The organism is Cystobacter fuscus DSM 2262, from assembly GCF_000335475.2.
In the GTDB taxonomy this organism is placed as follows: domain Bacteria; phylum Myxococcota; class Myxococcia; order Myxococcales; family Myxococcaceae; genus Cystobacter; species Cystobacter fuscus.
In genome coordinates this window covers 1-57,069 of the sequence record NZ_ANAH02000007.1, presented here as the reverse complement: position 1 = coordinate 57,069, position 57,069 = coordinate 1, and the positions used below count along the sequence as shown (strand labels likewise).

Annotated in this window: 49 protein-coding genes and 1 tRNA gene; 15 read left to right on the top strand and 35 right to left on the bottom strand. The window is 68.1% G+C overall.

Going from position 1 to position 57,069, the window contains the following annotated elements:
• Positions 1–67: 67 nt before the first annotated feature.
• Complete coding sequence (gene omp85 / locus D187_RS12515; protein ID WP_002623338.1) at positions 68–1,234, bottom strand: Omp85 family outer membrane protein; 1,167 nt, start codon at positions 1,232–1,234, stop codon at positions 68–70.
• A 162-nt stretch (positions 1,235–1,396) separates the two neighbouring features.
• Here omp85 and D187_RS12510 point away from each other — a divergent pair, with 162 nt between their 5' ends.
• Together D187_RS12510 and D187_RS12505 are read left to right on the top strand one after the other, a co-directional pair.
• Positions 1,397–2,983 (top strand): alkaline phosphatase family protein, encoded by a 1,587-nt coding sequence (locus D187_RS12510; protein ID WP_002623339.1) that lies wholly within the window; start codon positions 1,397–1,399, stop codon positions 2,981–2,983.
• Positions 2,980–4,062, top strand: a complete 1,083-nt coding sequence (locus D187_RS12505; RefSeq protein ID WP_002623340.1) for a lysylphosphatidylglycerol synthase transmembrane domain-containing protein — start codon at positions 2,980–2,982, stop codon at positions 4,060–4,062. The genes D187_RS12510 and D187_RS12505 overlap by 4 nt, the downstream gene beginning before the upstream one ends.
• A gap of 51 nt (positions 4,063–4,113) precedes the next feature.
• On the opposite strand, the gene D187_RS12500 is transcribed toward D187_RS12505, so the two are convergent.
• From D187_RS12500 to D187_RS12470, 7 genes are all read right to left on the bottom strand, one after another.
• Positions 4,114–4,197 (bottom strand) — tRNA-Leu (locus D187_RS12500).
• 102 nt (positions 4,198–4,299) lie between these two features.
• Positions 4,300–4,677, bottom strand: a complete 378-nt coding sequence (locus tag D187_RS12495) for a 2Fe-2S iron-sulfur cluster-binding protein (RefSeq protein WP_002623341.1) — start codon at positions 4,675–4,677, stop codon at positions 4,300–4,302.
• Between the two features lies 1 nt (position 4,678).
• Positions 4,679–6,523, bottom strand: a complete 1,845-nt coding sequence (hscA, locus tag D187_RS12490; protein ID WP_002623342.1) for a Fe-S protein assembly chaperone HscA — start codon at positions 6,521–6,523, stop codon at positions 4,679–4,681.
• Positions 6,520–7,149 (bottom strand): Fe-S protein assembly co-chaperone HscB, encoded by a 630-nt coding sequence (hscB, locus tag D187_RS12485; protein ID WP_002623343.1) that lies wholly within the window; start codon positions 7,147–7,149, stop codon positions 6,520–6,522. Before hscB ends, hscA begins: the two co-directional genes overlap by 4 nt.
• Positions 7,150–7,237: 88 nt before the next feature.
• Positions 7,238–7,633, bottom strand: coding sequence for a HesB/IscA family protein (locus D187_RS12480; RefSeq protein WP_002623344.1), 396 nt, complete (start codon positions 7,631–7,633; stop codon positions 7,238–7,240).
• A gap of 34 nt (positions 7,634–7,667) precedes the next feature.
• Positions 7,668–8,069, bottom strand: coding sequence for a Fe-S cluster assembly scaffold IscU (gene iscU, locus D187_RS12475; RefSeq protein WP_002623345.1), 402 nt, complete (start codon positions 8,067–8,069; stop codon positions 7,668–7,670).
• Between the two features lie 40 nt (positions 8,070–8,109).
• Positions 8,110–9,471: an IscS subfamily cysteine desulfurase gene (locus D187_RS12470; RefSeq protein ID WP_245591715.1), complete on the bottom strand. Its 1,362-nt coding sequence runs from the start codon at positions 9,469–9,471 to the stop codon at positions 8,110–8,112.
• Between the two features lie 360 nt (positions 9,472–9,831).
• Between D187_RS12470 and D187_RS12465 the strand changes: the two genes are divergently transcribed.
• From D187_RS12465 to D187_RS12455, 3 genes are all read left to right on the top strand, one after another.
• Positions 9,832–11,382 carry an SPFH domain-containing protein gene (locus D187_RS12465; protein ID WP_002623347.1) on the top strand — a complete coding sequence of 517 codons (1,551 nt, stop codon included), beginning with the start codon at positions 9,832–9,834 and terminating at the stop codon, positions 11,380–11,382.
• Between the two features lie 140 nt (positions 11,383–11,522).
• Complete coding sequence (gene sitA5 / locus D187_RS49800; RefSeq protein ID WP_002623349.1) at positions 11,523–13,199, top strand: SitA5 family polymorphic toxin; 1,677 nt, start codon at positions 11,523–11,525, stop codon at positions 13,197–13,199.
• 11 nt (positions 13,200–13,210) lie between these two features.
• Positions 13,211–13,843 carry a hypothetical protein gene (locus D187_RS12455; RefSeq protein ID WP_002623350.1) on the top strand — a complete coding sequence of 211 codons (633 nt, stop codon included), beginning with the start codon at positions 13,211–13,213 and terminating at the stop codon, positions 13,841–13,843.
• 133 nt (positions 13,844–13,976) lie between these two features.
• Here D187_RS12455 and D187_RS12450 read toward each other — a convergent pair whose 3' ends face one another.
• Both D187_RS12450 and D187_RS12445 read right to left on the bottom strand, forming a co-directional pair.
• Positions 13,977–14,873 carry a DUF2381 family protein gene (locus tag D187_RS12450; RefSeq protein WP_043429558.1) on the bottom strand — a complete coding sequence of 299 codons (897 nt, stop codon included), beginning with the start codon at positions 14,871–14,873 and terminating at the stop codon, positions 13,977–13,979.
• Positions 14,874–14,878: 5 nt separating this feature from the next.
• A complete protein-coding gene (locus D187_RS12445; RefSeq protein WP_002623352.1) occupies positions 14,879–16,594 on the bottom strand; it encodes a serine/threonine protein kinase in 1,716 nt (571 codons plus the stop codon).
• A 251-nt stretch (positions 16,595–16,845) separates the two neighbouring features.
• Between D187_RS12445 and D187_RS12440 the strand changes: the two genes are divergently transcribed.
• On the top strand, positions 16,846–17,877 hold the full coding sequence (locus tag D187_RS12440; protein WP_245591696.1) for a Kelch repeat-containing protein: 1,032 nt from the start codon (positions 16,846–16,848) through the stop codon (positions 17,875–17,877).
• A gap of 9 nt (positions 17,878–17,886) precedes the next feature.
• Here D187_RS12440 and D187_RS12435 read toward each other — a convergent pair whose 3' ends face one another.
• Complete coding sequence (locus D187_RS12435; RefSeq protein WP_002623354.1) at positions 17,887–18,909, bottom strand: hypothetical protein; 1,023 nt, start codon at positions 18,907–18,909, stop codon at positions 17,887–17,889.
• 165 nt (positions 18,910–19,074) lie between these two features.
• Here D187_RS12435 and D187_RS12430 point away from each other — a divergent pair, with 165 nt between their 5' ends.
• Positions 19,075–21,033 carry an AbfB domain-containing protein gene (locus tag D187_RS12430; RefSeq protein ID WP_002623355.1) on the top strand — a complete coding sequence of 653 codons (1,959 nt, stop codon included), beginning with the start codon at positions 19,075–19,077 and terminating at the stop codon, positions 21,031–21,033.
• 48 nt (positions 21,034–21,081) lie between these two features.
• On the opposite strand, the gene D187_RS12425 is transcribed toward D187_RS12430, so the two are convergent.
• Together D187_RS12425 and D187_RS12420 are read right to left on the bottom strand one after the other, a co-directional pair.
• Positions 21,082–23,127, bottom strand: a complete 2,046-nt coding sequence (locus D187_RS12425) for a PEP/pyruvate-binding domain-containing protein (RefSeq protein ID WP_002623356.1) — start codon at positions 23,125–23,127, stop codon at positions 21,082–21,084.
• A 31-nt stretch (positions 23,128–23,158) separates the two neighbouring features.
• The gene (locus tag D187_RS12420; RefSeq protein WP_002623357.1) at positions 23,159–24,202 is read right to left on the bottom strand and encodes a hypothetical protein; all 1,044 of its coding nucleotides are present in this window, start codon (positions 24,200–24,202) and stop codon (positions 23,159–23,161) included.
• A gap of 165 nt (positions 24,203–24,367) precedes the next feature.
• Here D187_RS12420 and D187_RS12415 point away from each other — a divergent pair, with 165 nt between their 5' ends.
• Complete coding sequence (locus D187_RS12415; protein WP_002623358.1) at positions 24,368–24,835, top strand: DUF6010 family protein; 468 nt, start codon at positions 24,368–24,370, stop codon at positions 24,833–24,835.
• A gap of 76 nt (positions 24,836–24,911) precedes the next feature.
• On the opposite strand, the gene D187_RS12410 is transcribed toward D187_RS12415, so the two are convergent.
• From D187_RS12410 to D187_RS12355, 11 genes are all read right to left on the bottom strand, one after another.
• The gene (locus D187_RS12410; RefSeq protein WP_002623359.1) at positions 24,912–26,321 is read right to left on the bottom strand and encodes a hypothetical protein; all 1,410 of its coding nucleotides are present in this window, start codon (positions 26,319–26,321) and stop codon (positions 24,912–24,914) included.
• A 195-nt stretch (positions 26,322–26,516) separates the two neighbouring features.
• Positions 26,517–28,211 (bottom strand): phospholipase D-like domain-containing protein, encoded by a 1,695-nt coding sequence (locus D187_RS12405; RefSeq protein ID WP_002623360.1) that lies wholly within the window; start codon positions 28,209–28,211, stop codon positions 26,517–26,519.
• A 15-nt stretch (positions 28,212–28,226) separates the two neighbouring features.
• Positions 28,227–29,273 (bottom strand): DUF2278 family protein, encoded by a 1,047-nt coding sequence (locus D187_RS12400; protein ID WP_002623361.1) that lies wholly within the window; start codon positions 29,271–29,273, stop codon positions 28,227–28,229.
• Between the two features lie 114 nt (positions 29,274–29,387).
• A complete protein-coding gene (locus D187_RS12395) occupies positions 29,388–29,732 on the bottom strand; it encodes a hypothetical protein (protein ID WP_020917976.1) in 345 nt (114 codons plus the stop codon).
• Between the two features lie 30 nt (positions 29,733–29,762).
• Positions 29,763–31,046 carry a hypothetical protein gene (locus D187_RS12390; RefSeq protein ID WP_245591695.1) on the bottom strand — a complete coding sequence of 428 codons (1,284 nt, stop codon included), beginning with the start codon at positions 31,044–31,046 and terminating at the stop codon, positions 29,763–29,765.
• 129 nt (positions 31,047–31,175) lie between these two features.
• A complete protein-coding gene (locus D187_RS12380; protein WP_020917972.1) occupies positions 31,176–31,520 on the bottom strand; it encodes a hypothetical protein in 345 nt (114 codons plus the stop codon).
• A gap of 36 nt (positions 31,521–31,556) precedes the next feature.
• Positions 31,557–32,714: a hypothetical protein gene (locus D187_RS12375; protein WP_245591694.1), complete on the bottom strand. Its 1,158-nt coding sequence runs from the start codon at positions 32,712–32,714 to the stop codon at positions 31,557–31,559.
• Positions 32,715–32,951: 237 nt separating this feature from the next.
• The gene (locus D187_RS12370; protein ID WP_020917971.1) at positions 32,952–33,287 is read right to left on the bottom strand and encodes a hypothetical protein; all 336 of its coding nucleotides are present in this window, start codon (positions 33,285–33,287) and stop codon (positions 32,952–32,954) included.
• A 36-nt stretch (positions 33,288–33,323) separates the two neighbouring features.
• The gene (locus D187_RS12365) at positions 33,324–34,529 is read right to left on the bottom strand and encodes a hypothetical protein (RefSeq protein WP_043429551.1); all 1,206 of its coding nucleotides are present in this window, start codon (positions 34,527–34,529) and stop codon (positions 33,324–33,326) included.
• A 279-nt stretch (positions 34,530–34,808) separates the two neighbouring features.
• Positions 34,809–36,041, bottom strand: coding sequence for a DUF1990 family protein (locus D187_RS12360; RefSeq protein ID WP_002632236.1), 1,233 nt, complete (start codon positions 36,039–36,041; stop codon positions 34,809–34,811).
• Positions 36,038–36,646: a DUF1990 family protein gene (locus tag D187_RS12355; RefSeq protein WP_002632237.1), complete on the bottom strand. Its 609-nt coding sequence runs from the start codon at positions 36,644–36,646 to the stop codon at positions 36,038–36,040. The genes D187_RS12360 and D187_RS12355 overlap by 4 nt, the downstream gene beginning before the upstream one ends.
• A 105-nt stretch (positions 36,647–36,751) precedes the next feature.
• On the opposite strand from D187_RS12355, the gene D187_RS12350 reads away from it, so the two are divergent.
• Complete coding sequence (locus D187_RS12350; protein WP_051256330.1) at positions 36,752–37,042, top strand: hypothetical protein; 291 nt, start codon at positions 36,752–36,754, stop codon at positions 37,040–37,042.
• Between the two features lie 22 nt (positions 37,043–37,064).
• A complete protein-coding gene (locus tag D187_RS12345; protein ID WP_043429550.1) occupies positions 37,065–38,315 on the top strand; it encodes an MFS transporter in 1,251 nt (416 codons plus the stop codon).
• Positions 38,316–38,418: 103 nt separating this feature from the next.
• On the opposite strand, the gene D187_RS12340 is transcribed toward D187_RS12345, so the two are convergent.
• The 3 genes from D187_RS12340 to D187_RS12330 all read right to left on the bottom strand — a co-directional run bounded on the left by D187_RS12340 (position 38,419) and on the right by D187_RS12330 (position 41,909).
• Entirely contained in the window at positions 38,419–40,038 is a 1,620-nt protein-coding gene (locus tag D187_RS12340) for a hypothetical protein (RefSeq protein ID WP_002632241.1), read from the bottom strand.
• A gap of 640 nt (positions 40,039–40,678) precedes the next feature.
• The gene (locus D187_RS12335) at positions 40,679–41,041 is read right to left on the bottom strand and encodes a cupin domain-containing protein (protein WP_002632246.1); all 363 of its coding nucleotides are present in this window, start codon (positions 41,039–41,041) and stop codon (positions 40,679–40,681) included.
• Between the two features lie 127 nt (positions 41,042–41,168).
• Positions 41,169–41,909 (bottom strand): alpha/beta fold hydrolase, encoded by a 741-nt coding sequence (locus D187_RS12330; protein ID WP_051256329.1) that lies wholly within the window; start codon positions 41,907–41,909, stop codon positions 41,169–41,171.
• 191 nt (positions 41,910–42,100) lie between these two features.
• On the opposite strand from D187_RS12330, the gene D187_RS12325 reads away from it, so the two are divergent.
• The 3 genes from D187_RS12325 (at position 42,101) to D187_RS12320 (ending at position 43,715) form a co-directional block, all read left to right on the top strand.
• Positions 42,101–42,493, top strand: a complete 393-nt coding sequence (locus D187_RS12325) for a nuclear transport factor 2 family protein (protein WP_043429725.1) — start codon at positions 42,101–42,103, stop codon at positions 42,491–42,493.
• Between the two features lie 353 nt (positions 42,494–42,846).
• Positions 42,847–43,278 (top strand): hypothetical protein, encoded by a 432-nt coding sequence (locus D187_RS55015; RefSeq protein ID WP_155893327.1) that lies wholly within the window; start codon positions 42,847–42,849, stop codon positions 43,276–43,278.
• Positions 43,275–43,715: a hypothetical protein gene (locus D187_RS12320; protein ID WP_155893326.1), complete on the top strand. Its 441-nt coding sequence runs from the start codon at positions 43,275–43,277 to the stop codon at positions 43,713–43,715. Before D187_RS55015 ends, D187_RS12320 begins: the two co-directional genes overlap by 4 nt.
• A gap of 212 nt (positions 43,716–43,927) precedes the next feature.
• On the opposite strand, the gene D187_RS57690 is transcribed toward D187_RS12320, so the two are convergent.
• From D187_RS57690 to rtcR, 8 genes are all read right to left on the bottom strand, one after another.
• Complete coding sequence (locus D187_RS57690) at positions 43,928–46,180, bottom strand: S41 family peptidase (protein ID WP_002632256.1); 2,253 nt, start codon at positions 46,178–46,180, stop codon at positions 43,928–43,930.
• 403 nt (positions 46,181–46,583) lie between these two features.
• Positions 46,584–47,123: a DUF2378 family protein gene (locus tag D187_RS12310; protein WP_155893325.1), complete on the bottom strand. Its 540-nt coding sequence runs from the start codon at positions 47,121–47,123 to the stop codon at positions 46,584–46,586.
• A 45-nt stretch (positions 47,124–47,168) separates the two neighbouring features.
• Entirely contained in the window at positions 47,169–47,756 is a 588-nt protein-coding gene (locus tag D187_RS12305; protein WP_020917970.1) for a tRNA-uridine aminocarboxypropyltransferase, read from the bottom strand.
• Entirely contained in the window at positions 47,753–48,298 is a 546-nt protein-coding gene (locus D187_RS12300; RefSeq protein WP_002632263.1) for a hypothetical protein, read from the bottom strand. The genes D187_RS12305 and D187_RS12300 overlap by 4 nt, the downstream gene beginning before the upstream one ends.
• Positions 48,299–48,404: 106 nt before the next feature.
• Positions 48,405–49,280, bottom strand: coding sequence for a DMT family transporter (locus tag D187_RS12295; protein WP_002632264.1), 876 nt, complete (start codon positions 49,278–49,280; stop codon positions 48,405–48,407).
• Between the two features lie 125 nt (positions 49,281–49,405).
• Entirely contained in the window at positions 49,406–50,758 is a 1,353-nt protein-coding gene (locus D187_RS12290; protein WP_002632266.1) for a hypothetical protein, read from the bottom strand.
• Between the two features lie 103 nt (positions 50,759–50,861).
• Positions 50,862–51,770, bottom strand: coding sequence for a hypothetical protein (locus D187_RS12285; protein ID WP_002632268.1), 909 nt, complete (start codon positions 51,768–51,770; stop codon positions 50,862–50,864).
• Positions 51,771–51,972: 202 nt separating this feature from the next.
• Positions 51,973–53,595 carry an RNA repair transcriptional activator RtcR gene (gene rtcR, locus D187_RS12280; protein ID WP_002632270.1) on the bottom strand — a complete coding sequence of 541 codons (1,623 nt, stop codon included), beginning with the start codon at positions 53,593–53,595 and terminating at the stop codon, positions 51,973–51,975.
• Between the two features lie 141 nt (positions 53,596–53,736).
• On the opposite strand from rtcR, the gene D187_RS12275 reads away from it, so the two are divergent.
• Entirely contained in the window at positions 53,737–54,972 is a 1,236-nt protein-coding gene (locus D187_RS12275; protein WP_002632271.1) for an RtcB family protein, read from the top strand.
• A 140-nt stretch (positions 54,973–55,112) separates the two neighbouring features.
• Positions 55,113–56,138: an RNA 3'-terminal phosphate cyclase gene (gene rtcA / locus D187_RS12270; protein ID WP_002632273.1), complete on the top strand. Its 1,026-nt coding sequence runs from the start codon at positions 55,113–55,115 to the stop codon at positions 56,136–56,138.
• Positions 56,139–57,069 lie beyond the last annotated feature (931 nt).

Sequence of the window (57,069 nt, the reverse complement as noted above, 5' to 3'; positions counted from 1 at the left end):
ATTGACGCCTCGAAGGGTCTGGGTCGCCACCGTTGGGTGGTGGAGCGGACCCTGGCGTGGTTGCGGCCTAGAACATGTGGCCGAAGTTGATGTACACGCGGTGGCGCAGCGTCTCCGGGGACATGGCCCAGTCGAAGCGTACCACGGCCGCGCGCCGGGCCACGCGCAGGCCCGCGCCCACGCCCGGATGCAACATCCACCAGGGGCCGTCCGTCACGCCCGGGTGCCACACGCGCCCCACGTCCACGAAGGCCACGCCGCCCGTGTAGACCGGCGCGCCGAACAGGTTGAAGTCGAAGGCGCGCACGCGCAGCTCCGTGTTGGAGAACGCCTTGACGTTGCCCGCGAACCGGTTGCGCTCGATGCCACGCACGCTGCTCATTCCGCCAATGCCTTCCGAGACGCTCACCCCGCCCGTGTTCACCCACTCGAAGAAGGGCACCTCCCCGAACAGCGCGTCCAGCGTCAGCCGCTGGGCGAGCACCACCCTCGAGCCGAACTGCCAGAAGCGCTTCTCGCTCAGCGTGATGCCCCCGTACTGGTAGCGGCTGCCCGTGGCGGTGCCCGACACGCGCACGCTCAGCTCCTCCACGCCGCCACGCACCGGATCCGACTCGTTGTCGCGCGTGTCCCACATCACTCCCGCGGACACCTGCCCGGTGGGCCCGCCCTCGATGCCCACGGGCTTGAGCTCACTGAGCATCGAGGACTCGAAGGTCGACACCTGGGTGTAGCGCCACGCGTAGCCCACGTACGTCTGCAAGGGGTGGCTCTCGCCGAGGGGCCGACCGCGCAGGCGCATCCACGCGCCGGGCGAGCCCTTCTTGTAGTTGAAGCGCTCCTGGTTCTCGTTGCCGCGGAAGTCCTGCGCGGACACGTTGCCCGCCCCGTAGAAGGGGCTGAGCAGCTCGCGCCGGTACTCCAGGCGCAGCTCCAGGCGCATGGGCCCGATGAGCCGCGGCCCGTCGTAGCGCAGGTAATGGTTCTGCTGTCCCCGGCTGGTGAACATCGCCTGGATGGCGATGGCATGCCGGTAGGGCACATAGCCTGGCGAGTACAGATAGGCGCCCGCCACGCCACCATAGGTGAAGCCCAGGTCGGAGTTGTAGCTCACCAGGGGCACCACGATGGCGTCCGCGCCCTTCTCCTTCTGGACGGGCGCCTCGAGGGCGGAAGTGGTCGCGGGAGAGGGGGCCGTGGCCAGCGTTGTCAGCAGCAGCGCGGTCGAAAGCATGCCGACTCAAGGTGCCATGCCCAGGGTGATGGGGACTATGACCCGCTGAACACGGCCCGCCTGTCTGGCCGCTCTGCGGCGGAGCATCCAAAGCGCCCCGGTTCGCACGGCTGGCGGCTCCCTTCGTGCACATCTTCCCGGCCGGGGAGGGGAAACGAAACCGTGAACGAAGTCATCAACCCGCAATTGCAGACGTGGGCCCGCGAGTACGTGCGCCAGGTCGGCTCGAAAATGAGCCCCTTGTCCGCTTCACGTCAACGCAAGCTGCTGATCGTCCATCTGGATGGTGTGCCCAAGGCGCACCTGGAGGACGCCGTCCGTACCGGACAGATGCCGTTCTTCTCCAAGCTCGTCACCTCGGGCGCCTACGCCATGGACGATGCGTTCTGGGGCTCGCCCGCCTCCACGCCCTTCTTCCAGGCGGGGCTGCTCTACGGCATCCGCCATCCCAACCTGCCGGCCTACAGCTGGTTCGACCGGGAGCTGGGGCGCAAGGTGCAGATGAACACCCCGGTGGACGCGCTCGCCATGGAATCGCGGCTGGGGCGCAGCGCGGGCTCGAGCCTGCTGTCCGAGGGCGGCCATGCCTACTTCGCGCTCTTCCGCGCCGAGGCGCGCAACCGGCTGTGCATGACCACGGTGGCCAGCTACAAGACGATGCTGCGCAGCATCAAGTACGAGTTCGAGGGGGTGCTGGCGGGGCGCACGCGCAAGCCCTTGTCCTACCTGCGCTCGTTCGGCAAGGACGCGTGGAACTCGTTCCGCGAGGTGTACCGGTGGGCGCGGATGCAGCGCGACTGGCGCCACGAGCAGGGCTACCTCGTCAGCCGGGTCTTCCTGCAGCGGCTCGGGTGGAGCTTCGCCCACACCAAGGCCATGGTGGACATGATCCGGGGTGTGCCCTCCATCTACCTCGTCTATGGCAACTACGACGAGGTGGCCCACCGCCGCGGTCCCCGCTCGGAGCAGGCGCTCACGGAGCTGCGGCGCGTGGATTCCTACCTCGCCGAGCTCTACGCCGTGTCCAAGGCGGTGGAGCCCGGCTACGACATCGTCTTCCTCACGGACCACGGCCACGTGGACAGCGACGCCATCGAGCGGCGCACCGGGCAGCGCCTGGAGAAGCTCCTGCTGGAAGGGGCGCCCCTGCCGCTGTCCGAGGACGTGCGCCGGGGGCTGCTCGACGGCCGTGCGCTGCCCGAGCACGTGTCCCTGAACGCGCCCGAGGAGCCGGTGGTGGTCGAGTCCGGCAACTTCTCGCACGTGTACCTGACGCGGCGGCGCGAGCCGCTGGAGGCCGCGCAGCTCGTGGCGCGCTTCCCGGAGGTGCTCGGCCGGGCCATGCGCCATCCGGATCTGGGCATCGTGGCGGTGCGCCGCCGGGACAAGGCGGTGGCCATCATCGGGGGCCAGGTGTACGAGGCGCATCAGATCGACAGCGCGCCCCTGTCCTCGGAGTTCTCGCGCCGCGCCGTGGCGGACTACCTGCGCGAGCTGCCCCACATGCCCACCGCGGGCGATCTGGTGCTCTTCGGCCAGGCGGTCTCCAAGGGCGGCACGGTGGGCTTCGCCTGGGAGTTCGGCTCGCACGGGGGGCTCACGCGCACGGAGACCAACAGCGTCATCTGCTGGCCGCGTGAGCTGCCGGTGGATCTGTCCGCGATGAGCCACTGCACCCAACTGCATGATCGGCTGTCGAGCGTCTACCGCGAGGGGCGCCGATCGCTGGTGGAGGTCGCGGCGTCATGAAGAAAGGGGCGGGGGGCCGCACGTTGCTCAAGGTGCTGGCGGTGGTGGTGGGCGCGGTGCTGTCCGTGTTCCTCATCTCCAGCGCCTTCTTCCGGTGGAACTTCGGACCGGGCCCCCTGCTCATTCCGCGCTTCCCGCTGGAGGATTTCATCGAGGATCTGCCCGGGCACCTGCCCTGGCTCATCCCCTTCCTCCTGCTGTCCGCGTCCATCATCCCCCTGCGGGCCGTGCAGTGGCAGACGACGCTGAGCAAGCCCGTGCCCCTGCGCGAGCGCTACCACCTGGTGGCCATCGGCGCCTTCACCCACAACGCGCTGCCCGGGAAGCTGGGCGAGTTCATCCGCTGCTTCCTCCTGTCGCGCACCCAGCGCATTCCCTTCCTCCAGGCCCTGGGCTCGGTGGCGGTGTGCAAGCTGCTGGAGTTCGCGGCGCTCATGGGGCTGGTGGCCCTGTCCTTCCTGGGGCCCTTCGGGGAGAAGATGGCGGAGTTCTCCGGGCCGCTGCGCATCGCCGTGGGGGCGTGCGTGGGGCTGGTGGTGCTGGTGGTGCTGCTGGCCCACTACGCGCTGCCGCTCGCCCGGGCGCTGGGCAGGCGCAACCGGCTGCCCCGGGTGCGCCACCTCCTGGGGCATGTGTCCGAGGGCCTGGGCACCGCGCGCAGCTTCCGGGGCATGGCCCGCACGCTGTTGTTCTCCGTGGGGCCCGTCCTGGCGCCCGCGCTGGCCTATGGGCTGGCCCTGAGGGGCCTGGGCATCTCCGGGGGGCTCTTCGCCGGCACCATCGTCCTGGCGGCCATCGCCCTGGGCCAGAGCCTGCCGGGCGTGCCGGCCGGCATGGGCATCTACTACTTCGTCACGAGCTGGGCGGCGCGCAGCCTGGGGGCCTCGGCCGAGGACGCCGCGGCCTTCGCGGCGCTCACCCACCTGGGCACGCTGCTCAGCCAGGTGTCCCTGGGGGCCATCTCCGTGCGCGTGCGCGGCATCCGCATCAAGGACCTGCGCCGAGGCGGCAGCCTGGCGCGCGAGGCGGCGGGCCACATGGCCCACGAGGCCGTGGAGCCGGCGCACAGCCCCGCGTGAGGGGGCTGAAAAAGAAAAAGGCCCCGACTTTTCAGTCGGGGCCTTCTTCAGTGCCCAGGAGAGGACTCGAACCTCCATGCCCTTGCAGGCGCTAGACCCTGAATCTAGTGTGTCTACCAATTCCACCACCTGGGCAGGTGGCTGCTGCTGCATCGCTGCGGCGTCTCGGCGGTGCGTTGCGTCGACGGGGGCGGTGTATAGATGCCTGAACCGTCCCCGTCAAGCAGTTGTTTCAACCTACTTCTTCAGGGGCCATTTTCCCTCGGACTCGAGGCGGCGGCGCACGATGGGGTTCTCGTCCATATAGGCCGAGAGCGACTCCTCGGTGATCTCCACGTGCACGTCGGTCTGGCCGACCTCGCTCTGGCAGGACAGGCGGGAGTAGGGGCGCACGTCGAACCCCATGTCCAGCCGGTCCATCTCCTCGTCCCGCTGCTCGGAGAGCGACTCGAGGCCCTTGCGCACCCAGACGTGGCAGGTGGAGCAGGCGCAGACGCCGCCGCAGGAGTGGCCCACCTGGGCGCCGGCCTTCTCGGCGGCGTCCAGCAGCGTGGTTCCCGGCGACACCTCCACGGTGACGTCGTCCAGGGGGCTCTTGAAGTGGACCTTGGGCACGTCAGAACTCCTCGACCGAATGGCCCGCGACGACCCGCGTCACGGCCTGGTTCATGATGCGCTCGACGAAGGGCTTGCAGGCCTCGTCCAGGGCGTGGATGGCGTCCTTGAGGGCCTGGGAGTCCTTGCCCTGGGCCAGCTCGCGCACCCGGGCCATGGCGGCCTCGATGGTGGGGCGCTCGCCCTCGTCCACGAGGCTCGCGTGCTGCCCGAACTGCCGCTCCACCTCGGTGAGCACGCGCTCGGCCTCCACGCGCTGCTCGCGCAACTGGCGCACCTGCACGTCCTCCTCCGCGTTGTCGATGGAGTCGAGCAGCATCTGCTCGATCTCCTCGTCGGTGAGGCCGTGGCTGGGCTTGACGGTGATGGACTGGGTGGCGCCGGTGCTCTGCTCCTTGGCGCTCACCGAGAGGATGCCGTCCGCGTCCACCTGGAAGCGCACCTCCACCCGGGCCAGGCCGGCCGTCATGGGGGGAATTCCACTCAGGGTGAAGCGCGCGAGGCTGCGACAGTCCTCCACCAGCTCGCGCTCGCCCTGGAGCACGTGGATGTCCAGGCCCGTCTGCCCGTCCTTGAAGGTGGTGAAGACCTGGCCCGCGCCGATGGGGATGGGGGAGTTGCGCGGGATGAGCTTCTCCACGAGCCCGCCCATCGTCTCCAGCCCGAGCGACAGGGGGATGACGTCGAGCAGCAGCACCTCGTCCTGGCGGTCCACGTTGGTGAGCAGGTCCGCCTGGATGGCGGCGCCGAGCGCCACCACCTGATCCGGATCGATGTCGCCCAGGGGCTCGCGGCCGAAGATCTCGGCGACGAAGCGGCGCACGGCGGGCACCCGGGTGGAGCCGCCCACGAGGATGACGCCGTCGAGCTCCGAGGCCGTCACGCCCGCGTCCTTGAGGGCCCGGCGGCACACCGCGCCCGTCTTCTGCAGGAGCGGGCGAATCCACTCCTCCACGTCGGCCCGGCGCACCGTCTGCTGGTGCGCGCCCACGGTGAGGAGCGTCTCGGGGCTGTCGGTGAGGGCTTCCTTGGCCTTGCGCGAAGCGGCCAGCACCTCGGCCACCAGGGAGGGGGAGGGAGTGGCCTGACCGAGCGCCTCCAGCACGCGCTGGGCGATGGCCCGGTCGAAGTCGTCCCCGCCGAGCGCCGAGTCGCCGCCGGTGGACTTCACCTCGAAGACGCCGTCCACGAGCTTGAGGATGGAGATGTCGAAGGTGCCGCCGCCCAGGTCGTACACCGCGAAGGTGCCCTGGCTGCCCTTGTCGAGCCCGTAGGCGAGCGCCGCGGCGGTGGGCTCGTTGAGCAGGCGCAGCACCTCCAGGCCCGCGAGCCGGCCGGCGTCCTTGGTGGCCTGACGCTGGGCGTCATCGAAGTAGGCGGGCACGGTGATGACGGCCTGCTCCACGCGGCCGGAGAAGTGCGACTCGGCGCGGCGCTTGAGGGCGCGGAGGATTTCCCCGGACACCTCGATGGGGGTGACGGGCTGGCCGCCGGCCACCTCGAAGCGCACCACCTTGCCGCCGGAGGCGAACCGGTAGGCGCCCAGCTTGCGCGTCTCCGGATCGTCCGGGCCGCGGCCCATGAAGCGCTTCACGGAGACGATGGTGTCCGTGGGGTGCTCGGCGGCGAGTCCCCGGGCGCGCGCGCCCACCACCACGCCCCCGTCCCGTCCGTAGTGCACCACCGAGGGCAGCAGGTTGCTGTCGCCCTCGTCCGCCACCAGGCAGCGGGGCTTGCCCTGGATGACGCCCGCCACGAGCGAGTTCGTGGTGCCCAGGTCGATCCCCACCGCGTGCCCCTTGGGCTTGAGCGGGTCATGAATCTGCAGGAAGCCGTTCTTGCTCACGCCAGCATCTCCTCCTCGAACGCGTCCACCTGCTCGAGGAAGCGCGTGAAGTACCGCACCCGTCCCAGGGCGTGCGACGCCTTTTTCAGTACCGCCTCGTCCACGGGCCCCTTCTCGAGCACGCGCAACGACTCCACCGCCTCCTGGAGGGCCGCGGAGCGCTTGCCCTCCACGTCCCGGGCCATCGCCTGGACGCGCGCCTGGTCCTTCGTCTCCATGGCCCCGTCGAGCGCCTCGCGCAGCTCCATCACCTCCTCGAGGAACTCCAGGGGCATGTTCTTCTGGGCGGCGGTGTCCTCGCGGTCCAGGTCCACCCCGTGGAGCGAGAGCAGGTAGAAGGCGCGCCGGGTGGCGTCCTTGAGCGTCTTGTAGGCCTCGTTGAGCGCGGTGGTGTGCTCCAGCGACAGTCGGCGCTCGCGCGCCTCGGCCTGGGCGAAGCGGTCCGGGTGCAGCCGCAGGGACAGCTCCCGGTACTGCCGCTCCAGGGCGGCCAGCTCCACGTCCGGGCTGGGGGGCAGGCCGAAGATGGCGAAGTGGGTGGTGCCGGCGATCCGGCCCGCGATCTTCCCGCAGGCGCCGCAGAACGGGCTGCCCTCCGACGCCTTGTCACAGTTCCAGCACTTCACCGGGTGTTTCCTCTCGACGGAAAGAAACGACGAGGGCCCGGCGATTGGCGGCCGGGCCCCCAGGATTGCGTGGTGGGTGTCGCGTGCGTCAGACGGAGAAGCTCTCTCCGCAACCGCATGCGCCCTTCACGTTCGGGTTGTTGAGCTTGAACCCGGAGGCCATCAGCGTGGACTCGTACACGATCTCCGTGCCGATGAGGTACAGGTAGCTCTTGGGGTCCACGAAGACCCGCACGCCCTCGCGCTCGAAGATCTTGTCCTTCTCGCGCGGCTTCTCCGACCACTCCATCACGTACGCCAGTCCCGAGCACCCGCCGCCACGCACCGCGATGCGCAGCCCCGCGTCGGGCGTCTGCCGCTCCGCGAGCAACTTGCGCAACTGCTCCACCGCGCTGTCATGCAGCGTGATGCCCCGTGCCGGTTTGGCCGCCGGGGTCACAGGCGCCGTCTTCTGGCCCGTCTGCTCTGTCGCCTGCTCGTTCATCACGCGCCTCCTGACTGCTCTTTCGGTTGTCCGCTCAGGCCGGCTGCTGCCGGCGCGCGTCGCGCTTCTTCTTGAAGTCGTCGATGGCGGCCTTGATGGCGTCCTCGGCCAGCACCGAGCAGTGGATCTTCACCGGCGGCAACGCCAGCTCGCGCGCCACGTCCTTGTTGGAGATGGTCAGCGCCTCGTCCACCGTCTTGCCCTTCACCCACTCGCTCACCAGCGAGCTGGAGGCGATGGCCGAGCCACAGCCGAACGTCTTGAAGCGGGCGTCCTCGATGATGCCCTCGTCGGTGATCTTCAGCTGCAGGCGCATCACGTCGCCGCACGCGGGAGCACCCACCAGACCGGTGCCGACGTTGGGATCCGCCTTGTCGAGCGAGCCGACGTTGCGGGGGTTCTCGTAGTGGTCGATGACTTTGTCGCTGTAGGCCATGGGGAACTCCGGGGGGATTGGGGTGGGGGGAGGGCGCGGACTAGTGCGCCGTCCACTCGATGCTCTTGAGGTCGATGCCTTCCTTGGCCATCTCGTACAGCGGGCTCATCTCGCGCAGACGGTTCACCTTGTCCACCATGAGCTTGATGACGAAGTCGACCTCTTCCTCGGTGTTGAAGCGGCCGATGCCGAAGCGGATGGAGCTGTGCGCCATGTCCTCTTCCACGCCGCACGCGCGCAGCACGTAGGAGGGCTCCAGCGAGGCCGACGTGCACGCCGAGCCCGAGGACACCGCCACGTCCTTGATGGCCATCATCAGCGCCTCGCCCTCCACGTAGGCGAAGGAGATGTTGAGGTTGCCCGGCAGCCGGTGCTCCTGCGAGCCGTTCACCGTCACCATGTCCAGCTGCTCGACGATGCCCTTGCGCAGCCGCTCGCGCAGGCGCGTGAGGCGCGCGGCCTCCTCGACCAGCTCCTCGCGGGCGATCTTCGCCGCGTGGCCAAAGCCCACGATGGACGCCACGTTCAGCGTGCCCGAGCGCATGCCGCGCTCATGGCCGCCACCATCGATGAGCGGCGCGATGCGCACGCGCGGCTTGCGGCGCACGTAGAGCGCGCCCACGCCCTTGGGGCCGTACATCTTGTGCGCGGAGATGGAGACCAGGTCCACCTGCGCCTCCTCCACGTGGAAGGGCACCTTGCCGATGCCCTGCACTGCGTCGCAGTGGAACAGGATGCCCCGGGCGCGGCACATCCGGCCGATCTCCGCGATGGGCTGCACGGTGCCGATCTCGTTGTTGGCGAGCATGATGGACACGAGGATCGTCTTGTCCGTCATGGCCGCCTCGAGCTTCTTGAGGTCGACCCGCCCGTCCTTCTCCACGTCCAGGTACGTCACGCGCGCGCCACCCGTGGGCAGCTCCGCCCACTGGCGGTACACCGCGTCGTTGTCCAGGTCGTGCTTGATGGCGAGCGTGGCCAGCTCGTCGCGGCTCACCGGCGCGCCCGTGAGCTGCATGAGCCGCAGCGTCTTGAGCTCGTCCAGCCGCTCCTGGCGCACGCGCTCCAGGCGCTTGCACGTGTCGAGCACCGCCTTGTGCTCGGTCTTCAGGGTGATGATGTGGTCACCCTTCTCCTTGTAGAACTCGACCACGCCCTTGATGGCGAGGTTGTCCGACTCGGTGGCGCCCGAGGTGAAGACGATCTCCTTGTCGGACGCGCCGATGAGCGCCGCCACCTGCTTGCGCGCCTCCTCTACCGCCGCCTCCGCCTTCCATCCAAAGGCGTGGTTGCGCGACGCGGCATTGCCGAAGTCCTCGCGCAGGTAGGGCAGCATCGCCTCCAGCACGCGCGGATCCATCGGCGTGGTGGCGTGGTTGTCCATGTAGATGGGCAGCTTCAGCATCTCGGTCGCCTTCCAGGCAGCAGCGGTCGTTCTCGAACCCCAGGGGCGGGGGTAACCCCGTGAGGTCCTTGGTGCTCCTACATCGGCGCACCTAAAGTGGACTGGATTGGTCAAATATAAAAAGGACCCCCCCTCGGTCAAGACGACATGAGGGGCGTGCCTCCAACCCCGTCTCAACCGCGAATCGGAGGGATTCAGTCCACTACGAGGACCGTGGGCTGGGAGGGAGCGATCCATTCCGGGGCACCTGGGCCGGGATGGCGCACCCCGTCCTCGCAACCAGGCCATTTCAGGGCATTCGGGGGCTGGCCGGGAGGCTGCAATCGGGGAAGTCCGCGAGAGACGGGGAGGATGCGGATGGCCACGAACGAGAAGCGAGCGGTGAGGGTGAACGCGGCGGGCGCACTGGCGGTGCGGGTGGGGGGAGGCATGGAGCCGCCCCCGCCGCCCCGGGACGAGGAGTGGGCGCGGGACACGGAGGGGTGGCGGGCGGGCAAGCCGGCGGAGGATCCGGAGAAGATGAAGAAATGGGGGCTCATCACCGCGCGGCCGAGCGAGTTCCTCATCCACATGCGCCGGGGCAGGGTGAGGGAGGTGAGTGGGCAGGGGGCGTCGTGCTTCAAGCTGCCGGGGGACTCGGTGGCGATCGTGCCCACGAGCGTGCAGCGGCTGCGCTTCACGGCGGATCAGGTGACGAGCGAGAAGGTGGGGGTGCAGGTGACGGGGCTGGCGGTGTACCGCATCGTCGAGCCGCTGGTGGCCTTCCGGATGCTCAACTTCTCCTTTCCGGAGCGGGCGCAGGAGAAGCTGCGCGAGCTGCTCACGGAGATGTTCGTGGGCGCGGTGCGGCGGCTGGTGGCGAACCTGTCGGTGGAGGAGTGCCTGACGCGGCGCAAGGAGGGGATCGCCACGGAGCTGATGCGGGAGATTTCCCCGGTGGTGTCGGGGCGGGGGCGGCCGGAGGATCGGACGGACACGGGGTGGGGGGTGGTGCTGGACACGATTGAGATTCAAGACGTGCGGGTGCTGTCGGAGACGGTGTTCGCGAACATGCAGGCGCGCTTCCGGCAGGAGCAGGAGCGGGTGGCGCGCGAGGCGGAGCTGTCCAAGGAGCGCTTCATCCGGCGGGAGGAGGCGGAGGCGGAGCGGCAGATCGCCCTCACGCGGCTGGTGACGGAGGAGGAGGTGCGGCACAAGCGGCGGGCGGCGGAGGAGCAGGCGCAGCTCGAGTCGCTGGCGGTGGAGGCGCGGGTGGCGGAGGCGCGGGTGGCGCAGGAGCACGGGGCGCGGCAGGCGCAGGTGACGCTGGAGCGCGAGACGGCGCTGGCGAAGCTGAACGCGGAGCTGGAGGTGCGCGAGCGCGAGGCGCGGGCGGAGGAGGCGCGGGAGCTGGCGCGGCTGGAGTCCGAGCGGCGCATGGCGGAGGCTCGGCTGGAGAACGCGCGGGCGCTGGCGGCAGCACAGGCCCAGGCGGAGCTGGAGCGGTTGAAGCTCGAGGCGGAGGCGCAGGCGGCGCGGCACGCGGCGGAGCTGGCGAAGCTGCGACAGGAGGAGGAGCGGGCGCGGACGGAGGCGAAGGCGGCGGAGGCCCGGTGCGCCATCGCCGAGGCGGAGCTGGCGCGGGCGGAACTGGAGGCGCGGCAGGCGAGGATCGCCCAGGAGCCGGAGCTGGCGCGGTCGAGGGCGCAGCGCGAGATCGAGAACACGCTGTCGCCCGAGTCCATCCAATTGGAGCTGGCGCGGCAACTGCCGAAGGTGGCGGCGGCCTTCCAGCAGAAGATGGGCGAGGTGCACGTCACGGCGGTGGATGGAGCCAACCCGTTTGGCTACATCGCCGCGGCGGTGGAGGGCGTCATGGGCCTGGCGCGCTCGGCGGGCTTGCAAGTGCCTTCGAAGCGGGAGTCGTAGCGCGAGCCTTATTGAACCGCGCGGCTTGCTCTCTGCCCTCGTGCGCGCTTGAGCAATCCGGTGGGCTTGACGGGCACACCTGCGTTTCCGTGTGATTGCGGCGCGAAGGCTTTCTGCCTCGTCATTCCCGGAGGTGGGCCGTGTCCACCCGTCTTGCTGGCTCGCGCCCATCGAGTGCGCGGCTGCGCCCCTTGCTGCGCGGCTGCTTTCTCCTCGTCCTCTTGCTCCAGGCTGCTTGTGTCACGGGCACTCCACGGGGCCGCGACCGCGACAACTCGTTCACGTCCCCACCGACGACCACGGCAAGTTTGGCCGTCACGGCGGAGCCTGGCCTCGAGTCCGCCACCGTGTACGACGCGGACTTCCTGGAGCCCGGCACTGCCGTCACCCGGCCGGTGCGCATTTCCCGGGCCGAGTTCCAGCAGTCCTTCCTGCGCCTCTCCCGTGACGTGCGACTGAGAGCGAAGACGCCACAAGCGGCCGCTCGGGAGTTGCTCCACCTCTTGCCGCCACCCGAGGGCGTCGAGACGGTGGACAGCACGGGAGACTGGCTGCTGGAGGTGTACCGTGACCAGGCCTACACCCTGGTGCCGGAGCGCCAGGAGGGCCCGGTGGTCCTCACCTCCGCGGCGGATGAAGCCCTGAGGGCCAGGTACCTCCAGTGGTGTGTACCGCGAGGAGGCGGCGATTGCCTGGGCCTTCTGGACGACGGGCCCTATCTGCGCACGGACGACAGGCGGGCGTTCGCCCTGGCCCTGGCTTTCGGCCATGTCCTCGACGAGACGCGCCAGACCCTGGCGCGCGAGCTGCTGGACGTACGGATGCTCGTCTCCACGGTCGTCTGGACGGCGACCCTCTACTGCATGATGTGGGTAGTGCCTGAGCCAACGACCAAGGCCTTGGCCGCCGGCATGACCCTCCTCTTGATGGGTTACCTGGGCCTGGAGACGATGTACGGGCTGATGGACGGCTGGGCCCGCCTGGCCGACACGGCGCACCACGCCAGCACCTTCGAGGAACTGCGCGCGGCGGGCGAGGAGTTTGGCCGGGTGCTGGGCGAGGACGCGGCACGGGCGATGATTCTGGCGGTGGCCACGCTCAGTGGGCACACGTTGAAGCAGGTGTTGCCACGGGTGAAGTCTCTGCCGGGCTTCAAGCTCGCGGGGAAGCAGTGGAAGGCACAGGGCGGCGCCGCCGTCATGAGCCGGGTGGAGGTTGAAGAGACGGCGCTCGCGACGGAGGAGTCCCTGGCCCAGGCCATTGTGGCGGTGGAGACGGTGGCCACCTCTCCACAGGGCCCCCTCGCCGTGGTGATGTTCAAGAAGGGGACGGGCAGTGGGACGGCGAAGGCTCCTGGGGGCCGCTCCGCGCGAACCGTCATTCGCCACCGGGGTGGCAACCGGCAGGTGGAACTCAGCGACGGCCAGCGTTGGCATCTGCCACGCGGCAAGTCGGCCGCGGACCTTCCCGCCCAGGACAAGGTGGGGGACATGCTCCAGGAGGCCGTCACCCAGGCCGCGAACGAGTGGGGGCCGCATAGGCTCAGCCAGAACGAGCGAAGAGCCATCGACGAGGCCTTGAAGAACGGTGAGTATTGGCTGGCGCGGCTGCTAGAGCGTGAGGCCCGAGGGCGCTTCGTGCATGCCAGGGTGGAAACGCAGTTCCGAGCGCGCCTTCAGTTCAATCCCCATGGGGTCGATGTGGTTGACCCCTCTTCGGGTGGCTATAAGTACGAGATTCTCTCCGGAACGGAGTCGAACATGGCACGGCACGGCAGGCGTATGGCGGGCGAGTTCTTCCGGATGCTCACCTTCTGAAAGGGGCGGCCATGGGGTTGCTCACGAATGTCCTCATCGAAAACAAGGAGATGACGAACGAGCGGCTCGAGTTGATGGACAAGGACTCGCTCTATTTCCTTGGTCCGAATCTGACGTTGCGCCACTGCACCGTCGTCCTGAAGGTGCCTGCCAGGCGCCTGCACATCCTCGGAGCTCGCTTCATTGATTGCACCTTTGAGGTGAAGCAGGAACTCAAGAACCATCAAAGTTGGGTGAGTGCATATCTGAAGGGATGTCGCTTCAGGGGGCGGCTGACTGGATGCGATTTCGGGCACTGGCCTGAATACAGTAGCCAGTCGTGGTATGCGTCCGGTTCCATCGAGGATTGCGACTTCACCGAGGCCCAGATGGACTCCTGCCGCATCATGGGCTCCGACCCTGCCACCCTTCGCTTTCCCAAGTGGCCCTGCTTCACCATCCTGGACCCCATTGGCCATGCCGCCGAACTCCGCAGCGTCAAGTGGCCGGGCCGGTATGGTGCTGTCGTCGTGGACGAGCTTCACACTCAACCGGCTCGCACCATGGCGGTGATCGAACACGCCCCCACCATCGCGAAGAAGTTGGGCGCAACCCTAGAAGAACTCCGGGCCGTCATCGAGAAGTTCGACTGCATCGTCTATTGACGGAGCTGTGCCGAGTGTGAGCGGGGCCCTGCATGGGCTGCTTCAGTCTCATGTCAAAAAGAGCGGAAACGACCCCCAAGAACTGGCGCCTGATTCGAGGATGGTTGGAAGACGCGCGTCGCTCAGGAGAAAATCAGGGGAAGGCCACGTGTCCTATCGAGACGCGTCGACTCCCGCTGTCATCCCAGATGTCGAGGGTATAGACCTCCCGGGCCTCGCTCTCCGTCAACTCCGTCTCCATCATGACCCAGTGCCTGGATGTTCCAGGGGGAAGGGGCTTGGCTGTCCAGACGCTCAACTCCTTCGCCTTCTGGCCGGCTCTGCCCAACGCCGCACCCGTGGGCATCCAGGCTGTCATCCCGTGATTGCGCAACTCCACTGCTACCGCCAATCGCAGCAAGGGCTGCCCTGCTTGTTTTCGTGAGGTCGCGGATAGATAGCTGAAGATCCGTCCCCAGGAGATTACCTTCCCCGTGGGGCAGATATTCTCCTTTGAGAGTTCTTTGGCCTTCACGCCGGTCACAGCCAGCGCGATTACCCCCTCGGCAAGCAGCCCGGTGAGGTCTGGACCATGACGCTTGGTTCGTGGCTCTTCTGGGCAGTTCTTCACGTCGGCGAGAGGGTGGACTACCGACACCTGTTTCGCGGCCCAGGAGGGATGGGCAACCAACTCGAAAGTCGCGCTCGTGGGGGTCGAGTCATCCGCGAAGCGCACCTGCACCGAAAAGCGCTCACCGGCCTGCATGTCCGTTGGTGGAATGAACGTGACGCTGCGGTTTCCGACGGCCACATCCACGAAACGCTCTCGCTGTTGCACCTCCACACTCCTTGCGAGCAGAGGTGAATCGAAGAGGAACAGCGTGCCGGACCCTGGATGGATGCATACCTTCGCTGTTCTGCTTCCAGGCTCGGCGGACAGTTCGACACCAAAGGATTCCCCCATGCAGTCCAGGAGTGGTGGGGGCGCTGTGTCGCTGGCGTCCGTGCTCAACACGAGCGCGAGGAGGGACGCAAGAGGCAAGGAGGGCATCGGGCTTACTCGAAGCGCTTTACGGCCATGACCCGCTCGAGCGAGTGGATCAGGACGTTGTCCGGCGTACTCCCCTTCTCCAAACGCGAGCCGCGCAACTGGTCCGAGCCTTCCCAGAGTTCCAGGCACACAGGGTAGCTTTCGCCCGTGGGCAGGATGACCCGGGTGAAGCGGCCATAGACGCGTCCCGGCACCAGATAAAGCCGACCCAAGACAAGGGTTTTGTCCACCAGTCCCTCATGATCTCCCCACACGGAAAGGGTGATCTCTCCCTCTCGCACGGTGAGCGGCCCCCCGTATTCCCGGCTGACTATGGTGCCGTAATCAGTACCAATCTCCAGGCCCAACCTGCCGGTCATTGCCTCGACAGCGCCTGGCGGGCACTCCTCGGGCGGGGGCGGACGCTTGGGCGCCACTTGCTGCTGCGCGCCGACACAGGCCTGCAACGCCGCTCCCACGAGGCCCGCGCACGCACCGCGAGCGGCGACCTTCGCCTTCTGCTTCCTGTCATCCGAGATTCGGTCTGTCTTCTGCTTGTTCACGGGGGAGTCGTCCTGGGTCGATGCCGCGGAAGGGGCGGCGGCCGCGGGGGGTATTCCCGCGCTCCCGTCAGCTTCCGGTGGGAGCCTCGAGGACGCCACTTCCCGTCTGGAAGCCATCTCTTGCGTGGGGCGGGGTCCAGACGACGTTGAACGTAGGGCCGCCCAACCGGCCACCACACCGCCCAGGACCACGCCCCCCCAGAGCACGCTCCGGCGAAGCGCCTTCCAGCTCGGCCAGGGCGGGAGCCCCTTGCTCCTCTGACGTGGGCGCGGCCTGTCCTGCAAGGGAACCCTCCAGGTGTCATCTGCCTGCGCCCGTAGGGTCTCCAGCGCTTCGCACAGGGCCACGGCGCTCGGGTAGCGGTCCTCGGGGCTCTTTTCCAGCAGCTTGAGGCACACGGCGCTCAGGGCCCTGGGCACGCGCGGGTTGACGAGGTGCGGGGGCAGGGGCGGCGTTTCGATGATGGCCCGAATGGAGTCCTCGTCTTCCGTCACCCCGAAGGGATGACGCCACGTGAGCAGCCAGTAGAGCACCACCCCGAGGGCGTACAGGTCATCGGCGGGACCCGCCCGGTAGCGCGCTCCCTTGTCCTGGGCGTGTTCGAGCCGGAAGCGCCATGCCTCGGGGCTGCGGTACTCGAGCGTGCCCGGCGGGAACATGCCGTGGGTGATGGTGGGCGCTCGTGCGTAGTGGCCCGCTCCGAAGTCCACCAGCACCGCTTCGCCATCGCCCTCTCTCACCAGGATGTTGGCCTCCTTGACGTCCCGGTGCACCACCTGGGCATGGTGCGCCACAGCCAGGCCTCGGCCCACACCCAGGATCTTCCCGGCGGCCGTCCATGCGTCGGGATGGTGCTCCCAGGCCCACTCGTCCAGGGGTTTTCCCGGGATGTACGCCAGCCGCAGCCACAGGTACTCGCGCCGCCCCTCGGGCCAGTAGCCCGACCCTCCCAATGAGACGAGATTGAGGTGCTGTAGCCGCAAGAGGATGGCGAACTCTCGTTGTCCCCACGCCTCCGCGCTTCCCACGGGAATGAACTTCACGGCGCACAACCGTCCCGAGTTCGTCTGCCTGGCCAGGTACACGGTTCCGTAGCCACCGGCCCCCAGGAAGGATTGCACCACCATCCCCTCGATCTCGGTGCCCGGGCGCAGATCGGGCAGGCGCCGCGGCTTCACGACTCACTCCCGGCGGATGGATGGCTTGCTGGGGACACGTGGGGATGACCTCCTGGGACGCCCACTTATCAGGTCATGCCCTCGGAGGGGAGCGTCATCCCGAGCCACCGGGCTCTCGCTCCATGCCGAACTCCTCTGCGCGGCTCGCTTGCCCCGCATTGTGGGATGATGAGGTTATGTCCCACGCCCCAGCTCCTGTCTTCGGTGGAAGGACTCCCCATGCTGGTCTCTGGCTCGAGGACTTCAGCCTGGTGGCGACATCCGGCGGAGCGCTCCTCGCGGGGGGAGGTGCGTGGCATCCCGAGGGCGACGGATTCACGTGCCGCCCCACCGATGGCGCGGCGTTCTGGGAGGCCTCGACGCGCGCCTGGCATCTTCTTCCGCCCCTGCCCCGGCCGAGGCAGGGCCATGCCTCGGTGGGTCTGCCGGATGGACGTGTTCTGCTCGTAGGCGGGCGGGACGGCACGGAACTGGAGTTGCGCACCACGCTCTTCTGGGAGCCCGAGACGCGGCGCTTCCACGAGGGACCTCCGCTGCTCTCGGCCCGCGCACAGCCCTTCGCCGTGAGCCTCGCGGATGGCACGGTGCTGGTGCTCGGCTCCGACTTCGATGACGACCTGAATCGAGGAACGCGGGCCGAGGTGCTGTGGCCCGGAGCGAGCGCCTGGGAATCCGCGGGGCAGACCGTGCGCCTGTTCCACCCCGGTCCCGTGTGCGTGAGCGGCGAGCGCGTGGTCATCGCGGGAGGCCGGGACAATGGCTTCGGCTTCGCCATCATCGACGGACAGCACCTCGCGCCTCCGTTGAACCAGATGACCGAGATCTGGGAGCGTGGCGGTCGCTCCTGGAGGATGACGAGCCCCCTGACATGTGCTCGCGAGGAGGCCCGAGGGGTGACGCTCTCGGACGGGCGCATCCTCGTCGTGGGCGGATGGGGCGAGGGGAGCGCCCTGGCCACCGCGGAGGTGTGGGAGCCCCGGACGGGCGAGTGGAGCGCCACGGGCTCGCTCCCGGTTCCTCGCTCGGGCTTCGCGCTGACGGCATTGCCCGGTGGGGGCGCGGCGGTCTCGGGCGGGAGCCTGAACTACGCGGACCCCACGGAGACGGTGGAACTCTGGGATCCAGTTCGAGGCACGTGGGCGCCGGGGCCCTCGCTCACCGGGCCCCGGGCGGGACACCACCTCGTGGAGGTGGTGCCCGGAACCTTCCTGGTCGTGGGTGCCGTCCGGGATGCCCAGGGGGAACTGTCGACCACCTGGGAAGTCTGGCGGTCCGGGGCGTAGCCCGAGGGGTTACTGCTGGTGGATCCGGATCAGGTTGAGCTTGTTGTTGGCGGCGCCCGGCGCGCTACGCACGGTGAGGCGGCCGTCCGTCACCGCCACGACGCCGCTGCCGTGGACGAAGCCGTAGCCGCTCGGGATGCCGCTGAGCACCACCGAGTCCTCCACCTGGATGCGGTACGCGCTGTTGAGCGTGGACGGGTCTCCCGCCATCAGCTCCACCTGGTACACGCCGTTGGGCACCGCGATCTCCCAGACGCGGTCACCGCCCCGCTGCATGAGCGCGTGCCGCTGCCCGAGGATGTCGACGTCGTAGCTCACGTCCACCATGTTGGTCGTGTTGTCCACGTTCCACCCATAGGTGAAGCCGTGGGCCCGGCTTCCGTACGCGAGGCCGTTGTCGCTGAGAATGCCGTAGATCTCGATGGGTGAGGACGAGGCCGGCTGGAAGTTGATCTCCACGCCGAACTTCCGCGTCACCTCCACGAAGGCCAGCTTGTTGTTCACGGCGAAGCTGTCGTTGCGGATCGTCAGATTGCCGTCGGCCACGTCGACGGTGCGCACGGCCTCGACGAAGTGCTGCGCCTCGGTGGGCGTGCCCTTGAGCACGTGGCCGTAGTACTCCACGCTGAAGAGGTAGTCGCTGTCGATGAAGCTGGGATCTCCCGCCACCAACCGCACCTGGTAGTAGCCGTTGGGCACGGCCAGGTTCCAGGTGAAGTCGCCACCGTTCTGTGTGCGAATCACCGTGTCATATGCCTGGGACGGCGTGGTGGCGTCATCGCGGTCGCGCGTGTTGGCCGTGTTGTCCCCGCTCCACCCATACGTGTAGCCGTTGCCACGGCTGCCGTACACCTGGCCCGAGTCCACGACGAAGCCCGCCGGCACGGGCGCGGTGGCGGGCTGGAAGTTCACCCGCAGGTTGAAGGGCGCGAACGGCGAAAAGGGGACGGACTGCGCCGCGGCCGGAGTGCCGAGCAGCGACAGCCCTCCGAGCACCGTCAGGCACAGCGGAGCCGACAAAAGCGTCTTCATGATGTGACCTCGGGATGGGACCGGACCATGGGGGGCCGCGGAAGCCCTCCCGTTAACACAGACACCTGGTCCTCCCGCAAGTCGATACTTGAAAATATCGAGTAAAATCGGATAATCCAGAATTCGCTTCTCCCCGACTCCGGTTTCAACCAGAAGGAAGCACGCATGCCCCACACGTCGAGAACCCGGCGCCTCTCGCCCCTCCCCACGCCGTTGTTGTTGCTGCTCTTGAGTCTGCTCCCCGGGTTGATTCCCATGGCGAGCGCGGCCACGGGGGATGGCTCTCCGAGCGATCCGAACATCGTGTATGTCGGACGTTGGGACAAAGGCAACGCGAGCGTCTATCGCAGCAACTGGTCGGGCGCCTACTTCCGGGTCGACTTCACCGGCACGAGCGTGAAGCTGCGGCTGGCCGCGGCCGCCCACGTCTATGTCAGCATCGACGGTGGCGCCGAGGCCAGCTACCCCGGTGCCGTCGGGACGATCAACCTGACACCCACCGCACTGGCCTCGGGACGTCACACCCTGCGGGTCGCTACCCGGGAGCAGGACCTCATGCAGTTCCAGGGACTGGTGCTCGACAGCGGCGCGAGCACCCTGGCTCCCGTCCCCCGCGCGAAGCGGATCGAGTTCATCGGAGACTCCATCACCGCGGGGTGCTGTGCGTTGAGCCAGGGCGCGTTGAGTGACTACGCCTGGCTGGTGGGCGAGTTCCTCAACGCGGAACACACCCGCATCGCCTATTCCGGCATCTGCTTGCAGGATGCCTTCTCCTGTCACTCTCCCAACGGCATCGGGATGAGCCGGCAATACTTCAAACTCCAGACGGTGGAATACCCCTCCTCCCCCGACTGGAACTTCAGCCAGTATCAGCCCGACGCGGTGGTGATCAATCTCGGCACCAATGACCAGAACTTCGGGGTCTCCGATGCCGCGTTCCAGAGCACCTACATCACGTTCCTCCAGAATGTCCGGGCCCGTCATCCCAATGCCTTCATCTTCGTGCTGCGCACCTTCGGTGGCTTCAAGGTCGTGCCCACCCAGGCGGCGGTGAACGCCCGGATCGCCGCGGGCGATACGAAGCTGTACTACGTGGACACGACGGGCTGGGTGTCGGTGGGCACCTCGGATTACTCCGACGGGCTGCACCCCTCCGACAGCGGCCACCTGAAGATCGCCCGCTTCCTGGCGCCGTTCATCTCCAAGACCGCCCGCTGGGAGCGCCCCTTCGCGGATGACTTCAATGACGGCAACGCCACGGGCTGGCAGACCCATGGGGGAGCTTGGTCCGTCGTCAATGGACAGCTCTCCGTCGGGGCCGATGCGGGCGCCAAGGCCCTCGCGTTCGGTACCCTGTTCTCCAACTTCACGTACGACGCCGACATCACTCCCGGCTCGTCCGGCAACCCCGGGCTCCTGTTCCGCGCCAGCCGCCCGGCCACGGGGGTGGATGCCTACCAGGGCTATTTCGCTGGCATCGATGGCAACCAGGTGGTCCTGGGCAAGGCGAACGGTGCGTGGACGACGCTCGCGGTCGCGGCCCTGCCGTCCATGACTGGCACGTCCCGTCACCTGCGCGTCGTGGCCGTGGGCTCTTCCCTCAAGGTCTATGTCGACGACCTCGCGACTCCCAAGCTCTCCGTGACGGATGGCTCCTATGTGTCCGGTGCCATCGGCGTCCGGACCTACCAGGCCCAGGCGAGGTTCGACAACCTGTCGGTTCGCGCCTTCTCCCGGTTCGAGTCCCAGTTCCAGGGCTCCTTCGTGCGGCATCAGAACTCCCGGGGGCGCATCGACCACATCCTCTTCCCGGCGGAAGACGCGGAGTGGAGGGTCGTTCCTGGACTGGCGAACGCCTCGGCCCTGTCGCTGGAGTCCGTCAACTTCCCGGGCTACTTCCTGCGGCATCGCAACGGCGAGGTGTGGCTGGACCGCGACGACGGCTCCAGCCTGTTCAAGGCGGATGCGACCTGGTGGAGGCGGGCGGGACTGGCCAACAGCGCGCTGCTCTCCTTCGAGTCCTTCAACTTCCCAGGCTACTACCTGCGGCACCGCGACGGTCTGCTCTACCTGAATGGGATTTCCACGAGCACGGACCGGAGCGACGCCACCTTCCGCGAGTGAGGGTGGAGCGGTCCTTCCACCCCCACGGGCACGTCCCGTGCCCGCCTCCTACTGCCCGCGTCCGGGGTAGGGGCGGGCCTGCTTGATGTACAGCGTGGGGGGCTGGCCGGGGTTCGCGTCGTCGTCGAACTTGAACTCCACGTCCATGGCGTACCACCCCGTGTTGCCCGCCGCTGGCCCATACGCCGGGGAGAAGCGCTTGTGGATGGCATCCAGCGCCACGCCCAGCTGGTGCACCTGCGTGGCCGTCAGCACCGTGCTTCCACTCGGGACGAGGTTCGAGTGCGCGAAGTACGTCACCGGCTGGTTGGGCTGGCTGAAGAAGGAGAGGAACTGGTCACTCGTCACGCCGACCGGGGGTGACACCACCTCCGCGTCTCCTCCGTACTGCACGTTCACGTAGAAGGCCGGATCCAACCCCGTGGCGTCGAACGGGTTGCTCGTCACCGCGACGCCGTTGGCCTCCTCGTCGGGGAAGTTGTGGTGCACCAGCAGCGCCATGCCCACCGACTTGTGGTCGATGCCGTAGTAGGTGCGCTCCTCGAAGGTGCGCAGCGCCCAGGCGCTCGCGTACGTCTTGCGGATGGCGCTCAGCACGTCCTCCCAGCCCTCGGCGGGGTCTCCCGTGTGCGAGTCGTAGCAGCCCGCGCACGGAAACCCATCCAGGTCCTCGCTGTTGGTGCTCGTGCGGAAGCGCATGGATTGCCCCGGATGGTCCTGGTCGAGCTTCGCCTTGAGCCGTGCCTGGAAGTCCGCGTCGAGCGGCGCCTGCTTCATCGCCGTGCGCAGAGCGCCGAGCTTCGCGTCGCGCACGGCGGGATCCGTGGCGAAGCTTGGATCCGCCACCATGGCGTCGATCTGCTCATAGAAGCCGTTCTGCCTCATGAACTGGTCATAGAAGTAGATGGGGATGGCGAAGGCCTCGAGCAGGGGGACGGACGGTGTCCTGGCCAGGATGGAGTAGTGCGCCGCCTTGCCGCCGAAGGCCTGGACGGACTTCTTGATGTCGTCGCGCAGCGAGCCCGTCTCGGGCGTCACGTCCTCGATGTCCACCAGCTCCTTCACCGTCAGGTCCAACGCGGGCAGCGTCACGGGGACGGGCTTGTGCGCGTCCCAGAAGGACTGGGCCTCGGCCTCGCTCACCTCGTGCACCGACCACGCGGTAGCGCCCACGGTGAGCCGCACCAGCTTGCCCTCGAGCGCGCGCAGCGTGGCGTTCGTCATGGCTTCGCGCAGGCCCATGTTGGGCGTGTGGCGGTTGGCGGACAGCACGTTCACATGGGACAGCGGCGTCTGGAACTCCTGGGTGATGAGGCCCTGGACGACGGAGATGTCATTGGGCGCCTCGTCGAGCACGGCGAGGTCCTGGTAGGACAGGTACTCGTCCTCCAGGTCCGCCGCCTTGACGAAGCGCAGCCGGCCGATGCCCGAGGCGAGCGTCAGCGGCTGATAGTCGATGGCGGCGTAGATGTCGTCCGTGCTCTTGATGGGGATGTCCGAGGGCAGCCTCTTGGCTTCCACCTCCACCGCGGCCGAGGTCGGGTGGAAGACCAGCTCCGCGCCGAAGAAGGCCGAGCCCTTCACCTTCTGGAACAGCGTGGTGATCATCGCCGCCGAGGCGGTGTCATAGGGCGACAGCTCGAGTGCCCACAGCTTGGGGCCCTCGTAGTACGTCACCGTGCCCAGGATGAAGCGGCGCTCGGGGCTGTAGTACTCGGAGGCATTGAACGACGCGAGCGCGGGGACGATGGGCAGCCCATTGCCGGACAGGTGCGTCGAGGCGAACTGGTAGTGGATTTGATACCGGGTGCTGTTCTGGAAGTAGAGCGCGTTGTCTCCCGCCGTATCCAGCACCACCTTGACCGAGCGCGCGCCGGGCAGGGTCGAGTCGATGGGTTCCGAGGCGAGCGCCTGGAAGTCCGTCTCGCAGCCCACCTGCTCGAGGAACTCGGGCGCCTCGGTGGTACTGGGGGCCTGGCACGTCCACTCGATGGTGGGCGTGGAGGGGCTGTCGCTCTTGCCGCACGCGGCCAGGAGCAGACCGCCCAGGAGCGCCATGCCCCACGGGCACTTCGCGGTGTGAGTCCTCGACATTCGTCCTCCGGATTGACGCGTCATGAGTTTCTCAGCCACAGGTGAGGTCCGGCTGGCAGGTCTTGCCGGAGGGACAATCCGAGTTGTCGTTGCACGAGGTGATGCCGGGAACGACGACCGCGCGCTCGACCTCGGAGGAGACGAGCAGATCCACCCGGCCGGGGGCGATCGTCACCGAGCCCACCGACCGTCGCGTCACGAGGATGGTGGGGTAGCCCGCCACCCCGAGATCGAGCAGTTGCGTGACGAGCTCGGCCGGCACTTGGAGCGAGCCGGTGTCCGCGGTGTCACATTCGATCATCCCCTTGGTCCCACCGTGGTGGCTGATGTCCAGCTTGACGTGGAGGGTGGAGACCTCCGCCTGGCCCGCGGGCGTCCAGTGCAAGGCCAGGGGTTGGCCTCGCTGCAGGGTGAGGCCGCCATCGAGCAACTGGAGTGGTGTGATGCCGCGCCCCTTGAGGGTGAACGCCGGGAAGTACGCGCCCGCCGCCGTGAGGACGAGCTCGTCCCCCTCCGAGAAGGCGGGGTAGGGCAGCGAGACGCTCGCCGGGGGTTGATAGCTGTTGGCGATGGGGCTCATCGAGAACCCGGTGGCCCCCGAGGCCGTGCGCAGCCCCTGGACCTGGATGGTGCCCACGGCGCGCGCGGTGGGATAGGCCTGACACTTGTCATCGTCGACACAGACGGCGCTGCCACCGCAGGGCGTGCCGCAGAAGGGGACGCGCGGTGTCGTCAGCTTGCAGTCCCCGCCCTGGGCGGCCTGTTGCCAGATGATCTGGGAGGGGGAGGGGCCGTCGTAGATCTTGCCCACCACCGTGGTGTACCCCGGCGTCTCGGACTGGCCGTTCGAGGCGGCGACCGGCGGCACCAGGAGGACCTGGAAGGTACCCACGAGCACGTTGGGGTCTCCCGCCGGCGTGGAGTCCGGCGGCGTGTCCTCGGGGGGAGTGTCCTCCTGGGTACCACAGCCCCCCAGGAAGAGCCCGACCGTGGCGGCCAGGGCTCGGAGTACGGGAGGCGCGGTCAATCCACGCGGCGTGCCGCGGAACGGGGGACGGCGGAGGCGGATCCACATGGACGGACAGCCTGTGACGAAATTGTTACGTGATTCTTAAGGACGTTTTTTCGTGCGTTACCGTTGGCCAGAACCCGTTGACTCATGGCATTTCCGCCAATTGTTCAGGTGTGACGGGCCGCTTAGCGTGGAGGCATTGGAAGGGTTTTCAGTGAAAGGAAAGCCATGCCGTTCACGGAGTTGTTGATCGAAAAAACCCGGGGATTGAGCGTCTTGCATTACGTGGCGCCGCTCCTGATCGGGCTGCTGTACATCTGCCTCTGTTCCTTGCTCAGGGAGCCCGCCCGACAGAAGTTCAAGGCCGTGATGATCGCGGGCGCGGGCGCCGCGTACCTCAGCGGCGGCTTCGGCGTCTGGGAGTTCGCCTTCACCACGATCATCACGTACTGCGCGTACCGGGGGCTCGAGGACTACCGTTTCATCGGTGCCGGTTGGCTGTTGCATACCTGCTGGGATTTCGCCCACCACCTCTACGGCAATCCGATCATCCCGTTCGACGCCACGTCGTCATTCGGCTGTGCCCTGTGCGATCCGGTGATCGCGCTGTGGTGCTTCGCGGGCGCGCCCTCCGTGTTCGAGTGGCTTCGTCGAACCACGGGCGCCGCGCGGGTCCCCGGGGCCGGTCAGGGCTGAGGGGTCCGTCCCGGGTTCTTCCGCGCGGCGACGAAGGGGTGCCGACCGGCTCGACGGCACCCCTCTTCCCTTCCGCTCACCCCGCGCAGGGCAGGATGCGGAGGATCTTGATCCTGGTCGCGCTGCTGCCCGGTGCGGCGAAGGCCACGCTGCCGTCCGGGAAGGCCACGAAGTCCTGGTAGCGGTTGCCCTTCACATCGACCTGCAGCGCCGGGCCATTCGCGGCACCGGTCGCGCGATCCAGCGCCTGGACGTAGAGCTTGCGGCTGGTATCGCTCCGGACCAGGTCTCCCGTCCGCGTCGAGGTCTCCCAGGCCGCCAGGAGCTGGCTCTGGCCATAGGCGGCCAGATGGGGGGCGCGGTTGTTGAGCCCCGCATCACTCGCCAGGACGAGGTCCTTGTCGGGGGCTCCGTCCACGAAGTGCAGCAGGTGCACGTCCGCGAGCCCGTTGGCATTGGGCGTCTGGCCGGACCGGATGTTGCTCGTGGTGAGCCAGTAACCCCCGCCCGTGGCCGTCACCATGTTGCCCAGGTTCGAGTAGGCGAGATCGACGGGCTGGATGGTCTTGTAGGTGGGGGCGAAGGCGATCCGGTTGTTGTTGTCGGTCTTGCAGATGGAGACGAACTTGCGGGCCGTGGGATCCCAGATGAGCCGCTCATAACCGCTGTGGCTGCAACCCCAATCGAAGCCGCCGGACTGGAGCTTTCCGTCGGTGCCGACGACCTTCATCCGGTCGCCCTGGTGGATGTTGATGCAGCCATTCTGCGAGACGCTGATCGCGGCGCCGAAGTACCCCGCGTAGCGCGTGCCGTCGAACGCGATGCGCCCGTGGTGGGCATACCACCAGATCATGTAGACGCTGGGGCCCGTGGGTCCGGTGGAGTAGGGCGGCAGGGTCTCGCTGGAGCTCGTCAGCACGGTGGCCCACGTCTCGGTGGTGCCGTCGAAGCGCACCATGTACATGTCGTAGCAGGGCACGGGCGGGTTGGGAGGGCTGCCACAGAGGTTGGTCGGTGCGCCGCAGTTGAGTGTGCCTCCTCCCTTCGCATTCCGTGTCAGCAACAGCGTGCCACCGGTGTTGTCGGCGTACAGGTCGGCGAAATCATTCGCCGGCAGGCCGAAGGACGTTCCCACCGGGCGATCGCTCGCATCGAGCTGGGTGATGTGCACCTTGCCGTCATTGCCCATCCAGGCCAGACGTGAACCGCCGGAGGGAATGGGGGAGATGACGAGGGGCTTGAGGGCGACCTCGTCCTCGTTGCTCACGACCGTCGCGCCGACATCGACCTCGGTGATCCGCACGCGATCCTGGGTGATGTTGCAACTGGCGACGGCGTCGACGGCGGGGCTGCTGGGAGCCGGGACCTGCGGCGCCGACGAGGTGTCGCCGCCCTGGGCGGCGGGCGTGGGCGTGTCGCCAGCGCAGGCGATGGGACCGAGCCAACTGCACGCCAGAACCAACGAACCGATGAGTTTGTTCTTCATGGACACCGTCCGGGAGAGGGTTGTTACCGGCGCGTCAATAACATCATCGCCACGGACACGGTGAGGACGGAATGGGTGCCTGCTCCCTCGGTTCCTCTCATGAAATGAGACTGGAACAACTCTCGATGACAGGGCGACACCGCTGAACTGTCGTTGCTCGTATAACATTATGGCCAGGGTGTGCCTGGCCTGGCCTCATGCTCCTGGAGCTGGGAATCGGGCAGCGCCGCGCGTGCCTCGGGTTTCCCCCGCGAAGAGCAGACGCTCCCGGCTCTTGAACGAGCCGGGGGAATAGTACGCCCGGGTCCAGGCATCATCGGGCGAGAGGTTCCGCCGGGGCGAGGGTCGGTTCGCCACGGAGGAGCGGAAGAAGAAGTGATTGAAGAGCCGCATGAACTCGCCGAGGTAGATGTCGGCCACGCGCGTGTCGCCGCGGACGACGAGCATGTTCTCGTCATTGTCGCGCGTCGAGGCATCACTGAAGTTCGCCGAGCCGGTGATGACCAGGGGGGCTGGACCGAGTGGATCGATGAGCAGGTACTTGGTGTGGATGTACTTCACGTGTCCGTTGAGTCCCGGCACCGTGCGCTCGCGCACCCAGCGCTCCAGGACGTCCCCCTGGAGCACGGAGCCCACGGCGATGCGGTTGTCCCGGTCGCGCCGCAGCAGCTCCATCTGGTCATCCTCCCGGTCCAGCAGGACGTAGCGCGGAAAGTCCACGTCCTCGGCGAGCACTTCCTCCAGGAGATCGTTGACGCCAAAGGCCGCGGTGAGGAAGACGCCGCTCCGGGCCTCGCGCATCCGGTCCCGGTACCACTTCAAGGCGTCCAGCGACGCGCGTGGGCTGAACAGGGGCGTGCAGCCGCGAGGAGGCGGGACGCGCGGCACGGGCGTGGCCTGCTCCGTCCACCGGCGCAGCGTGCGTGCCTCCGGGTCGTCCGCGAGCTGCTCCCAGTAGCGCAGGAAGGCGGTGGCCATGGCCGGATCACGCACCACATGCGCCACGTTGGAATGGCCGTAGAGACCTCCCGGGGTGAGGTTGGTGGAGCCGGTGAGGACGGCCACCGGCTCGCCTCGGTGGAGCAGGACAATGAACTTGTTGTGGGCGATGGAGTGGGCGTTGCTCTCCCTCGGGATGGTGAGCGACTGGAGCTCCGCCGCCGCGATGGCCGTCAGGTTGCGGTCGCGCGGATTTCCATGCGGTTCCTCGTCGGCTCCAGGCCGCTGGTTGCGTTTGGCGTCGAAGACGATGCGCACGTCGGCGCCCCGGGCCTTCGCGTGGGCGAAGGCCTGGAGGATGGAGGGAGCGGTGAACTCGTAGACGGAGGCCCGGAGGCTCCAGCTCGAGTTCTTCGCCTGGGCGATGAAGTGCAACACCGCCTCGACGAGCCCCCGGGACAGCCAGGTGTAGGCCTGGCCGCCCGGGACGTCGTCCGGATGCCGGTTGCCGAAGCGCACCGCGTACGCCTGGGAGCCGGCGATTCCGCGGTTGAAGTACACCGAGTGCGTGCCGTCGTGCTCGGTCTCCGTGGTCACCTGGACCTCGACCTCCTGGCTCTCCTCCAGGTGCTTGGGGCGGCCGCGCAGGGCGACGACGCGGTACGTGTAGCGGTGGTCCGGTTTGGCCGTGAAGTCGCTCCACAGGAAGCCTTGCAGTGGATGCATGCGCAGGGAGACGGAGTCACCCGCCGCCAGGCGGGGCTCCGTGTCCTCGAAGGTCCGGAAGCCCCGCAGCCAGTGGCGCTCGTTCTCCGTGTGATCGGTCCGCTCGATGGCGAAGCCCAGGAGCCTCGCGAGGTTGCGCTCCCGCAGGTTGATGCCGAGCAGCACCACGTGCGTGCCCGCGGTGGCGTGGACGGAGAGGGGACCTGCTCGTTGCTTGCTCCGCATGGCGTGCTCCCGGATTCAGAAGACGAGGGACCAACCCGGCCGGCGGGCCTGCTCGCGCGAGTACGAGACGCCGTGGACCTTCAACCCCCGCTCGTTCAGCAGGGTGATGAGGCCGCCCTGGTTGGACAGCTCCATCGGCTTGCCCACCCGCACCACCCGGGTTTCGCCCGGGGCGAGTTCCCCGTCGAGCGGATGCTTGCGCTTGTGCGCGTCGGCGAGCGCCCAGCCCTCGAGGGAGAGGGGGTGCGCGGAGGCGTTGAGGAGCGTCACGGTTTCCCGCTCGGGCGAGCGGGTGTCGTTGACGAGGGCCGCGACGATGCGCACCAGCCCATCTGGCTGCTCGGCGGTGGGCTCGGGAGCGGGGGCGGGCCCGGAGCCCGTGCCGGTCTCCACGGCCGGCTCGGTGGGAGCCGCGGTGAGCGCATGGCCCGTCCGGTCGTCGGTGTGCCACGCCTGCGACTGGAACTTGAGGAAGACGGCCACCCACTGCCGTTGTGCTGGGAAGTGAAAGAGCAGCCCACCATCCTGCCAGGTCCCATCCTGGGCGGCGAAGTCGGCGTGGTTGCCCTGGTTCATGTGGATGTCGTGGATGCCATTGCCAGGGCTGAAGCCAAAGTACTTGTCCCGTTTGTTCTCGGGGCCCCAGCGCTCACCGAAGGCGTAGAGGAACGCCTCCTCCTCCACCATGGCGCGCTGGCAGAAGTGGTCGAGCTTCTCGTTCAAGTCATTGTCCGGGCCGGGGACCTCGTGCGGCAGGGGCCGCATCCGCCAGGGCTCGAAGAGGTTGCCGCGGATGTAGTCGAGCGCCAGTCCGCCCGGGGTGCTGTCGAGCGGGGTGAAGCCGAGGGGCAGCTCCCCCAGGCGCTCGAGCTGGGGATGTTGGAAGTGCTCGTCGATGAAGTATTCCAACTCGGAGGGGAAGAGCTTCGAGCGGACGTTGATGGCGATGCGGTAGTCCCGCTGCTCGTCGACGAGGTGCACCTGGTAATGCGGGCTGGGACCCGCTCCGAGGCGGCGTCCCACGGCCATTCCCTTCAAGACTCCATATCGCTTCAAGGACATGTGCGATCCGCTCCCGTGCGCCAGGGGTGGGGCTCCCCCGGAGCCCCGCACCTGCTCGCGGTGATGGAGTGGACGCGGGCTGGATGTGACGGTCGCGCCTGGGCTGCTCTTGCCTCACCTCACCCAGGACAGCTCGAAGCGAGTGGAGGCCTCGAGGCCGTCCCAGATGGCCTGGAGCACCTGCTGGGGGGGCTGGGCCAGGTCCACATAGCCCTCGAGCTTGTACCTGCGGATGGCGGGGTCCTTGACGAGCTTGCCATCCGCGCCGCGCTTGAGCTTGGGGAAGCCCAGGCCCTCGACGAAGAGGCTCTCGGCCAGCAGGTTGGTCATCCACTCGTAGGTTTCGTCGTCGTCGCACTTCACCTGGAGCTGACCATCGGTACTGATGCTGATTTCGATGGGAGGCCCTTCCGGGTAGTCCTCACCCGCTTTGGGGATCGCGCGGAGAATGGGGGTCATGCCCGCGATGTTACTCGGAGCAGGGGGAAATCAGTAGTTCGGAGTCCTGAGGGGAAGCGTGGCCGCGGCCTCGTCGTAAAGCTCCCCGATCTCGGCCTCACTCCGGGAGATCGCCTTGTACGTGCCGGCTTTGTTGTGGAGCGCCGCCCTGGCTCTGTACGCCTTGTCGGGATCCCGCTCCTCGTTCCGCTGGTCATGCAGCGTCTGCTGCAGGGACTCGTAGGGAATCACGTCCACCGAATGACGAGAGCCGAGCATCCGGTGGAGTTGCCCCCGCGCATGTTCGAGGTTGTCGACCGGAACGAAGACCCGATGGAGGTTCTCCTCGAATTTGACCGGTTCCTTGACGGCCACTTCTCCAATACGGGGAGAGATCCGATCCATCCGCAACATCCTGGCGCCGTTGCTCGTGCCGAACTCGAACATCATCGGGTAGGGCTCGGTGTTCCTCGGACGCTGGGGCATCGTGTCACGCAGGGCCTTCTCCGTCTCCAGTTGCCGCAGACGGTTGCTCACCTGCTCCAGGCCCAGGGTCGATCTGCTGTTGTCCTGATGGTAGAAGCTTCCGTTGATGTCCCAGTTCCTGATGATGTGGCGAGCCTGTTTGATCTCCGCGTGAAGCTGTTGGTTGGTGTGGAGGTGCGGGCTGAAATGGGACGAGTCCTGGGTCAGCTCGAAGTACGCCATGGCCCTGCCCAGTCCCAGGTCCCCCTGGCCGCAGTGGATTCCCCCCTTCTCCTTGGGGACGAAGATGTCGCCCTCGCCCGTCACGCGCTCGATGTCGTAGTCCTTGAGCATCGTGGCCGGAACCAGACCCCCTGCCTTCCCCAGCCCCTCCCACGCCTTCGAGGAGGTGGAGTGGAAGAGCTTGCCGTCGTGGGGAGTGAAGCCGCTCAACTGCTCCACGCCCATGTCGATCTTCGCGCCGCGGACCTGGTGCGAGTTGCTGGTATGGGTTGCCGCGGTGCTCTTGGGGGCGACCAGGACGGGAGGCGCGGAGTGGGCGTGGAGCGGTCCCTCCTGGAAGTTGTCGTGGGGCGACGGAGAGACGTGGGGCGACGGGGAGGCGGGCGACGGGGAGACGTGGGGCGATGGGGAGGTGGGCGACTGGGGACTCACCTCGTGAGCGGGGACGTACCTGACGCCGGGAATCGAGGAATTGAGGGGCTGGGGCCTCACCTCGCGAGCGGGGACGTACCTGACGCCGGGAATCGAGGAGCTGGGGATGTCGAGGGGCTGGGGCCTCACCTCGCGAGCGGGGACGTACCTGACGCCGGGAATCGGGGGGAACCGGGTGGGGGGCGGCATGGTCATGACCTCGAAACAGGAGGGCCCCGTCGTCGGCGGGGTATCAGGCGCGAGGGTACCATCCCTTCCCGGAGGGGTGGAGGCCCGGCCTGGTGACAGCCGTCACCAGGGCGGTGATTCCAGCCGCCGGCGAACTCAGTTCACCCAGGACAGCTCGAAGCGGTCGGAGGCCTCGAGGCCGTCGCAAATGGCCTGCAACACCTGCTGGGGAGGCTGGGCCAGGTCCACGTAGCCCTCGAGCTTGTACCTGCGGATGGCGGGGTCCTTGGAGAGCTTGCCATCCGCGCCGCGCTTGAGCTTGGGGAAGCCCAGGCCCTCGACGAAGAGGCTCTCGGCCAGCAGGGTGGTCATCCACTCATAGGTTTCGTCGTCGTCGCACTTCACCTGGAGCTGGCCGTCGGCGGTGATGCTGATTTCGGAGGCAATCCCCTGGGGGTAGTCCTCGCCCGCCTTGGGAACTGCACGCAGAATGATCGTCATGGCTGTGAGGTTCCTGGGAAAAAGGGGGCTGGGGACTCAGTAGTACCCCTTGAGGGGCAGGCTGGCCGCGGCCTGGTCGTAAAGACCCGCGATCGCGGATTCCGCTTGCGTGATTCCCTTGAACGTCATTTCCTTGTTCTGGAGCGACGTGGCCGCCTTGCTCGCCTTCTCGCGATCCCGCCCCTCGTCCCGCTGGTAGCGCAGGGTCTGCATCAGCGACTCCATGGGAATCACCTCCACCGAGTGACCGCGGCCGAGCATCTGGTCGAGTTGCTTCTTCGCATGCTCCATGTTGTTGACCGGAACGAAGACCCGTTTGAGGTGATCCTTGAACATGACCGGCCGGTCGACCATCACTTCTCCGGACCCATCGTTGAAGCGGTGATCCAGATTCACCTTCTTCTCGCCCCTATCCCCCATCACGAGGTCGAACATCATCGGATAGGGCTGGGTGTTCCTCGCCCGGTGGGGCAGCGCATCACGCAGTTCCTTCTCCGTCTCCAGTTGGCGCAGACGGCTCTGGGCCTGCTTCAGGTCCACGGTGAGGTTGCTGTTACGGAAGCTTTCCCCTCGTGGCAGGTTCCAGTTCTTGACGATGTGGCGAGTCTTGCTCAGCTCCTCATGGAGCTCTTTGCCGCCGTACAGGTGCGGGCTGAAGTTGGTCGACTTCTGGTTCAGCTCGAAGTAGCCCAGGGCCCTGCCCAGCCCCAGGGAGCCCTGGCCGAAGTAGACGGAACTCTTCTCTCCCGGGACGTTCACGTCGCCCTCGCCCGTCACGCGCTTGACGCCGTAGTTCCTGAGCATCGTGGGCGGAACCAGGCCCCCTGTCTTCCCCAGCCCCTCCCATGCCTTCGAGGAGGTGGAGTGGAAGAGCTTGCCGCCGTGGGAGGTGTAGTGGCGCAGCTGCTGCACGCCCGCGTCGATCTTCGCCTTGCGCTCTCCCGGCGAGTTGTTGGTGTGGATCACCTCGGGGCGCTTGGGGGCCGCCGCGCCGGGCTGGTGGCCATGGAAGTTGTCCCGGGGCGGGGGCATGGGTGCCGCGGGGGGCGGGTAGTGCGCGGGCTGGGGCGCATTCGCCCAATGATTGGGGGGAAGCGCGCCGGGATAGTCGTTGGGCTCCGGGGCATGGGGCCGATGCGCGGGGGCGGGATAGGCGCCGGGAGGCGGCGGAGGGAACCGGACCTGGTTGGGCATGATCACGACCTCGAAGCAGGAGTGGGGAGCGCTACGGATTCAGAGGTGGCAGTCGGGCACACGGACACGAGCCGTGTTCCCCTCGGCCTTCGGTGGGGTATTGAGCAATGGCCGTGCCAGCCTCCCTCGAGGAGCAAGGGCCCGGATTTACTGGGAAGGGTTCCTACGGTGTCCCGATTTCCCCTTCTTCCCTGGTGACAGCAGTCACCAGGGTGGTGACTCGAGCCGCTGGCGGGCTCAGTTCACCCAGGACAGCTCGAAGCGGTCGGAGGCCTCGAGGCCGTCGCAAATGGCCTGCAACACCTGCTGGGGAGGCTGGGCCAGGTCCACGTAGCCCTCGAGCTTGTACCTGCGGATGGCGGGGTCCTTGGAGAGCTTGCCATCCGCGCCGCGCTTGAGCTTGGGGCCCTCGACGAAGAGGCTCTCGGCCAGCAGGGTGGTCATCCACTCGTAGGTTTCGTCGTCGTCGCACTTCACCTGGAGCTGGCCGTCGGCGGTGATGCTGATTTCGGAGGCAATCCCCTGGGGGTAGTCCTCGCCGGCCTTGGGAACTGCACGCAGAATGGTCGTCATGGCTGGGATGTTCCTGGGAAGAAGGGGACTGGGGAATCAGCGCCGGCTGGGGAGGCTGGCCGCGGCCTGGTCGTAGAGCTCCGCGATCCGGGCCTCCCGGATCTCGGTGTTGTAGGTGCTCTCGTTCCTGTTATCGATCGTCGCTTTTGCCTTGTTCGCCTTCTTGGGATCCCGTCCCTCGGTCCGCCGATAATTCAGCGTCTGCGTCAGCGACTCCATGGGAACCACCTCCACCGAGTGACCGCGACCGAGAATCCGGTCCATTTGCTTCTGCGCATGCTCGAGGTTGTCGACCGAAACGAAGACCCGCTTGAGGTGATCCCTGAACATGACGGGTCTCGGGACGACCACTTCTCCGACCATGCTCTTGCGACCCGTCCCCGTCACCTTCTCCGGCGTTATCACTTCACGGCCGTTGTCCGCATTGAACTCGAACATCACCGGGTAGGGCTGGGCGTTCCTCGGCCGGTGGGGCATCGAATCACGCAGTTCCTTCTCGGTCTCCAGCTGCCGCAGGTGGCTCCGGGCCTGCTCCAGGGACAGCTTCGCGATGTAGTCATGCGACTGGAAGTTCCTGTCGCCGACATCCCAGTTCCTGACGATGTAGCGGGTCTTGGCGAGCTTGTCGTTCAGCTGCTGGTTGCTGTACAGGTGCGGGCTCATGGCGACCGAGGTCTTGTACAGATCGAAGAACGACATGGCGGTCCCCAGGCCCTCGGAGCCCTGGCCGAAATAGACGGCCGGCTTCTCCTTGGGGATGATGGTGTCCCCCTGTCCCGCCGCGCGCTTGATGTTGTAGTTCTTGAGCATCGTGGCGGGAACCAGGCCCCCCGCCTGGCCCAGTCCCTCCCACGACTTCGAGGAGGTGGAGTGGAAGAGCTTGCCGGCGTGGGGCTCGAAGTGACGCAGCCCGTCCACGCCCGCTTTGATCTTCGCCTTGGCTTCTTCCGGCGAGTTGCTGGTGTGGGTCACCTCCGGGCGCCTGGGGGCGGCCGGGGCGGCGGGCTGTCTGGCACGGAAGTCGTCCTGGGCCGCCGGGTGCATGGGCGGGGGCCGGTTCGTATTCGCCCAATGATTGGGGGGATAGGGATAGTCGTCGGGCTCCTGGGCATGATGGGGCCGATGCGCGGGCCCGGCGTGGCCGCCGGGATAGCCGGGATAGTCGTCGGGCTCCTGGGCATAGGGCCGATGCGCGGGGTAGGCGCCGGGAGGAGCGGGGGGATACCGGACCTGGTTGGGCATGGTCACGACCTCGAAGCAGGAGTGGGGAGCGCTACGGATTCAGAGGTGGCAGTCGGGCACACGGACACGAGCCGTGTTCCCCTCGGCCTTCGGTGGGGTATTGAGCAATGGCCGTGCCAGCGCTCCCCGTGGGATAAGGTCCCGAATTTCCTCGGGACGATTTCGGGAGATACCCAGTTTACTCCTTTTCCCCTGATGACTCCAGTCACCAGGGTGTGACTCGAGCCACCACCCCCCGAGACCCGGCAGGGGGAGGATCACGGGTCCCGGTGCCAGATGTCACCGCAGTGCGGCGAGCAGCTTGCCCCCAAGCGCGGCGGCCACGGCGTCTTCCGCGAGTCCCGCCACCGCGTTGGGCACGCCCAGCCGGCGCGTCATGAACCGACGCAGTGCGTAGAAGGTGAAGGACGAGGCCACCGCCGCCGCGGCGCCGAGCACCGCGTGGAGCGGGGTGAGCTGGCGTCGTGGCGCCACGGCGGCCCCGGCCAGCGCGCCCGAGAGGGCCCGGCCCACCAGCGCGGGCGGGGAGATGCGCGCGGGCATCCACGGCGTCTTGTCGGCGGCCACCTCGCCCGCGGACAGCGCCGCGAGCGCGCGCGACACGAGGGGCGAGGCGAGCAGTCCCAGACTTCCCGAGGGCGCGGTCCGGGGCTCGCGGGAGAAGTGGAAGCCGAGCAGGGCCGGGGCGCTGAAGCTGCGCATGCCGGCGAGCACTCCGAGGCCCAGGGTGTTCCACCCGTTGCCCCGTTGGTCCCGCTCCATTTCGTGCTCCACCCCCATCAGCCGACGGCTGAGGCCCCGCTGCGAGGCGAACTGCACGGGCAGCCGCCCCACCCGGAGGTTCGCCTCCTGCAGGGCATGGGCGTCCGGGTGCTGTTCCAGGTAGCCGCCGCGCAGCAGCTCCCTCAAGCGCATGTGGGCCAGGTGGTGCCAGGCGCGCTGGTAGCGGCGGCCCACCAGCTCGAAGCCCACGTAGCTCCACCAGTTGGGGAACTGTCCCTCGCGCCACGCGGCGCGGATGTGGAAGCGCAGCTCGCCCGTGCGGTGATCCTTGCTGAGCTGGAACCACTCACGCCCCGCCTCGACGTGCCCCTGCAGCGTGTCGATGCTGAAGCCGTAGACGGTGCGCTCGTCATCCACCTCGGAGCGCACGGCGCGCACACGCACCGGACAGAGGTAGCGCAGGCCCACCAGGGGCCGCAGCTCGAGCATCATCGGCCGGCCCAGCAGCGGCATGGCGTCGCTGAAGTGTCCGTGCACGATGCGCGGGTCGGAGAAGCCCATGCGCGCCACGGCTTCCTTGAGCTTGTGGAACGCGTCTCCCTCCTTCGGCGGGCCCGGAGCGTCACAGCCGATGATGGCCTGGGATTCCACCTGGCTCCAGCCGTTGTCGAGCGTCATGTCCTTCTCTTGCACCTCGAAGTTGAGGGGCAGGGTGGATGCGCGCGCGAGCCGCTCCATCACTTCCTTGTCCGACCAGCCCGACATCAAGCGCCACTCGACGTTCGTCATGTCTCGTCTCCCCGTGCGAGATAGGTGGGGCCCTGGACGTCGTCCTCTTCCTCGTGCTCCTTTTCCATCACGGTCGTGTCCGCGTGGATGAAGCCGATGATTCCCTCACCCACGGTGAGGGCGACGTTGTTCACGAAGTCCGTCCAGGTGTTCGTCTGCATGGCCTCGCCGCCGGTGTAGAACCCCAGGTAGATGATTGGCGAGCCGGAGCGTGCCCGGCTTCGAATGTGGAAGATGACGTCGCCCCGCTCATTCCGGTAGGCGCCAAACGTGATGCGTCCCGCCTCGGGGTGGCCGGGCAGGGTGCCCAGGGTGAAGCTCTGGCGATCCTGGTGGATGACGCGCACGTGGCACCGGCCCGCGCCCCGGATGCGCACCTCCATCTCCTCTCCCAGTTTCAGGGGCCCGTCGGGGTCTCCCGTCCGCTCGAAGACACACAGCTCCTTGGGGGCGAACTCGCCGAAGTGCAAGGCCACCCACTCCATCACTTCCGTGGGCGAACTCGCGCAGCGATCGATGAGTCCCCAGTAGTCGCGCTGCAGCAGGGGACCCGCTCCATCCGCCGCGAATAACAACCCCTCGTGTACCTGCTCGCTCGCTTGCATGCCCCTCCCCTCCACCCCTCGCCCTCCGGGAGGGAGGACTTAATATGGTACGCAGCGCCAGGGGCGCACGGAGCCACACCGGCTTCGTCACATGGGGGAGGCGGGATGCGGCAGGACACGAATCCGGCGAGTCATCGGTCGATGAAGGAATACCGGGCGGCGGCGGTCATGCGGGCCGAGCACGCGGAGAACTCCCTCACCCGGCTCCTGGAGCAACAGGCGGCGAAGATCCCCTCGGATGTCTTTCTGTTCGCCAGCCTGTGCTCGATGGCCTTTTCGCTGGGCGCGGAGCTGACGGGGCACGAGCGCGCTGCCCGCTTCACCAGCATGTGGGTGGGGCCCCTGCTCATCATGGGCGTCTACACGAAGATGGTGAAGACGTTCGGCGCGCGCTGAATTCTCCGCTAGCGTCCGGGGCGTGACGCCTACTTCGTCCCGGTCTCGCAAGGTGGCCCTGCTCAGCGCGCTGTACTTCGTGCAGGGGCTGCCCTTCGGTTTCCAGACCACCGCGCTGCCGGTGTACCTGCGCACGCAGGGTGTGTCGCTGATGGTCATCGGCAGTCTGGGCCTGCTGTCGCTGCCGTGGATGGGCAAGGCCCTGTGGGCGCCGCTGGTGGACCGGTATGGCTCGGAGCGCGTGGGGCGGCGCAAGTCGTGGATATTGCCCATGCAGTTGGGGCTCGCGGCGACCTGCGCCCTGGCGGCCTTCGTGCCGGTGCCCGACGCGCTCAAGGCCCTGTTGGGGCTCGTCTTCCTGATGAACCTGTTCGCGGCCACGCAGGACATCGCGGTGGACGGGTTCGCGGTGGACCTGCTGGAGCCCCATGAGCTGGGCTGGGGCAACTCGGCCCAGGTGGTGGGCTACAAGCTGGGGATGCTCACCGGAGGCGGGCTGCTGGTGTGGATGAGCGGCTCGCTCGGCTGGCGGGGCATCTTCCTGGTGATGTCCGCCTTGTCCCTGGGCGTGTTCGGACTGGTGGCCCTGACGCGTGAGCCCCGGCGCGCGGAGGGGGTGGGCGGGGGGGAACGCCCGTCGTGGCACGAGGTGCGCGAGCGGCTCGCCGCCGCATGGCGCCTGCCGGGCACGGGCTGGGTGCTGCTCTTCATCGCCACCTACAAGCTGGGCGAGACCCTGGTGGACGTGCTCTTCAAGCCCTTCCTCGTGGACATGGGCTTCACGCCCGCGCAGATCGGCCAGTGGGTAGGCACCTGGGGCATGGTGGCGTCGTTGCTCGGCTCGGCGGCGGGGGGCTGGCTGGCGGCCCGGATGCCCCTGCTGGGCGCGCTGGCGCTCGCCTCGTGCCTGCGTGTCATCCCGCTCGGGGGTGAGTGGTGGCTGGCGCTGCATCCCCCCTCGGCCCAAGGCGTCATCGCCGTCACCGTGGCGGAGCACTTCTTCGGGGGCGTGCTCACCACGGCCGTCTTCGCGTTCATGATGTCGCGGGTGGATCGGCGCATTGGCGCCACGCACTACACGCTGCTCGCGAGCGTGGAGGTGCTGGGCAAGTCCCCCGGGGGGCCGCTCGCGGGGCTGCTCGCGACCCGGTTCGGGTGGAGCTATGCCCAGGTCTTCCTGTTGGGCACGGTCCTCTCCGTGGCCTTCGTGGCGCTGCTCTGGCCCCTGCGCCGGGGCGAGCAGGCCACCCGCTCCGTGTCCACGTCACCCTGAGCCGGGGCGAAGTCCGGCGGTGTGCCCCCCGGGGGCGCGTCACTGGCCCGGCAGGCCGGAAGAGGCCTGGGAGTCCACCTGGCTCCCGGACTCCTCCTGGCACTCAGCGGAGAATCCGCCGCATCGTCGGTGGGTACACCACCTTCGGTGGTTTGCCTGGCACGAGGCTCCTGAGCTTCAGCGGCCTGCCGGGTGGCGGCGACGCACTCGCCAATCCGAAGAGGAAGCTGTAATCGGAGGCCCACTCCGAGTCCCCGGCGATACTCGCGTTCTTGTGACAATTGATGCAGTTGCTCGCCTCTTCCGGCGAGCCCGTCTGGATGTACGTCTCCATCGTCGTGTTGGCGATGGGGACGTTGAGGGGCGGAGTCGCACCGGTGAAGGGCAGCGGGGTCTTGACGGGCGTCGTGGGATTCGGACCTGGCGCCGTGGACCAGAGCGTGTTCACCAGGATGTAGTTCTTCCAGACGGAGTCCGGGTAGTTCTGGGCGATCGCGGCCTGGACGGTCTGGTTGGCGGTCCGCGCGGCCGGATCGATGGGTGTCAGCCGGGTCACCTGGATGGGCACGGGAGCGGGGCAACCCTCGCCGAGCCAGTAGGGGGGTGACACGTTCGGCGTGCAGTCCACCGTGACCGAGGTGCTGCCATCCACCGAGCAGGACTTGTCCAGCTCGATCGTCCGCGGCCTGCACTGGGGATCGTAGAAGTTCCAGCTCGTCGTCCCGGGGTCCGCGCCGTGATCGGGCGCGTTGTTCACATGCTCGAAGGTCGCCCATATCCAGGTGGGCTGGGAGACCGTCTTGTGGACGATGTGAAAGCCCACCAGTGCCACCGTGGTGGCCCGGCACTTCTGGGTCGTCGGCTCCACCACCACCGCCGGGGAGAGCTTGTATGCGTTCCACCGGCCGTCCGCGGGATTGGGTACCTCCATCCACGCCGCCTTCAGCTCGAGAGAACCAATCGTATTCGCCTGCCGGGAGCCCATCGGGTTCACCAGGGGGCGACCCGTGCCCCCGTCCACCAGGGCCTGTTGGTTGGCCGCGTTGTAGAGCCCCTCGTCCACGATGTACGCGTATTCTGGCTGGCTGACCCGGACGTCATACCAGACGTTGGTGCCATGGGCGGCCCCCAGCCACGAGGGGAGCGCGAGCGGGAACGCCTGATTGCCGCTCCCCGAGGTGAACTGGGTCTCGAACTTCGAGACCACGTTCAGCGCCAACATGGATCTGGCCTGTTGGGAGCTGACGTTCGCCTCGGCCAGACAGTCCTCTGAAATACTCGGCGGTGTGCCCCAGGGAGGGGGCGTCCCCCCCTCTGGTGGGAAGAGCTGCTGCTTGCTCATGAACGTCTGCCATTGAACCGATCCGAGATCGCCGGGCGTGCCGAAGAAGGCGTCCGCCGTTCCACCCATGGCGGCGGACGGCCAGTTCAGGGAGATGAACTCCGCCCAGGCGAAGCAGTTCGCGTCGAGCTGACTGGAGACACGGCTCATGTCTGGCGGGATGCCAGGGCCGAAATGGATGTTCTGGGTGCCGCTGCACGAGAACCACGGGGCGCGTTTACCGGTCGAGGGAGCCTTGATCTCCGGGGGCGCCTTCGGCGGCGCCTTCTGGGCCTCGGTGCCCGCCTGTGGTTCCTGGTTGGAGGGACGGTTGACGCAAGCTCCGAGCACGAGGAGCCCCGGGAGAGCCAGACGCCCGAGTGAAACGGGAAGTGAGGACATGAATGTGTTCCTTCCTGGCCAGCGGTGGCGTTCACACGGGGTGGGTGAAGTCCGTGAGGCTGATTGTCCACTGAGGGTTCAGGGTGCTCTGCCTCCGTTTCTCATTGGGAAAATCGATGGGATTGGACGGAGTAACGAATGGCTTCGCCATGTGGGGCTCCTGTGGTGTGGGGACCGGGGTTCGTCAGCGGGTACGAACACCCAGGCAGCGTCCCGCCACCGATACCACCAGCACGGGCCCACACACACAATCCATGGCAATCAATGTCGCGAAAACCACACGCTCCGGCCGGGCACGAACAGCCAGACGCGTTGTCTGGACATTGCACTGCCCTCCAGCAGGAGCAGGTTCGCACACCGGGGCACGCGCTCTCCATGAGCCGCGACCGCCGGGGAGGTTGCGTCCGCGCGCTCGCGGCGGCTTGTCCGGATGAGATCTGTTCGTCAGGGTCCGCAGCAACGCCCCCGGGGCCGCAGCGCGAGCGCCTGGATTCGCCCCCACCCGCACCGGCGCGCCGCAGGGGCTGTACGTCAGCGCATTGCTCAGGCGGCTGGTCGGCACCTGGGCGATGCGGTCCGGGTCCCACTCGCCCTTCGGCTCGGGCTCCACGTCCCGCTCCACGTGCCGCCCTTGCTTCGCTCAGGCGTCGCGGTGCACGGTGTCGGGAGAGAAGGCCGGCAGGCAGATGGCGATGTACTCGGCGCCCTCGGCCTCGGGGGTGCTGTAGCGCACCCACTCTCCCGCCTCGGTCACCACCGCCTGTCCGGCGCGCACCTCGAGCACGCCGCCGCGGTGCTCCACGCGCAGCAGGCCGCGCAGCACCACCGTCATCTCCTGGAACTCGGGGGTCTGTCCGGGCTCGAGCCAGCCGCCCGGGCTGCGCATGTGGGCGACGCTGAGCCCGGCCTGCCGCGTGTTCACCCGCCCGATGTACTCGTCGATGAGCTTGGGCTTGTTGCCCGCGGAGGTGACACGGGTGGGCGCGGCGATGAGGGTCGGCATGGGCTGTGCTCCTGGCAAAGGGAAGGAGGACAGTCTAGCGGCCCAGATTCGAGCCAGGGAAATACACCGGACCACGCCAGCGCGAAGTCTACTCCTGGCACGCCTCATCGAAGGGCCGGCGCGGAACTCACTCGCCGAGCAGCACGTCCCGCAGGAGCGCGAACGTCGCCGCCGGATCCTGCAGATGCATGTCGTGGTGCAGGTGGGGCAGCCTGCGCACATCCCACCCGAACCCCGTCAGTGCCGTGGCGAGCGCCTCTGGCAACACGGCCTTGCTGTCCGCGGAGAGCACGACGGTGGAGGGCACGAGGGGCCTGGCGGCGACCACCGGGTGGAAGGCGATGTCCCGGAAGACGCTCGTCGCCATCCGCTTGTCGAAGCGCGCGGTCGCGTCCGCGAGGAGGCGCCGCGTGCGCTCCGGGTAGCCCTTGCGCGCCGCCGCGTTCGAGCGCGCGGTGATGAGGGCGGCGACACCGAGTGTCAAGGCCGGAGCCGCCCAGAACAGCCGGCCCCGGAGTCCGGAGGTCGGCAGGCCCAGCTGGAAGCCCGGATCCAGGTACACCGCGTGGCCGGGCCGCAACCGCTCCACCGCGGCCGCGAGCACCGCGCCTCCGAGCGAGTGGCCCACGACGACGTCGAGGTCGGGCGGGAGGGTCTCGACGAGATCGTCGGCGAACTCGGCGAGCCCCCACGAGTCCGGCCGCGGACTGCGGCCATGGCCCCGCAGGTCGGGCGCGAAGACCGTCACCTCGCCCGCCGCGCGGAGCTGCTCGATGAAGGGCTCCCAGGTGGACGAGTCGACACCGAGTCCATGTACCAGTCCGATGCGGCGGGGGCCGTTGCCCACGAGCGTTGTCTCGAGTCTCACGGGGCGAACATACCCACCCGCACGGCGCCGCGGCAAAAACATCCCGGGTGCTCGCGCCGTGCTCCAGGAGGGCCTTGGTGCCGCGCTGGCGGGCACTCGGGTTGTCCGCATTCGCCGGAGGTGAGAACATCAGGCGAACAACGGAGGCGACGGCGTTGCCCGAGTTCGCCACCTCTCCCGGGATGGAACCGATGGCGGCAAATCCTATCCGCGACTGGCACGCATACATGGCCGCGCCAACGCGCGAGGCACTCGACGCGTTGCTCGCCGACCACGTCGTCTTCCAGAGCCCCGCGGTACACACGCCGCAGGAGGGCAAGGCGGTGACGATGAAGTATCTCACCGCCGCCACGGAGGTGCTCGGCGGCCCCGCCTTCCGCTACGTCAGCGAGTGGCGCGGCGAGCGCTCCGCGGTGCTGGAGTTCGAGTGCGCGCTCGACGGTGGCATTCAGGTCAACGGTGTCGACATCGTCGAATGGGACGAGAGCGGTCGCATCACCCGGTTCAAGGTCATGATCCGGCCGCTGAAGGCGCTCAACGCGGTGGTGTCCGCCATGGGCGCGGCGCTGGCGAGGCTCGGCTGAGGCTCCGTGCCCGTGCGGCAGGGAGTGAAAGGAGCGGACGGCGCGACGTTCTTGGGCCGGGCCGCAGCGCGGGACGGAAAGCGCTGGACATGAAACACCAGATTCTCGCCTTGCTCCTGACCGGATGCGCCACCGGCGGCGCTGGGTTCTCCCACCTGCATCAGACCGCCAGGCTTCCCTCTCCTGCGCCGGCTCCCGTCCCCCAATTCCCCCATCCCGGATACACCCCGCCAGGCGCTGGTGCATCGGCGCTCGGACAGCCGTGGCAACCACCTGACGCACCGGTGGATCGTTCACCGAACCGGCGGATTCTTCCTCCAACGCCAGGGCCGGGTCTCTGGGCTGCGGATGAGGTGGAAGCGGTCAAGCGGCCAAAATACGACGAGATGCCCGCCATGATCGCGGGTGTCCGACTTCCTTCACCGAAGGATGAGAGCACAGAGGCCACGCGCCGTTGCGCTGAAACCATGAACAACGCTCTTTGGGGAGTGCGACTTCACGAAGCCATGGCCCGACTTCATCCGGACGTTCGAGCATGTGTCGCTGCCCGCTTGTTTGAGTATTGCGCCATCCGTCGAGCATTCAATCTACACAAAAAACTCATGGCGGCGGGTGCCGAATCTTCCCGCGCTTTGGAACGACGCGAGGCGGCTGTAGGCGTTGCCGTCTTGTTTGCTCGGCGCACCTGCAACGAGCAGACATATCCACGCGAGGCGGCGGATATGTACAACAAAGCAGCCGATGAGTGGGCCAAACAGAACCGTATGGCGAAGGAAGAACCATGAATGAACCCCCTGATCCTCGCTCATCGATGACTCCCGAGGAAGAGGAAGCTTTCGACAGATGGGACGCCTACGTAGGATGCAAGGTCGATCTCTACTGTACGAAAGCGTGGGCGGAACGCCGGGACTTCAACGACCTTTCCGCTGAACTCATGCACCTCGGCTCCCCAGCGCCAGATTCCGGGCACGAGTTCTGGCGAATCAAGTGGTCGTCAGGTGATGATGCACGGGAAGACGAACTGTTCGCGTGGGCGCAGCGCAAAGCACTTGAGTTGAAGCCAAGCGTCGCGGGTTTGGACTGGGTGTCCCTGGCAACACAGCTCTATGAAGGAGACGTGGCGGAGGAAGCTCGTCGCTTGTTTCCGGATCCAGACTTGCCCGATGAACCACACGTGGGCCCCGGGTTGGTGTTCTTCCACCTGCTGGGGTTGATTTCGTAGCCTCAAGCTGCAACCGCGGCTCCTCTCGGATGGCTTATGCCGAAGGGCAGCCCAAATGCGCTGGCCTCCGAGGCGAAGGTCGAGGAGTTCGCCCGGGGGCCGCGCTCGGTGGCGGGCAACCTCTATTGGATGCGGCGGGAATCGAACCCGCCGCTGGAAGCCTCGGGTGAGAGCGAACCAGAAAGGGTGGGGAGGACCGCTTGGAGGCTCTCCTACCGCGGCGTCCCTCCCGTCACCTTGGCGCCCACGCCCTTGCTCACGAGGTACTTGAGTGCCCGCTCCAGCACCTCGTCCTGGCCCTTCTGGACGCTCGCGAGGGAGGGCCGCACGAAGACCTGGGGCTTGAGCCCCACGCGCTGCAACTGACGGCCGTCCACGTGCCGCACGTCGTCGCCGGAGAAGAGCAGCGCGATGCCGCCCGGCAGCACCATGTTGGTGACATCGCCGTCGGCGCCCGCGCTGGGCGTGCCGATGAAGGTGGTGTTGTTGGCCGCCTCGAGGAACAGGCCCGTGTACTCGGCCTGGCTGATGGTCCGCTCGTCGATGAGCATCACCGTGCGGCCGACATAGGGGGTGACGTCGGCCTGGGGCAGGGGCTGGAAGTACTTGTAGCGTCCGCCCAACTCCTCCGACGAGACGATGTTGCGCTCGATGATCGCCCCGTGGGGCGCCTTGCGCGCGTTGAGGTACGGCGCGAGCGCCCAGGCGGTGCCGTTGGGGTAGCCGCGCATGTCGAACACGAGCGCCTTCGTGCTCTTCATCTTCTCGAACAGGGTGGCCACGTCGGTGGGCCGCAGGCGCGTCAGGTCCACGTAGCCCACGCCGTTGCCCAGCATGCGCCAGGCATCTCCCGTGGGCGGCTTCTGCAACGACTCCATGCTCCGGGTGAAGCGCACCTGCTTGCGCTGTCCCGCGGCGTCGCGCACGCCCACCGTGGCCTGGGTGCCCTCGGCTCCCGACAGGGCACGCGCCAGCAGGCGGTGGCGCAGGTGCGTGGGCGTCGAGGCCGTGACGTAGGGCTTGAGCGCGTCCATCCGCTCCGCCAGGGGCTTGCCCTCGTACGTCTCGATGACCTGCCCCGGCGCGAGCCCCGGGGCGGCCGCCTCGTCCCACACCCGGGTCACCACCGCCTTGCCCTCCAGCTCCATCGTCTCGAAGGGGGCCAGCACGCCGGCGATGCCGCGCTTTTCCAACTCGGGATGGCCGTGCAGGGTGGTGTGTCCGTCCTTGAGCCACGTGCTCATCTCCGCCACCGCGAGCGCGTACTCGGCGGCGTCCTTGGCCTTGGAGAAGCGGGGCAGGAACGTGGAGAGGGCCTTGTCCCAGTCCTGATCCATCAGGTGTTTGTAGGGGTAGAAGAACTCGATGATGTTCCACATCCGGAAGAGCGCGAGCAGGCGATGGGGCTTGTCCGGGTAGGGCATGTCCGCGTACGCCAGGTCCGCCTGCCACCGGCCCGGGGGAAGATCCGCCTCACGCACCTTGGGCGCCTTGCCGCGCACCGGCTTGCGCGCCAGCTCGAGCGCCTTGAGCAGCGCCTCGTCCTTGCCCGAGCGCGAGCGCTTGGGCAGCACGGCGTCCGCGCGCAGGGGCACGCCCAGCTCGCTCAAGCGCACCACCGCCGTCAACCCGGCGCCCAGGTCCACCCGCGTGCGCTGCACGCTCGAGCCATCGTCCAGGCGGCCCTCGGTGACGAGCTGCGCCAGGCCCTGGGCCTTCATGGTGAGCACGCGCGCGTCCACGGAGGACTGATCATCCAGAAGGAAGAGCAGGGGCAGGGCCTTGCCGGGGGCCTGGGGCGAGATGCGCTCTCCCGTCGAGGAGAGGAAGGACGTGGCGAAGTCGCCGCTCGAGGAGATCGTCTGTGGGCGGTAGCCCGAGTGGTACACGGCGCGGGGCCCGGGCACCTGCAGCTCCTGGGTGAGCAGCAGCGGCAGCACCTCGCCCAGCGCCTGGCGCATGGACTCGGAGGCGCGCGGATCCAATCCCCGGGCGCGCAGGTCGAGGATGACCGCCTTGGCTCGGGAGAGCTCCTCGCGCAACGGGGCGGTCGGCTGCATCACGCCCATGTTGACCACGAGCACGTCCTTGCCCTCCCACCGGCGCGGCTCGCGCGTGCGGGCCGGGTCGGCCGGTGTGCTTTCCTGCCGCTCGTCGGGGCGGAGGATCCGCGTGGCGGGATCGTTGAGCGTCTCCAGCATGTCCTGGACGGCCGCGGCGTAGGCGGCGCGGTCCTTGGCGGCCTCGACGCGGGGCAGCGCCGTTATCAGGGCGGCGTCCCAGTCGATGGATTTGTAGGCCAGGGAGGGGTGGCGGTACTTCACCTGGCCCCACAAGCGGGCCAGACGGTTCAGCCGCTCCTCGGGGGAGGGAAGCTCGGGGGCGTTGGGGGTCGGCGCCGCCGAGGCCGTCCAGGCGATGAGCCCGGCGGCCAGGATGAATCGGGTAAGCAGGGTGCGCAGCATGTGCCTTCCTGGAGGATGGAGACCATCCGGCACCGGCAGGCTAGCTCACCCCCGTGGATTCCCCGAAGGGCGGAGTGCGTCCGGGCCCAGACTCTCCGCTTGATCGCCGCCCCCGCCGCCGCGCGGAGGGGGGCCCCCGGGTGTGAAGCCGTTCACTTTCCGGGAGTGAACGGCTTCACAGACGAGGGCAGGCAGGCGTGGGATGGTGCGTCGCGGAACAGGGAAGGGGGTTTCGGGTTGCGAGGGGGATCGCGACCTGGAGTCACCGACCCCGGGAGGTGGGCGCCTCGTCTTGGTCTCACCTCCCTGTTCCCGCGAGCCGGGGGGCACGCGGGGTTTCTCCGTGGCCCGTTCCTCGATGCCGAGAGGTATCGGGGGGCGGGCCTCGGTTTTTCCGGGGGGCCTACGGCCTCCAGGTGATGTGGAAGGTGGCCTCGTCGGCCTCGCCCTGGGTCAGCAGCGTCACGGACACCTCCCGGGCGCCCGTTCTCGTCAGGGCCTCGGTCAGCAGGCCCCGGTAGAAGTTCGGGTGGCGGGCGTGGTTGAACCCCAGCTCGTAGTGGCTCGGCCCCACCTTGCGCAGCGTCGTCTCGGTGAAGTTGTTGGCGCTGCGGAAGTTGCGGCTCATCCGCTCGAGCGAGCGGTGGGGACCGATGACCCGCGTCACCGCGGCCACCGCCTTGCCCATCGCCGTCTGCTGGTAGGCGCGCATGAAGGCCCGGCCCAGCTCGAAGCCGGCTTCCTCCCGCGGCAACCGGGGCCAGAGCTCGGCCACGATGAAGTTGAGCACCTCGGTGTACTTTTCCACCGGATAGGCTGGCTGGAGCTGGCGGGGATCGACGCCCAACGCGCGAAGCCCGGTGAGGTGCTCGGCCGTGAGGGGCTGGCCCAGCACGCGCAGCAGGGCCTCCATCGTGTAGTCGTAGACCAACTTCTCCGTCACGGCGCTCACCCTACACCAGGCGGGCGCCGCGAACGGGCTTCCCGCTCAATCCTCCTCGGAGAGCCGGCCCCGGGCGGCCAACACCCGGTCGATCATCAGCTCGTGCAGCGCGTAGAGGGGGCGGGCCACCTCTTCCCCCTCCAGCACGGAGAGTGCTCCGGCGATCGCCTCCACCGTGGACATGCCATAGGGGTGGGGGGGGCGGCGCAGGCGCCGGGTGTCCGCGGCGGGCGGGGGCAGGGCCAGTCCCGGCATGCGGCTCAACCCCAGGCGCTGGTACATGCGCCGGGCCTGGGCCCAGTTGCCGTCGAGTACCAGCAGCCGCTCGGGTGGAGGCGAGCCGGGCGGCGGCGGCGGGGCGTCCGGGAAGACGATCCACGTGCCCGGCGCGTCGAGCACCGACAGCGCGAAGGGCTGGCCCGGCGCTCCGTAGGGCAGGATGTGGCAGCGGGGCAGGGCGAGCGCCGCCAGGCGCGCCGTGTTGGTGGACTTGTGGGCTTCCTTGTGGTGGCGGATGACGAGCACCCCGGTGCGGGTGTCCACCCGCGGCACCTCGGCGCACAGACACAGGGCACACGGCAGGTAGCAGCCCGGACAGCGGCCGGCGAGGTCCGCCGGGGTACTGGACCTCATCGGCTCTGGCGGTAGCGCTGCATGAAGGCGCGAGCCTCGCGCAGCTTCGTCTCCACGAAACGGTCCTCCGCGTCCACCTCCTCGTCGGCGTCCAGGGCGAGCTGGAAGAGGGCCGAGAGGTGGGCGGGGTTGATGTCCAACCACTCCGCGGTGCGATCCAACACGTTGCGGCGCTGGCCGCTGAACGTCTCGGGGTTCTCCTCGGGCATGCACCGGCAGATGCGCGCCGAGTCGCTGCCCACGTCCACGTAGAGCCCGAGCACCTCGGTGTCCAGCTCGGTGGAGATGGCGGCGGCCGCCTCGGTGACGTGGGCGGCGAGGGCGTGCGCGGCGGAGCGCTCGGTCATGGAGCGCACGAGGTAGACGCGCCAGCCGGCCTCGCCCAGCGTGCCCGCGGCCTCGAGCGGCGCGAGCTCGGCGGGCGGGGCGGAGATGCGCGTGAGCACCCGGCGCACGGGTGCCTCGATGTGCTCGAGCTGGGCGCTCGAGGTCGGGCAGAAGAAGACGACGCGATACTCACGGCTGTCGATGGAAGGTTCCATACGGGTACTGCTTCCGTGGGGGCAAGACGGACTGGCGTGGAAGGAAGGGAAAAGAGGACCATTCCCCCGGCCCCGAGCGCAAGCGGGGATTTGGGACGGCTTCCATTTATGTGCATCCCCCGCTCGGCGCCACCTCGACGGACGGGGCGGGAGCACGGGGTGCCCGGGCCACCCAGACGCCGGTGCCCAGGACGATGAGGCCCCCCACGAGCCCGGAGGGACCGAGCGGTTCGGCGAATACCGCCCAGCCCACCAGGGCGGCTGTCAGCGGCTCCAGGTAGGTGAGGGCCGAGCCGGCGGCGGCGGGCACGCCCTTGAGCCCGGCGGAGAAGACGGAGTTGCCCACGATGCCACACAGGATGGCGCCTGCCCCCACCCACAGCAGGCGCCCATCCAGGGCGGGGGGAAGGGCGTCGCGCCCGAAGACGAGCAGGAGCACGAGCGCCGACAGGGGGGCGTGCAGCGAGTTGATGGCCAGGGGCGAGAAGGCGCGCGAGGCCTCCTTGATGGAGAGCACGTTGGCCGCGAAGAAGAGGGCGCTGGCGCCGCCGAGCAGGGCTGTCTGGGGGTCGGCGAGGCCGCCGCGGGGCGTGCCCAGCAGGAGCGCGAGGCCCAGCAGGGTGAGGGGGGCGCCGAGCAGGGCCCGGGGGGAGCGGCGCTCGCGCAACACCCACGGGGCGGCGAGCGCGATGAGCAGGGGGGCGAGGTAGTGGGTGAGCACGGCGACGGCGACGGGGCCGCGCTGCACGGCGGCGAAGAAGAGGGCGGCGTTGGCGGCGTCGCACAGCGCGAGCACCCCGAGCGCGAGCGTGGCGCGCCGGTCGCGCCAGGCCCCGCGGCTCAGCACGAAGGGGGCCGGCAGCGACATGAACACCAGCGAGAGGAAGGCGCTCTGGGTGCCGGACAGGCCCGCGGGCCGCAGGAAGAGGGACCAACAGCCCCAGAGGGCAGCTCCCACCGCGACCATGAGGAAGGACTTCACGTGGACTCCTGGAAGGGCCGGGCGCGCGGGCCCGGGGGCCGGCAGCCTACCCGAGGACCTGGAGCGGCGCGGGGGATGCCGGAGGGCGGGCGGGAGCGCTCGCCCGGGAGCCCGGCGGAGGGGCGTCAGCCGATGCGGCCGATGACGGCGCCCCGCTCGTAGACGGTGATGGGGCCGTCCTCGGAGACGTTGAGGGCCACGCCGCGGAAGCTCGCGCGCCAGGCGGCGAGCGCCCGGGCTCCGGGCATGCTGGGCTCGCGCACCCCCAGGCGGGCGATCTCCTTGGGACTGGAGATCATGCAGGCGATGTCGAGGATGCTGCCGTCCGCGTCGAGCACGACGGCGCCGTCGGTGGTGGCCGCGGCGGTGATGACCTGGCGCTGTGCCCAGACGGCGATGTTCTGCCCGCGCAGGGAGCGGCGCAGGTGGGAGTTGGCGGCGAGCGGGTGGCCATGGTCGGGGATGAAGTCGGTGAGATCCTCGCGCGATTCGAGCAGGCAGAAGAGGGCGCCGGTGCGCTCGAAGGCCAGATCGATGGCGGCGCGGAGCACGCCGGTGACGACGTCCTCGCGAAAGCGCATGGAGATGCGCTCGTGCAGGGCCGCGTAGTCCAGCACGCGCCAGTGGCCGTGGGTCTTCTGGAAGACGGAGCCCTTGCCACTGAGGATGAAGAGATCTCCCTGGGGCGAGGCCACGAGCGCGACGTCATGGGGCGAGTGGGACAGCACGGCCTGCACGGGCAGGAGCGTCTCGTGGGGGGCGTAGCGCAGCGCGGCCTCCTGGCGATCCATCTCCGCGAGCGAGATGAAGCCGATGATGCTGCCGGAGTGCATGCTGCCGAGCAGGGCGACGCGGCGGCCGTCCACGACGGTGCGGATCCACTTCTCGCGCAGCAGCGCGTTCTCGATGGAGATGCCGCCCGGCAGGGGGATGAACTTGTTCTGCAGCTTCTGCACGAGCTTGGGCGCCTTGCGCGCGACGATGAGGCAGTGGCGCACGGCGCGGCCCTCGTAGGTGAGGGCCATGGAGTCCTCCACGGCGCGGATCCAACTGGACATCTGCTGGGGCCGGTAGTTGAGGAAGCGCGCGACGGCGCGGCGCAGACGGGTCTGCTCGAGCGAGGCCCAGTGCTCGTTGAGGGGCAGGGCGGCGGAGACGCGGTTCAGGTCGTCGTTGAAGACGCGGCAGAAGGAGCGGGCGAAGTGGCTGTCGCTGGTGCGCACCGGGCGCCGCAGGTCGATGAGCAGGCCGGCCTGGGGGGTGGGCTGATCATCGAAGTAGAGCAGGGCGCCCAGCCGCGTCTCGTCGAGCGGAATCACCTTGGGCTTGAGGGCCGCGCGGGTGCCCAGCGCCTCGACATGGGCGGCGAGCTCGTCCGCCGACAGGGTGGACGTGATGCTGCCGGGGAAGATGTCCTTGAAGGCGGTGGCCAGCGAGGCGAGTGCATCGAAGATGGCCAGGGGCCTGCGCGTTCGCATCGGGGGGCATCCTATACGGAAGGAATGCGGCCCCCGCCTAGATCCTCGTCGCTGGTTTCGTGGCGGAAATTTCCTTTGGCCGCCCCTGGGGCGAGCACCCGCGTCAACCGCAGGTGCCGCAGTCCTGCTTGCAGGACGTGCCCGCGTTGTTGCTGGCGCACGTCTCCGGGAACTGGCAGCGCCCATCCCCACAGGTGTAGATGTCCTGGGTGCGCAGCCGGGTGCTGAGCGCGTGGTAGGTGACACCACCGCGGGTGCAGCGCGTGAAGTAGGTCCCCGTGGCGTCGTGCTGGCAGACCTCATGGCAGCTGCCGACGTGCACGAGCGGCGCGCACTCCTGCTTTCCCATCAGCGCGCACGCGCGCAGGCTCGCTCGGTTGCCGCCCAGCATGCCCTGGTCGTTGCCGACGAACAGGCCCTCTCCGGTGAAGAGGTTGCCGAAGAAGCAGGCCTCGCGCAGGGGGTAGCCCGCCAGCTCCCCGCTCGTCGTGGGGATGCGAACCCCCTTGGCGCTGGTGCCCTGCACCGACAGGAGGACCGAGCGCCCATACTTGTTGGTGAGGGCCGCCAGGCACGCGCTGACGACCTGCTGCTCCTCCAGGGTCGCCGCGGCGCCGTTGGCCCAGCCCGGTGCCAGCCCCAGGCCGCCGGGCCACTCGTACCGGGTGGAGCCCAGCGTATAGCCGCGCGTCTGTCCCTCGGGCACGGCGCAGCGCACCAGGTACTTCATGAAGAGGTTGGACTCGGAGGGGTGCAGCCGGAACCAGGAGGCGAACAGGGGACTGGACAGGCCGTTGAAGGCGAGTCCGTTGAAGGCGAGCCCATTGAAGGCCAGGCCGTTGAAGGCGAGCCCGTTGAAGGCGAGTCCATTGGGGGTCAGGCCGTTGTCGTCCTCGATGGCCTGGGTCACCTGGCCGGGTGCCGCCTCGGAGGGGGCGGCGGCCTCCTCGACCGGGCCACAACCCATGGCGAGGGCCACCCACAGCATTGCGCGCGGCACGAGCGTCTTCATGGTGTTCTCCTGGTCTGGCCGGCGCCGTACCTCTGGGGGAGGTCGGCGGCGGTGTGGGTTGCCGGGAAAATTTCGCCATTTCCGCGAGACTGGGAAGCGTGTGAATGAAGGTTTCCCGTGAGACTGTCGTCCAGGAACGGTCGCTTCGTGCTCCAGGTGACAACCCCCCGGGTGGATGTGGCGCCTACCCCTTGTGGTTCACTCAGGCCTGGACGCCGCTCCACTCCAGGCCGAAGCGGGCGAGGTATTTGCGCAGCCGGTCCGCGTCGTTGACGCTCTTCTTCTGTGCCCGGGAGCAGGCGAAGAGCATGCGCCCCGCGTCGGACAGGGAGCGGGCCTCGCGGCACACGGCGAGCACCTCCTCGAGCTGGGCCCGGTCGAAGCGGTCCAGGGCCTCGGCCTTGTCCTCCCCGAGCACCCGCGTCACCAGATCCTCCGCCGCGACGGGCCGGGCGGTGGACGGGGTGGGGAGCCACGCGGCGCGCAGCCGCTCCAGCTCCTCGTCCACGCCCTCGCGGGTGATGCGGCCGCCGGGGGCGAGCGTGGCCATGCGCAGCACGGCGGCATTGAGGTCGCGGAAGTTGCCGCTCCAGCGCGCCTCGGCGGAGGTGGCGAAGCGCAGGAAGTGGGCCTGGGCCTCCTTGTTCATCGTCACGCGCGTGCCGAGCGCCTGCGAGGCCTGATCCATCTCATAGAGGAGGTTGGGGAGGATGTCCTCGGGCCGCTCGCGCAAGGCGGGCAGCCGGAAGGTCCACAGGTTGATGCGCGCGAGCAGATCCTCCCGGAAGCGTCCGCGCTCCACCTCGGCGAGCAGATCCCGGTTGGTGCCCGCGAGCAGCTGGAAGTCGCTCTCCACCTCCTTGTCCGAGCCCACCGGCAGGAAGCGCTTGTCCTCGAGCGCGCGCAGGAGCATGGCCTGCTCGTCCGCGCCCAGCTCGCCGATTTCGTCGAGGAAGAGCACGCCCGCGTTCGCCTGGCGCAAGAGCCCCGGCCGGTCCGCCACCGCGCCGGTGAATGCCCCCTTCACGTGGCCGAAGAGGGCGGACATGGCCCCGTCGCCGCGCAGGGTGGCGCAGTTGACGTCCACGAAGGGGCCGCTCACGTGCCGCCGCGCCTTCTTGAGCTGGTAGATGCGCCGGGCGAGCTGGGACTTGCCCGCGCCGGTAGGACCCATGAGCAACAGGGGCGCGCGTGAGCTCGTGGCCACCTGTTCGATGCGCTCGATGAGCCGGTTGAAGGCCGCGTTGCGCGTGTCGATGCCCGCCTTGAGGAAGGACAGGCCCTCGCGCTGCTCCTGCTGGAAGCGGCTCGCCAGGGTGTCGTACTTCGACAAGTCCAGGTCGATGAGGGTGTGCGTCCCCGGCCCGCCATGGTCCCGGCCGGAGGCCGGAGGCGAGGTCTGCACCAGCCGCGCGGGGATGTGCCGGCTCTCCACCAGGAGGAACAGGCTGATCTGCGTGATGTGGGTGCCCGTGGTGATGTGCACGAGGTAGTCCTCCTGCTCGGGCTGGAAGGGGTATGTGCGGGCGTAGTCGAGCAGCGCGCCGTAGGTCTCCTCCAGGTCCCACGGGTTGCGGATGCCCACGGCGGTGGGGCGCACCTGGGTCTCGGGGGAGACCTGCTGGATGTCCTGCTCCACCGTGCGAGCCAGCTCCTCCTGGCCGGGGGGATGGAGCAGCTCGAAGCGGTGCACCAGCAGATCCTCCTGCTGACAGAGCCCCACGGAGGGACGCCACTTGTCCCACCTCCGGGGCCCCCGGCCCGCGTCCAGGTTGGTCCCCAGCACCCCGAACACCACCGTCTCGCGGATTCGCGTCTTCGCCATGAGGATAGGGTTCTTATCCCAGGGGATAGGAAAGGGCCGGGGGATTCGCCGCTCCCCTGGGAAGGAGGGTTGGCACGCGGCCTGCTCTACCCCTCCGCGTGACCCGGGACGGACCGGGCAGACGATTCGAGGAACCAGACCATGCGGACCGAGCGCGACTACGAGGTGCTGACGAACGAGGCGGGTGGGGTGCCCATCAAGGCGTGGACGGTGGGGGTGCCGTTCGAGGACGAGGCGAAGAAGCAGCTGCGGGCGATGGCGGCCCTGCCCTTCGTCCACAAGTGGGTGGCGGCGATGCCGGACGTGCACCGCGGCTTCGGCGCGACGGTGGGCAGCGTGGTGGCGACGGCGGGCGCGGTGATTCCGGCCGCGGTGGGCGTGGACATCGGCTGCGGGATGATCGCCGTGCGCACCACGCTGCGCGCGGAGCAGTTGCCGGACTCGCTTGGCGGGGTGCGCTCGGCCATCGAGCGCGCGGTGCCGCACGGCCGCACCGACAACGGGGGCCGCAATGACCGGGGCACGTGGAAGGACGCGCCCTCGGCGCACCGCGAGGCCTGGGGCCGCCTGAAGCCCGGCTATGACGCCATCCTGGAGAAGCACCCGCGCCTGGGCCGGGGCCCGGACCTGGGTCACCTCGGGACGCTGGGGACGGGAAACCACTTCATCGAGGTGTGCCTGGATGAGGCGGACCACGTCTGGGTGATGCTGCACAGCGGCTCGCGCGGGGTGGGCAACCGCATCGGCAGCCACTTCATCGAGCTGGCCAAGGAGGACATGCGCCGCTTCTTCATCCAGTTGCCGGAGGCGGACCTGGCGTACCTGCCCGAGGGAACGGAGCACTTCGAGGACTACCTGCGCGCGGTGGGCTGGGCGCAGGAGTACGCGGCGACCAACCGCGAGCTGATGCTTCGCTCGACCGTGGAGGCGTTGCAGGCGAGCGGGGAGCTGCCGGAGTTCTCGCTCACGCAGGCGGCGGTGAACTGCCACCACAACTACGTGTCGCGGGAGCACCACTACGGCAAGAACGTGCTGGTGACGCGCAAGGGGGCGGTGCGGGCGCGCGAGGGGGACCTGGGCATCATCCCCGGCAGCATGGGGGCGCGCTCGTACATCGTGCGCGGGAAGGGGAACGCGGAGTCCTTCCACTCGTGCAGCCACGGCGCGGGCCGGGTGATGTCGCGTGAAGCGGCCAAGCGGCGCTTCACACTGGAGGACCACGCGCGGGCGACGGAGGGCATCGAGTGCCGCAAGGACGCGGACGTCATCGACGAGACGCCCGGGGCCTACAAGCCCATCGACGAGGTGATGCGGGCGCAGGCGAGCCTGGTCGACGTCGTCCACACGCTGCGGCAGGTGGTGTGCGTGAAGGGGTGAGCGGGAAGCACGGACCCTGGACCCGGGAGGACGCCATGAGGGGATAGAGACATCGAGACGCCCGCTTCCCTTCCGGTCAGTAGGATGGGGGAGCGGGCGTCGCTACGTGCGGGCAGAGGGAGTACAGGGAGGGAGTTGAGATGATTCGCATTGATGGTTCGAAGGGAGAGGGCGGCGGACAGGTGCTGCGCACGTCGTTGGCGCTGGCGCTGGTGACGGGGACGCCCTTCCAGATGGTGAATATCCGCGCGGGGCGCTCCAAGCCGGGGCTGTTGCGCCAGCACCTCACGTCGGTGAAGGCGGCGGCGGCGGTGGGGGGCGCGGAGGTGGAGGGGGCGGAGCTGCACTCGCAGGAGCTGACGTTCCGGCCTCGGAGCGTGAAGCCCGGGGACTACCACTTCGCGGTGGGCACGGCGGGCAGCGCCACGTTGGTGTTGCAGACGGTGTTGCCGGCGCTCTTGAGCGCGAGTGGGCCGTCCACGCTGGTGTTGGAGGGAGGGACGCACAACCCGGCGGCGCCGCCGTTCGACTTCCTGGCCAAGGCGTACCTGCCGCTGGTGCGGCGGATGGGGCCACAGGTGGAGGCCACGCTGGAGCGGCCCGGGTTCTTCCCCGCCGGGGGAGGCAAGTTCCACGTGAGCGTGCAGCCGGCGCCACTCGTGCCCTTGCACCTGCTGGAGCGGGGAAACGTGGTGCGGCGGCGGGCCACGGCGATGTTCTCCCAGGTTCCCTTCGACGTGGCGAAGCGGGAACTGGAGACAGTGGGGCGCAGGCTCGGCTGGAGCGAGGAGGAGCGGCGGGTGGAGGAACTGAAGCGCGCGCCCGGGCCGGGAAACGCGTTGTCCCTGGAGGTGGAGAGCGAGCACGTCACCGAGGTGTTCACCAGCTTCGGGGAGCGGGGCGTGCCCGCGGAGACCGTTGCCTCGACCGTGTCGGAGGAGGCGCGGGTCTACCTGGAGGCTGGAGTCCCCGTGGGGCAGCACCTGTGTGATCAGCTCATGTTGCTGCTGGCCCTGGCGCGTGGGGGCTCGTTCCGGACCCTGCCGCTGGATGGACATGCGCGCACCCAGCTCGAGACGTTCGCCCACTTCCTGGACGTGAAGCTCTCGGTGAAGGAGCTGTCCGCCTCGGTGTTCGAGGTGGGCGTGGATCGGGCGTCCGTCTGAGCGAGTGCTGGCCTCTGCGCCGGGGCCTGCATCGCAGGCCGAGTGGGTCGTTCCAAGTGCTCCAAAATAGCGCGCACCCCACCGGGTGTTGTCAGGTACGCCAGCACCTAGCGCCTGCATTTGCAGTCCACTAGCAGGACGGCTAGGGCTGACGTGATCCCCAAGGGGGCTTCACGGTGAGTGCACCAGCATGGCGCACTTCTCTTGGGCTCCCGTCAACAGTCTTCCGCCTGCCTCTCTGCTCCCCCTACCTTCAACATTGCCCCACTTCTCCTGTACGAGCTTGAGATATATTGGAGACGCCAGTCTGGAGCCAAAACTGCGGGTTGCATTAGTCCTAGGAAATTTATGAGATGTTGGTCTAGTAGGGCATGCTCGGACTCTTATGACCCACCACCATTACCACTATTGCTGCGTGGAAAGACTAAACGGGACGACGGCACCAACGACCAGTTACTCTGCGGAATCACCACACGTGAAACCATTGAAAGAAAGTGTTTGTCGCATCAACTTTGAGAGAGCACCGGCACGGGCTCGGGTGCTTTCGTGCTGAACTTTCAGGTCAAGGTCCATTTCCCAGAGATGGATCGCCGTGTCATTGACGTGCAATGCCCGCGTTGTGAACTGGAGACACCGGTGCGGTTGGGCGAAATCCGTCGCTGCGAAATCATCATCTGCCGTGGCTGCCACGCGAACGTATACCTAGAAGACTACCTTGGTGGTATGCATCGAATGCGAGCCCACCTGAAGCGCATTTTCGGTCAGCTAGGTAAGTAAAGGAGGATCCTTGGACCCGACTCTCATTCAGCGCAGTCGCTATGTACTGAAGGCGCGTGTACGCCGTGCACAGACCTGCCCTGAGCAGCTCTTTTTCTCGGCCTGTAAGCATCTCGTCGACTGGCTAACACTACTGCGTCAGGGTCCCGAAAGG

What these genes read in the sequence shown, in the direction of transcription:
- omp85 (WP_002623338.1), bottom strand. Translation starts at nt 1,234, where the DNA reads ATGCTTTCGACCGCGCTGCTGCTGACAACGCTGGCCACGGCCCCCTCT.
- D187_RS12505 (WP_002623340.1), top strand. Translation starts at nt 2,980, where the DNA reads ATGAAGAAAGGGGCGGGGGGCCGCACGTTGCTCAAGGTGCTGGCGGTG.
- D187_RS12480 (WP_002623344.1), bottom strand. Translation starts at nt 7,633, where the DNA reads ATGAACGAGCAGGCGACAGAGCAGACGGGCCAGAAGACGGCGCCTGTG.
- iscU (WP_002623345.1), bottom strand. Translation starts at nt 8,069, where the DNA reads ATGGCCTACAGCGACAAAGTCATCGACCACTACGAGAACCCCCGCAAC.
- D187_RS12465 (WP_002623347.1), top strand. Translation starts at nt 9,832, where the DNA reads ATGGCCACGAACGAGAAGCGAGCGGTGAGGGTGAACGCGGCGGGCGCA.
- D187_RS12455 (WP_002623350.1), top strand. Translation starts at nt 13,211, where the DNA reads ATGGGGTTGCTCACGAATGTCCTCATCGAAAACAAGGAGATGACGAAC.
- D187_RS12450 (WP_043429558.1), bottom strand. Translation starts at nt 14,873, where the DNA reads ATGCCCTCCTTGCCTCTTGCGTCCCTCCTCGCGCTCGTGTTGAGCACG.
- D187_RS12435 (WP_002623354.1), bottom strand. Translation starts at nt 18,909, where the DNA reads ATGAAGACGCTTTTGTCGGCTCCGCTGTGCCTGACGGTGCTCGGAGGG.
- D187_RS12430 (WP_002623355.1), top strand. Translation starts at nt 19,075, where the DNA reads ATGCCCCACACGTCGAGAACCCGGCGCCTCTCGCCCCTCCCCACGCCG.
- D187_RS12425 (WP_002623356.1), bottom strand. Translation starts at nt 23,127, where the DNA reads ATGTCGAGGACTCACACCGCGAAGTGCCCGTGGGGCATGGCGCTCCTG.
- D187_RS12420 (WP_002623357.1), bottom strand. Translation starts at nt 24,202, where the DNA reads ATGTGGATCCGCCTCCGCCGTCCCCCGTTCCGCGGCACGCCGCGTGGA.
- D187_RS12415 (WP_002623358.1), top strand. Translation starts at nt 24,368, where the DNA reads ATGCCGTTCACGGAGTTGTTGATCGAAAAAACCCGGGGATTGAGCGTC.
- D187_RS12410 (WP_002623359.1), bottom strand. Translation starts at nt 26,321, where the DNA reads ATGAAGAACAAACTCATCGGTTCGTTGGTTCTGGCGTGCAGTTGGCTC.
- D187_RS12405 (WP_002623360.1), bottom strand. Translation starts at nt 28,211, where the DNA reads ATGCGGAGCAAGCAACGAGCAGGTCCCCTCTCCGTCCACGCCACCGCG.
- D187_RS12400 (WP_002623361.1), bottom strand. Translation starts at nt 29,273, where the DNA reads ATGTCCTTGAAGCGATATGGAGTCTTGAAGGGAATGGCCGTGGGACGC.
- D187_RS12395 (WP_020917976.1), bottom strand. Translation starts at nt 29,732, where the DNA reads ATGACCCCCATTCTCCGCGCGATCCCCAAAGCGGGTGAGGACTACCCG.
- D187_RS12390 (WP_245591695.1), bottom strand. Translation starts at nt 31,046, where the DNA reads ATGACCATGCCGCCCCCCACCCGGTTCCCCCCGATTCCCGGCGTCAGG.
- D187_RS12380 (WP_020917972.1), bottom strand. Translation starts at nt 31,520, where the DNA reads ATGACGATCATTCTGCGTGCAGTTCCCAAGGCGGGCGAGGACTACCCC.
- D187_RS12375 (WP_245591694.1), bottom strand. Translation starts at nt 32,714, where the DNA reads ATGCCCAACCAGGTCCGGTTCCCTCCGCCGCCTCCCGGCGCCTATCCC.
- D187_RS12370 (WP_020917971.1), bottom strand. Translation starts at nt 33,287, where the DNA reads ATGACGACCATTCTGCGTGCAGTTCCCAAGGCCGGCGAGGACTACCCC.
- D187_RS12365 (WP_043429551.1), bottom strand. Translation starts at nt 34,529, where the DNA reads ATGCCCAACCAGGTCCGGTATCCCCCCGCTCCTCCCGGCGCCTACCCC.
- D187_RS12360 (WP_002632236.1), bottom strand. Translation starts at nt 36,041, where the DNA reads ATGACGAACGTCGAGTGGCGCTTGATGTCGGGCTGGTCGGACAAGGAA.
- D187_RS12355 (WP_002632237.1), bottom strand. Translation starts at nt 36,646, where the DNA reads ATGCAAGCGAGCGAGCAGGTACACGAGGGGTTGTTATTCGCGGCGGAT.
- D187_RS12350 (WP_051256330.1), top strand. Translation starts at nt 36,752, where the DNA reads ATGCGGCAGGACACGAATCCGGCGAGTCATCGGTCGATGAAGGAATAC.
- D187_RS12340 (WP_002632241.1), bottom strand. Translation starts at nt 40,038, where the DNA reads ATGTCCTCACTTCCCGTTTCACTCGGGCGTCTGGCTCTCCCGGGGCTC.
- D187_RS12335 (WP_002632246.1), bottom strand. Translation starts at nt 41,041, where the DNA reads ATGCCGACCCTCATCGCCGCGCCCACCCGTGTCACCTCCGCGGGCAAC.
- D187_RS12325 (WP_043429725.1), top strand. Translation starts at nt 42,101, where the DNA reads ATGGCGGCAAATCCTATCCGCGACTGGCACGCATACATGGCCGCGCCA.
- D187_RS12320 (WP_155893326.1), top strand. Translation starts at nt 43,275, where the DNA reads ATGAATGAACCCCCTGATCCTCGCTCATCGATGACTCCCGAGGAAGAG.
- D187_RS57690 (WP_002632256.1), bottom strand. Translation starts at nt 46,180, where the DNA reads ATGCTGCGCACCCTGCTTACCCGATTCATCCTGGCCGCCGGGCTCATC.
- D187_RS12305 (WP_020917970.1), bottom strand. Translation starts at nt 47,756, where the DNA reads ATGAGGTCCAGTACCCCGGCGGACCTCGCCGGCCGCTGTCCGGGCTGC.
- D187_RS12300 (WP_002632263.1), bottom strand. Translation starts at nt 48,298, where the DNA reads ATGGAACCTTCCATCGACAGCCGTGAGTATCGCGTCGTCTTCTTCTGC.
- D187_RS12290 (WP_002632266.1), bottom strand. Translation starts at nt 50,758, where the DNA reads ATGCGAACGCGCAGGCCCCTGGCCATCTTCGATGCACTCGCCTCGCTG.
- D187_RS12285 (WP_002632268.1), bottom strand. Translation starts at nt 51,770, where the DNA reads ATGAAGACGCTCGTGCCGCGCGCAATGCTGTGGGTGGCCCTCGCCATG.
- rtcR (WP_002632270.1), bottom strand. Translation starts at nt 53,595, where the DNA reads ATGGCGAAGACGCGAATCCGCGAGACGGTGGTGTTCGGGGTGCTGGGG.
- D187_RS12275 (WP_002632271.1), top strand. Translation starts at nt 53,737, where the DNA reads ATGCGGACCGAGCGCGACTACGAGGTGCTGACGAACGAGGCGGGTGGG.
- rtcA (WP_002632273.1), top strand. Translation starts at nt 55,113, where the DNA reads ATGATTCGCATTGATGGTTCGAAGGGAGAGGGCGGCGGACAGGTGCTG.